Below are 42,062 nucleotides of genomic sequence, written 5' to 3' on the forward strand. Positions count from 1 at the left end.
TGATAGATATTCTGCCTGGTCTCAAAACAGCAGAGGGCAGTAAATTTAATTTATACACCTTATCACCTACTACTATAGTATGCCCTGCATTATTTCCCCCCTGAAACCTCACAACTACATCTGCATTCTCAGAAAGATAATCTACTATTTTACCCTTACCTTCATCACCCCATTGCAGACCAACAATTACAATATTATTCATCACTATTTTCTAGATTAATACGTAAATATTAATGCAGCATGCTACAAATGAAAAGAGAAATCTACGCCTTTCCTATATCCCTAAAATAAAGAAATAGACTATCGACTTTTTTATATATTATAAAATTATTCATCATTATATGGTACAACTTACAGCATATTTATAGTAAGGTGTTAATTATGAAAGAGGCAAAGAAGAGTCCGGTAGTTAGATTAAAGGCCACAGCTAAAGAATTCAATTTTAGTAAATTAAGAGCAGATCAAGATAATAAATTAGCGAATTCCGGTGAAACAATGTTCTTAGATTTTCAAAGAATGAATTTTATTATTAATGAAAAAGAAATAGATAAAAATTTTATTATTGCATTTAAGGAAGGAGCTAAAGATTATAAAAATGAGATTTTTAACCGTGATAATTTTGATAACCTCTCTGAAGAAGGTAAAGCTTTTATGGAACCAGTACTTAGGGAGCTTGATCAAGATAGACTATCTGAAGTTTGGGAAAATCATTGTAATAGCCCTACAGTTGCTGATGAGAAAAAAATTGATGAATATAGAAAGGAATTTGAGAGATTTTATAACGCAGGGAGAAGCTCTTATCATCTATTCTCCAAAAAAGATTACCGTGCATTAGCAAAGGAAATTTTCAAGGAAATGTTTAGATACGCTGAAGCAAAGGTTCCAAGTGATGCTATTTTAGAAGAGTTAGTCACCAATTGTAATCAAGCAGCAGTTGTGTTAAAAGTCAATAGAAAAATTGATGTAGCTGTGAATAAGTACTTAAAATTTGTGTGGGCGTACTTATTCACAGCTATGCTATTACTATATAGAAACAGTTTTAGGGCTATACTCCTCAGTAAACAGTCTACCGTCTCTTACTAAAGAGTTAGCAAGGATAAGTAATTTTCTCATTGTAGCAGTAGAAGCAACTTTATATGGTTTTTTATATTGATTGTATAGCCTATCAAAGAAGATTTTTATATAAGAATTGTACCTTTGCGCACTAAGAATGCACATATGTAAAACCTTTCTAATTTGTGATCTACCACCCTGAATACACCTTTTTCCCTTACTAAAACCACTATCTCGATTAAAAGGTGCAACTCCGGAAAGGCTGGATATTTCTTTATGTTGGAGAGTTCCAAGCTCGGGTAGATAACAAATAAAAGTAATAGCTGTTATTGCACCTACACCAGGTATACTAGTTATTGACATGTACTTTTTTTTAAGCTCTTGATTTTTATCGACTAATTCCATTACCTCATCTTCTAAGACTTGAATTTGATTTTGTAAAACTGCAAGTAGCTCTTCCATTTGTTTGATTATAGATAAATCGGTTACTTGATGAGCTTGGGTTTTTTGTATTTTTGCTATTTCTACTAGTTGATTCCTGCGAGATAATTTTTGCTTCAAACAGTCAATACTACTAACTTTTAAAGGAGTGACACGCATGTCTGTATTACTAACATAACGTGAGATGATGCTACAGTCTATTTTATCAGTTTTAGTAGCAATACCAAGGCTTTTTGCATAATCTCTCACCCATCTTGGTTGAATGACATATACTTCAAAACCATGGCTTAATAAAGTATAAGCACATAATTTTTCGTACCCACCAGTTGCTTCAAGTCCAACTTTGGTTACGTTATGTAAACGCAAAAAGTCGATTATTTGATCAATAGCTTGAACGTTATTTTCAAATACTTTATGATGTCCAAGTGGATGAATGTGGATGTCTAGTTTATTTTTGCTAATATCAATTCCAGTAATAATATTTGATAAATTCATAATTCCTCCATAAATAATGTGTATACTGCATTTTCCACCCTTATATACGAGCCTAAAAACTCAACCAGTTGTTCGGAACTTTCAGTATAATACACCAGAGAGGAGAACCTTGCTGCAAGACGGTCCTTATGACCAAGAGTATGGACGGTTCCTCCTCTCTGCGTGTCTTTATACTGCTATTTCGTGACATTTATAAAGACTTGTTTTTAACATATAAGGGTATGGGGCTGGTATATTTAATGAATCTCATGCCGCACTCAGTAGTTGTAATTTAACTCCACACAGTCCTAAAAAAGCGCTAAACATTTACTGCACCGACCACAACTGCATAAAAATATCTTCTCTTTTATGAGCTAGCAACACTGACTTATTATTTCCTTTATTATATGTACAGTCATAATCATTACATTTTAGCCTTTTGTTTGAATTACTGAATTTAGTATGATTCACAATTTGATTCTGCCCGTTTTGCTTTGCCCACGTTTTGACAACAAAATTTCTGTTTTTTCTAGTAAGGGAATATAGTAAATTGTCATCTTCTTTTACAGCAAGATTATCAGCACTGACTAGAATGTCAGGAGTTGTATACATAGCGCTAGAGAAAATACCTAGCACAATAAAGAAAATTCCAAAGAAACGCCAATTCCTTTCCCACAAGCATAACCATAATAGCCCAAGCGTTATTATAATAATTAATGAGGCAGGAAAAGTGCGAATAGGAATAACCAAATACTGAAGACTGGCAATTGCGTTTGTTATATATAAAACGCTGTCAATTGGGCGTTCCATGAGAGGCGTTATAATCCACTGAGTACCTAAAGGAATCAATAAAACATAGATTATTCCAAGTGGAATAATAATGAGTGTAACTATTGGTATAGCAATCAAATTTGTGATAATGCCACTGATTGAAAAATAGTTAAAATTGTATATTGTGTACGGAACAGTTGCTAAACTTGCTATTATTGAGCTGATCATTATCGACACAAAATATTTTATTATTTTTATTTTGAATAACTTATTAGCATTGATCTGATAGCTGGCAACTAGTGCCAAAACAGCAGAAAATGACATTTGAAAACCTGGCTTTAAGATTGCTTCTGGCTCCACTATGAGTATCACCGAAGCAGCAAACGCAATTGCTATTAATCCTCGATATTTCCTTTCTATGATTATTGCAACAAGTACCAAGATCACCATGATGTAGGCACGCTGAGCAGAAATTTGCATACCGGTAATCAACAAATAAAAGGTAGTTGGCAAGATAGTAAAGAATGCAGATATTTTTTTAGTGTTATATTTAAGAGTCAAAGTTTCAGATATTGCAAATAAATTACGGAATACTATAAAAAATAGACCAGCAACAAACGATAAATGTAAACCAGATATAGCGAATAAATGTGCTATACCTGAATCTCGTATCGCATTCATAGTTTTTTGATCTATCCCGTCTTTTTTGCCAATTAATAATGCAGAGATTATGTCCGCGTGTGGCTTTTTGGTATTTTGCTGTAGGTTTTCATAGATATATTGACGGAAAGATTCTATATACTCTTGAAATTTTCTTGCTTCAGCCTTTTTGTACAGGACTATTTTGCTTGTTGCAAAGCCTGTTGCACTTATTTTCTGATAATATGCTATTCTTGCAAAATCATATGCATATTCCGAAGGCGCAATTTTTGGAGGAAAGAGTTTTGCTGATAATTTTACTTGATCCCCTATTTTAATGCCTTCTTCCGCTTTGGTTTTAACTGATATTCTGATGTTATCCAGCTTGAACTTCGTGTTTTTTATTTCATAAAGCAAAAATTGTTTATATGAGCCCCTATCGTTAATATCCTTCACTGTAGCAACAATATCTTTCACATACCTTTCCTTATCAAGAATGTGAGTATTAACTGAATCTGTTCTGAATTTGCTGGCTGTAAATCCTATGAGCACTGCAATTAAAGAAATGCATAATATTGCGTATTTCCTGTATAATATTGCAATCAGAATTAGTATAGGTGAAAGCAAGAGAAAAATAGATATAGTGAAAGCACAGCTTGGTTCAAAATTTAATGAGAAATAGGTTAAAATTCCTGCACACTGAAAAACAGGGAACCACAATATCAAGTTATATTTTTCATTGCACAGATTGTTATGTATATAATTTACTATCATGTTAAGAAAGGTTAATAGATATATAAATATATGTAATAGTGTGATTTTATTCTTTTATTTATTATTATTACGCATATAATAATAAATAAGCAACGACGCGGGATGGAGCAGCTCGGTAGCTCGTCAGGCTCATAACCTGAAGGTCGTAGGTTCAAATCCTACTCCCGCAACCATCTTTCAATTGTACAAACATCGCGATTTCTCTTAATTATAATAGCAATGATATTTCTGACTCAAAGCTTGTTTTTGACCTGTAGGCTCAATCGTAACATTCAGTAAAAAACCTAAGGTATTTATTGGTGAATTACATTAAATTATAGTGGCTTTTTTTATTTTTTCTACATTTAGCCAAATCACGCTTATTAGTACATTATCAATTTAAATTATTAAAACTCGCTATTCGGGACTTCTTTTGCCTTTTTTCTATTTGGTTGGATGATTTTATAAATTAATTAAAATATTCATAATATTGATTTCTTATCACAACAATGCTATTATTAAGCTAATATTACTTTTAGTGAGGTGTGAGCAATGGTTGATGTAGCTTTTATTGGTGTAAATACAGTTATTGATAACGGATACAGAAGAAAAATAAAACTCGTTATGTCAGGGTTATTTTTAGCTGTATCAGCAGCAACTGCTGTTTGGTTTATCTTTCCTGGATCGCAAAATGTACTTGCTCCTTTCTTGCTTCCAGCTATATTCCTTCTTTTGACCCTATCTATGGGATATTATACGTTTCTTTTTGGTTGTGAGAAAAAATCTGTAGTAGAAAATGTTCTAGGTATGGTTGAACCTGCTGAGTCAGTTAAGAGAGTGCGTTGCCAAGACGAGATCGAATCTTTGCTAGCAAAAACAAGAGATATCACAAAAAATAAGTTTTGTAACATACTGATTAATCTTTGTTTTGAGGATCGTAGCAAAGCGCACAAACTTGCTTTATATGTAAGAGACATTGATAGCGTTGCATCCTCGATAAAAGACGAGGATCTGTTAAATCACTTTGATCAATTTTTTACCATAACTGAAGCAAGCAATAAGAATATTAGAAATGAGCTAATTAATCGCGCAAGAATATATAGAACAATAAGTGAAAAACCTAAAAATGAAATACAAAGTTTTTTAGATAATCAAAAAGAGAGTCTTTCATATGAAATAATGTCACCTAAAATTGACAATTTTTTGCTACAGGCTGGTATGGTAACTGTTTAAACTAGCAAAAGTTCAATGCGTGTAGCTAAGTTTTTGCAATATCAATAATTTCATTTTGTACGTGATTATCACTTTTTGTTTCAATTTTAGTAATAACACTGCACCTTTTGGGTTCTTTTTTAGCTATTTCTTGAAATCCTTCTCGAACTTTATTATAAAAATCAACGTTCATCTCTTCATATTTATTTTTGTCTTTTGCTCTGCTGAGTCCAACTTGAACATCAATATCTAAAATAAATGTGATATCTGGATATTTAATTTCCACTAATTTGTGTAATTCTCTTATTAGACTTAAGTCAACACCTAGTCCATACCCTTGATACGCAATAGTTGAGTCAATAAACCGATCACAAATCACTATTTTCCCTTCTAAAAAAGCTGGCAATATTAATTTTTTCATATGTTCGTGCCTCATCGAGATAAGCAGCAAGAGTTCAGAAATAGGATCAATATTATCCTTAAGTAGTAATCCTCTTATTTTTTCTGCAAAATCAGTACCACCTGGTTCTCTAGTCAATACGACATTATTTTCACCGTGAATTTGCTTGAAATAATTTGCAAGTAACTCAGACTGTGTTGTTTTACCAGAACCATCTATTCCTTCAAAGGTTATGAACATAAATTTTATAATTACAATGCTAAATGCAAACAGTTTACATAGAAACCATTTGACATTTAAGCAATAAGATCATAAATTATGGTATACAATTCTCTATGAGCTATGGTTACGCTAGACACTCCTAAGATAAATTTAGACTTTACTGCAAAGAATTTCAATCTCCTGGGAGTGGATAACAAATATTATACATTAAGTGACTGCTATGGGGAAAATGGTCTCATTGTAATGTTTATATGCAATCACTGTCCTTACGTTCAATCAATTATTAGCAATCTAGTAAGTGATGTTAATTTGTTAAAAAAAGATTATCAGGTAAACACCGTTGCAATCATGCCAAATGATGCAAATGAGTACCCAGAAGATTCCTTTGAAAACATGATTAATTTTGCCAAGGAAAATAAGTTTACATTTCCATATTTGATTGACAATAACCAAGAAGTAGCTAAAGAGTATGGTGCTGTTTGTACCCCTGATTTTTTTGGCTTTAATTCCAAACTAGCCCTCTGCTATCGCGGGCGTTTTAACAACACAAAAAAAGAGAAAGTTCAAAATTACGAAGTAGGAAGTAGTGATTTATTTCAAGCCATGAAATTTATTGCAGAAACTAGCAATCCTCCAGTTGACCAAAAATCAAGCATTGGTTGTTCAATAAAATGGTCTAATTCTACAGGTTGAATATTATGCACAGCGGCTCTCAGCATTTGTTTGATATTATAATTTTACTCTCTGCTGCTGTGTTTATAGTCATAGCGTTTTGGAAAATGAATATTAGCCCAGTACTTGGTTACTTTGTTGCAGGTGCGTTGATTGGTTCTCATGGGTTTAATCTGATAAATTCAGTTGAAGTAATGGATAATTTTGCAGAGTTTGGCGTAGTTTTCCTATTGTTCATTATAGGTCTTGAATTGACATTTGAACGCCTTATCGCTATGCGTAGGCATGTGTTTGGGTTTGGTTCCCTTCAAGTTATAGTTACCATGATAGCAATATGGTGCATTGCTCTTGCCTTTGGAGTAAATACAAACATAGCAGCAGTTATCGGTGGTGGACTTGCACTATCCTCAACAGCAATAGTGTTGCAGGTTCTGCAAGAAAAGGGTTCTCAAGCAAGCCAAGTTGGTAGATTGTCAATAGCAGTGCTACTAATGCAGGACTTTGCAGTGGTACCTCTAATAGTACTAGTGCCTCTGCTTACTGGCAATTCTGAACACAGCTTAATAAGCTCGTTGGCAGGCTCATTAGTGCAAGCAGCTATTGCATTGGTGTTGATATTTGTAACTGGTAGGTTATTACTGAGACCATTGTTTTCGGTTATTGCCAAAATGGAGAGTAATGAGATCTTTATATCAACAACACTTCTGATAATATTAGGATCAGCATTTATTACTGAACAATTTCATTTATCAATGGCATTAGGCGCATTTGTTGCTGGGTTACTAGTTGCAGAAACAGAACACAGGAATTCGGTAGAGCATGCAGTATTGCCATTTAAAGACTTATTTCTTGGTTTATTCTTTATGACTGTTGGCATGTCTATTGATATTGACCTTTTACTCAATAAGTTACCACTCGTTACTTTATTATCAATTATCCTTATCGTTTTAAAGACGTCCATTATATATACATTGTGTAGATTTTTTGGATTTAGAAGTGCACCTGCAATACAAGCTGGATTACTGCTTGCACAAGGCGGTGAATTTGCATTTATTTTATTCCGTTTAGCAGATGAATTAGATGTACTATCAAGTGAAATCGCTCAAGTGCTTATGATGGTAACTACAGTAACTATGGCTTTTACTCCTCTTTTATCGGGAATAGGAGACTGGATAGCAAATTCATTTAGCACTGAAAAAATAATACTAGACGATGAAGCAATCGAAACAGACACACAAGATCTTTATAACCACGTAATAGTTGCCGGGTTTGGTAGAGTGGGATATATGGTAACGAAAATGCTTACTGCAGAGCATTTAAGTTATGTTGTTGTAGATATTCAATCAAAAATAGTGAAAGAAGGAAAAAATGACAGTTTCCCTATATATCTTGGAGATGCTACAAGATATGAAATTTTAAAATCAGTAGGAATAGAAAGAGCTCAAGCTCTTGTGGTTTCAATAAAGAACGAAGTCACTATAAAGAAAATAGTTTCTCTAGTTTCAACAAACTTCCCTCATGTAAATATTATAATACGTTTACCAGATTTGAATAATGTGGAGGTTTATAAAGATCTAGGGGCTAGTAAAATTATTCCCGAAACGTCTGAAATTGGATTGCAGCTAGGTGGAGCAGCATTAAGTTTAAGTGGTATTAGCGAAAGCGGAGTTACATCTTTAAAAGGTAAATTTAGAAAAGGCAACTACAGTATGTTAAAAGACCTTGGTAGTGATAAAGATGAATAATCCTCTATCACTTTAATTAGTGACCAGAAAAACACATTTAATTAAGCAACTATACTCTCTAGAAAGGTGAAATTGACCTTATTGTAACTATGAACAAAATAATAATAAAAAAATTTGGTGGTACTTCGCTAACTGACTTAAATCGAGTTGCAAATCTAATAAAAAACGATATTGAAAAAGGTTATAATGTAATTGCTGTTGTATCTGCTGCTGCAGGATTCACTGACCAAATGGCTTTTCAAGCCAGGCAAATTTCAAATTTAAATTGTAGACAAGAGTTATCAGAGTATGATGTCCTGCTTTCAGCAGGAGAACAAATCTCTTGCGGTTTATTAGCTATCACTCTTCTGTCTGTTGGAGTTAATGCTAAATCATGGCTCGCCTGGCAGTTACCAATTCTAACGGATAATTTTTATTCTGAATCTAAAATAAAAAAGATAAAAATTGACCATGTAAAAAGATCTTTTGCTGAGGGTTATACTGCTGCAATCATTGCTGGTTTTCAGGGTATACACGATGATAGAATCACTACTTTTGGTAGAGGAGGATCTGACATCTCAGCAATTGCCTTTGCTGTAGTCTTTGGTATTAGGACTTGTGAAATTTTTACTGATATTGACGGAATATATACAGCAGACCCAAAAATTGTTCCAAGGGCACGCAAGCTTAAATCTATCTCTTACAATGAAATATTGGAGATGTCGTCATCTGGTGCTAAAATATTGCATAATCGTTCAGTACAACTTGCAATGAAGCATAATATTAAGGTGCAAGTGTTATCCACTTTTGAGGAAGTAGAAGGCACTACAGTACTACACGAAAAGGATGTATTGGAAAGATACTTAATTACTGGAATAACTTATAGCACTCACGAAGCTCTTGTAACTTTTACTAACTTTGCAAATACTCTGGATACTTTAAAAGATATAGCAGGAGCAAACGTTAAAATTGACATGATACATGGGTCAAGCTTTTTGATTTCCAAATTTGATGTTGATTTAATGACAAAGTTATTGAACAAAAATGAAAATTATGTCGTAAACAATAATATAGCTAAAATTTCAATAATTGGTATTGGTGTTATGTCTAACACTGAAGTGATGTACCGCACACTCAAGGTTTTAAGCGAAAAAAAGATAGAAATACTTGCTGTCACAATGTCCGAAATCAAGATCAGTATAGTTGTTCAAAAAAAACACGCTGAGGCTTTAATTAGAGATTTACATACTGAATATGAGCTTGATGCATACCAGCACGCTTGAAATTTATTTACTTGATAATTCAAAAAACTTGAAAGAGCAAAGGTAGTTATTGAAATTATCTTGATTTACATCAGTTATCCAAGTTTGACATTGAATGCTTAACACCTCCTCCATTAACGCCTTTCTGTAATGTTTATCCAAGTGCGACATTATATCGTCAAGCAGAAGAAGTGGTGCCTTATTATAATAAATACACCTTGCTTTTACACTGGATAAAACAATAGAAAGCAACAATAACTTTTGCTCTCCAGTGGAGCACAGATTTATTGGTATGTCTCTCTCTTGGCAAAAAACTCGAAAATTATCGTTATGTATAGAAAAGGTTACTCTACCAATTAATGAGTCTTTTTCTCTGTTTTCCTTTAGACGATTCTGAAAATATTCTGCAGAATCGTTCAAAGTTAGCTGGCTGCTAAATTTCAAACTTGCCTTTGGAAAAAACTCACAAGAATGGTTATCAATTGTGCCCTGTAGTATTTTTAAAACAGACAATCGCATACGTAAAATATTAATTGCATTGGTAGCCATTACGGTTTCAAGACTAGAGAGCCAACTTTCGTCCAAAATATTCTCTCTAAGCAATTTACTTCGCTCATGTTTAGCTTTTCTATATTGCATGTAGCAATAGGTGTAATTTTCTTCAAATAGTGAAACTATACGGTCTAAAAACTTTAACCTGTCGCTTGGAGAATTAAGAAGAATATAGTCCATTTGTGGAATTAGCCATATTACATTAGATATTCTATACAAAGATGAGTAGTTTGACTGCGTTTTCCCATCAATTTGTATTAATTTCTTATTAAAATTCTTTCCTATACCAATTGATCTAAGCTCTGCTCCATTAAAAAAATCATAGTACACTACCCAATCTTCATTGCTGAGTCTATTTTGCATCTCACTGATTTTTGCTTTTTTCATTCCGTTACTTTTAGCAAGCAATGAGATTGCTTCAAGTATATTAGTTTTTCCAATACCATTTTGGCCAGTTATCACAACTGGTCTATCGTCTAAATCCAGTTCAAAATTTGAATGACTACGGAAGTTATATAATTTCAGTTTTTTTATATAGCAATGGGTAGTCATTCTTTAATTTATATTCTCCTTACTTCCTCTAGAACCTCATCAACATGTCCACTAACTTTTACATTTTTCCAAATCTTCACTACTTTACCTTTTTTATCTATTAAAAAAGTAGTACGCTCTATTCCCATATACTTTTTGCCAAACATACTTTTCTCTACCCAAACACCATATTTTTCCAACATTTCAGCGTTTTCATCAGAAACTAAAGAGAACGGCAGAGAATATTTTGCTTTGAAGTTAGCGTGGCACTTAACACTATCTTTTGATACACCAATTATCACTGTGTCAAGAGAAGAGAAATTTTCTATTTTGTCCCTAAAGCCTTTTGCCTCCATTGTACAGCCCGGAGTATCGTCTTTAGGATAAAAATAAAGGACTACATTTTTTTTATCAAAAAATTCACTCAGCGATAAAATTTCGCCAGAATCTGTTGGCAAACTAAAATCAGGTGCATTATTTCCTACTGTTAATTCCATACTTTGCTCCATTATTAACACTTTTATGGTACTGTAGTATATTGTAATAGGAAGGGAGGATAAATGAAAGTAGCTTTTCAAATGGATAAAAGTATAAACTTTGAAACTGATACTACATTTGCATTAATAAAAGAAGCGCAGAGGAGAAAGCACGAAATTTTTGTCTATGTTCCTAATAATCTAGCACTCAAGTTAAATCAGTCAATTGCTCTTGCTCAGAAAGTCAGCGTTGATGATTTTGGTTTTACTTCTAAAGAAGATGTAACTATAGATTTGAATGAAATGGATATCATACTTATCAGGCAGGACCCACCTTTTGATATGCGGTACATTACAACAACCTATATCTTAGAAAAGACTACTGCGTTAGTAATAAATAATCCAACAGAAATAAGAAACTGTCCTGAAAAATTAATTACTTCACTATTTCTAGAGCTAATTCCTCCAACTTTGATCACTGAAAATATATCGATGATTAGAAATTTTTGTCACGACTATCAAGATATCATCTTAAAACCACTATATAGCTATGGAGGAAATGACGTAGTAAGAATACAAGACCAAAATAGCATTCAAGTGGTAGTTGATCTCATGATTGCAAAATATGAATGTCCTGTGATTGCACAAGCATTTTGTAAAAAGATAAATACAGATAAAAGAATACTGCTACTGGATGGAAAGCCAATAGGAGTAATGAAGCGAGTTCCAAAGTCTAGCGGAGAAATCAGAACAAATATGCGACTCGGAGCAAGTTTTGAGCCTGCCCAAATGAATGATAGAGACAACAAAATATGTAATAAAATTGGTCCTGAGCTAAAGAAAAGAGGGCTAATATTCGTTGGCATTGATATTATAGATGACTTCCTTCTTGAAATTAACACAACTTCGCCTACGGGAGTAGTTTATATCAATAAGTTGTATAGTAAATCACTAGAAAAAGAACTATGGGATGCATTTGAAGAAAAAGCAATTCGTCAACTAAGTTCTTGAGCTATTGCCTTAATAAATTCAGTAACTCCATTCCTTATTCTTGTTTTCTTAGTATTATTAGCCATATCACGCAATTTTTGACAATTTTGCAATAAATCAACTAGCAACTCTCCTAGATTCTTTTTCGCGTTACTATTTTGCTCAACTATTACAGCTGCTCCCGAATCTTCAATATGTTTTGCATTATAAAATTGATGGTTATCTTTTGAGTGAGGATAAGGAATATATACAGCAGGACGCTCAGCAAGAGTAATCTCTGCTATTGAAGTTGCCCCCGCTCTGCTAATTACCAAATGAGCATTGGCCAGTTTATTTTCCATATCATCGAAAAACTCACTTAACTCACAATCAATTCCTTCACTTTTGTATAGACTCTTGACCTTGTTTATATTTTTCTTCGTACATTGCTGCGTTACTCTAATCCTCTCTTTTACTTCAACAGGTAGATCACAAATTACGCTGCTCACTACATCATCAAAAAAATTTGCACCCTGACTGCCTGCTATTATTAACACGTTTAAAACTGTTTCAGCTCTAGAATAGCCTTGTGCTTCTATATCGACAAAATTTCCTGTAAAAACGCATTTACTACCTTCTGCATACTTAGTCTCTGGAAAGCTAGTTGCAATTAATTTTGCACTCTTGAAAAAGAATCTATTTACCCTCCCTAAAACTGTGTTTTGTTCATGTAAAATTATAGGTATAGAAAGAATCTTTGCTGCAAGAAGAGTTGGAAAAGAAGCGTAGCTACCAAAACCAATGATTAGCTTTGGTTTTAATTTTCTCGTTTGATACAGTGCTAATACACAACTATACATTAACAAAAAGAGAAACTTCAATTTGTTGCCACTTGGCTTGCACAATGGTAAAATATAATTTTCTACATTGATGGTTTTTTGATCAGTGAATAATATACAATTGTGCCCTTGTACCTTTAGTGCTTTTGCTATAGCTGGAAAAATGTGTCCACCTGTACCGCCTGTTGCTAGAATAATAGTCATCTGTGAGTAGTAATTTGATAATAGATTGTTAATTATTTTTTAATAATCTGCATGTAAAATTTTATCAAGCTTTATGATAGTTGAGTTAAAAATGCCTAAAAGTAGTGACAGTAAAAAAGAATCTAACGTAAAAAATAAGCCTCAAGAGCAAAGAGAAGGCGGAAGCAGAGGTTTTATAGGATTGTTAAAAAACATAATAAAAGCTCTTTTTAACTCAGTTGTTGATCTACCTCAGCAAGAACAACTCAATAAAAATATTGATAGACAACAAGGTTTAAACAGTAAAAGAAAAAGCCCAGAGGATCTTAATCAGGAAAAAAAGCTTGAAGTGAAAGAAGCAGCTGAAGGGTTAAAAGAAAAGTTAGAAAAATCTGATATTGGTAATCAATCTATTAGAATTGAATCGCCTAATCAGGATAATTGTAGCTCTAAAACAATGGATCGTTAGCTTAACTATTTAACGACTCATCATCTGCAGCAAGTACTGATTCGTGTATAATTTCCGAAATAGTTGGATGAGGAAAAATCGTAGATTTTATGTCGCAGTCTGTTCCCTCTAGTTGCTTTGCAAGAGCGAAATTGCTAATTAACTCTGTTACTTCCGCACCTATCATGTGAGCTCCAAGAAGTTCGCCTGTTTTTTTGTCTATAATTGTTTTCACTAAACCTTCAGTTTCACTTAGTGCAATAGATTTACCATTAAAGTTGGAGTGAAATTTTCCTACTTTTATATCGTATCCACTTTTTATTGCCTGTTCCTCAGTAAGGCCAACGCTTGCTACTTGCGGATGAGAGTAAGTGCAATTTGGTATGCACTCTTTTTTTAACTTATGAGCATTTTTACCGGCAATTTTCTCAACACAGATTACAGCTTCATGACTTGCTTTATGCGCTAAACATGGGGGACCAGCTACATCACCTATTGCATACACACTTGATTCACTTGTTTCATACCACTCATTCGTTTCAATGAAACCAGAAGGACTCAACTTAATTTTTGTATTTTCTAAACCTATATTTTCAGTGTTTGCTTGCACGCCAACTGCAACAATTACTCTATCAAATTCTCTATTCTCACCACCGCTTAGCTGCACTTGAACAGAGTCTTTATTTTTAGTGAAAGTTTTTACACTATTGCTCGTATATATTTTTATTCCTTGTTTTGTAAATATCTCTTGTACTAAATTTGAAATGTCTTTATCTTCCAGCGGCAAAATAGTGTCTTTTACTTCTATAATTGTTACATCAACTCCCAAAGTACTATAAAAACTTGCAAACTCTATTCCTATCGCACCAGAACCTATGATTAGTAGAGATTTTGGTAATTTCTTTGGAGTCATAGCGTGCTGTGCATTCCATATTAAATCTCCATCTACTTCGATTCCAGGAAGATTTCTTGCCCTTACACCTGTTGCTAAAATGATATGCTTGGAAGAAATTTCCTCCTCCTTTTTGTCATTAAGAATTTTTATAGTACGATTACCTGCAAGTTTACCGAAGCCTTGATGGACTTTGATGTTATTTTTTTTCATCAAATACTCAACACCACTTGATAGCTTGCCAACAACGTTCCTTGAATATTTCACCATTGATTGTATATCAAAACTTGCATCCTTTACTTTTATGCCAAATTCTTCTGATCTTCTTATTAATCTATAAATTTCAGATGCTCTAAGTAGCGATTTTGTTGGTATACATCCCCAATTTAAGCATATACCACCCAAATTTTCCTCCTTTTCAACAATTGCAGTTTTAAGTCCAAGCTGCGCCGCTCTAATTGCTGCTATATAACCACCAGGACCGCTACCTATAACTGTAATATCATACTCATTCATCAGTTTTCTTCGTATACAAAAAACTATATATAACAGATGGAACCCGTATGATCAATGCTCAGGTGCATAGAAGCGGCTTGACAAACCTTCCCACTTTTCTTCTTATATCAATAAGAGTATTTATCCTTGTTTTTGATCCGCGCAGTCTCAACGACAAAATTCAGTAAAAAACTCAGATATCTATTGGCAAATTACATAAAATTATAGCAGCTGCATGTCTTTTTTATTTTTTCTACATTCAGCCAAATCGCACTTAAAATAAGCGCTAGCACATTATTACAACGCCAATTTAAATTATTATAGGGTCAAAACTCGCTATACGGGGTTTCTTTTGTCTTTTTTTATTTAGTAAATTTCTTAATATTTATAGCTAAAATTTCAGGCCAGCACTTGATGCTGGAATCTTTACTACAAATAAGCATATTGAGCACAAAATTATGCTAAAACACAACGTTTTTGGTGAGACTATGGACAAACTGAATCCCAGTATCAGCTACTCGGATAACAAGAAAGAGGGCACTGGCATGCTGAACCATAATGTTCGTACAGCTGTTCAAGAATCAGTGGGTATGATTTGCCAAATTTTTAAATTACGGAGAATAGGCGGCACCAAGTAACGCACAAGTACAGAGTCAGTTACTGTTGTACCTTATTTCTTTCTCTACAATACATTTTACCTGATAAGAATAGAGCTACTATAAGGTAAATTAAGTTCAGTTACTGTTATACCTTATTTTTTTCTCTACAATACATTTTACCTGATAAGAATAGAGCTACTATAAGGTAAATTAAGTTCCATGTTGCTAACGAAACACCAAAAATATAATGAGGTCTGCCACAAGATGGAGAGTAGTTAGGGTTTAATAGATTATTCCTTAGCTCTTCTATGCTAACGTTACCACTTGCTTGCTCTGTACAGCCTAAAACATCATGAAATAGGTGAAGCTCAAGACCTACATGATAAAAAGATATTATTGCACCAATGAGATAGCTGCAAAACATCGCATAGATTAGGATTTTGTTGTCTTTGAACATGTACGCAACTGCAAGTAGCCCTGCAGCATAGTAAACTACTCGCTCGTATATACATAACTTGCACGGTAGCATATTGAAAAAATACTCTAGCACATATGCAAAAATTAAAGCGACAGCGCTTGATAAGAGAAAAATTATGGAACTGTTATTTACATCTGACATAGTTAATGAATTACTACAATATCTGTGAAGAGTCAACTCTTGTTTGACAACGTTTCATGTAACCCACTTACTATGTGTTACTCTACTACTTTTAACCTCTATACATATTCTCACAACTGGATACTGATTTGATTTGCATGCTAGTTACAACTCTAGTATCACTATCTATTTTTGCAATTTCTTCTTTGGTATACAATTCATCCTTGTTTTTCGTCCAGCTATTGTCATATTGAATATCAACTTCTCCTCCATTGGTTTTAAACCCAAATGTTTCTTGCATAAGCAATCTTGCTTCTTCCAAACGTCTATTGTAACGTTTGTTATAATCTTGATAGCTAGATATAAGAAGAACGTCATTAGAAAGAGTGAAATATACTATCTCTTCCATAATTTTGTAAATCTCATGTTCTGATAACTTAAACAAAGGATAATACTTTTGAAATCTATGCTTTATCTCATTATAAAATTCCGTAACCTTTACTCTACCAGCATCGCTTACAGCAATGATAGCATTTTCAATACTTGCCATACCGTCATAGTCATAACCTTTTCTGTCATTTTCAGCAACCAAAAAGCCCTGCTTAGCCTCAATCTCACCAACTTTCTTATCTTCTTTAGGTAAGATATCAAAATCAAAATAGATCATAGGAGATTTCAATACCAACAACATAAATATACGCATACTGTCTATCTCAACACCAAAAGATAATCTTTTACTTTTTGGAATAGAGTATAGATCTTTGAAATATTGAGATACAGTGTATAAAGGATATTTAGATAGTTCTGTTTTCTTATCTGTTTGTAAGTGAAAGCTAAATTCATACTCTCCTAAATCCAGCTCATTAAAGTCTATAAGCTCTATGTTTTTGTTTGGGTTAAACTCTCTGTTTGATATTTTATTCTCCAACTCTTTACGTTGCGTAGGAGTAAAACCAGATCCATTTATTACTAACTTCACTACACGCGTATCTTCTCTTTTTGCCCATTCGCTCAATCTCTCCAAATATTTTTCTGGGATCGGATATCCATATCGCCTTGGAAGCCACTGAAATACTAAAGGTGTTTCAACTGTGAAAGTATGTGGAAATCCAGGCCTTAAATCTTGTCCTTTATAATTCATAGCAAAAGTACTAAATAAGTTAATACTTTACTATATAACATTAATTTATCAACTACTTATTTAGGTAATATTGTTTACTTACTAATAATATTACCCAAGATAAAAAGCTATATTATTAATAAAACAAGATTATCTACTTTACATAGGGATTTTTGTTCTTTTTCAAAAGTAATCTGACTGGTACGCCGTGAGCAAAGAAATTTTTCCTAAGACCATTAGTCAAATAACGTTTATAACTCTCATCAACACTTTCAGGGACGTTGCATACCAGAGAAAAAGCTGGAGGTTTGGTGCCAATTTGAGCAATATACTTCATTTTAATTGCTCTACCTTTTATAAGTGGATGAGAATGTTTTTCCACGGCATCTATTAGCCAATTATTCAGTTTTGCAGTGCTGATCTTCTTGTTTAAGGATTCACTCACTTCAAGACACTTATCTATCACATCACCACAGCGCATACCTTTCAATGCAGAAATTGTTACAGTTGGCACTTCCAAAAATAACCGAGTCACTTCCTGTTGTTTGACAAATTTTATTAACTTACTTCTGTCATCCTTACCTATTAAATCCCACTTATTTAAAACAATGATAATTCCCTTCCCCCCTTTAATTGCAGCTTCAGCAATTGATAAATCCTGCTGCTCAACGCCAAGCAAGGAATCTAGCATTAAAATCACTACATGAGAGCGCTTTATTGACTCTATACTTTTTTCAACAAATCTTGATTCTAAGTTATCAACAACATTTGCCTTTCTGCGGATTCCCGCAGTATCGATGAGAGTGATTAATTTCCCATTATGGTCGTATGAAATATCCACAGAGTCCCGCGTGGTACCAGGTTTTGAGCTTACTATTAGTCTATTTTCTGCAAGTAAACTGTTTAAAAAAGTTGATTTTCCAACGTTTGGGCGACCGATGATTGCAATCCTCAGTCTAATGGACTCACTTTCAGGCAGCTCAGTTTTTTTGTTAAAATCTTCAATAACACCAGCTAATACATCATAAAGATCAATCATACCAAGATTATGTTCGGCTGAGATATACACCGGACCTATGAAGTTGAAGAACTGCAAATAATCAACGTTTTCCGATTTATGACTTTCGCATTTGTTTGCTATTAGTATTACAGGTTTGTTCGTTTTTCTCTTCAGCCACTTTGCAAATTCTTTGTTCTGCTCATTTTGCACTTTTGCATCAACAAGGAAAAAAATTACATCTGCGCTTAATAAAGAAAACTCTATTTGTTCAATAACTTGTAGTGAAAAACTGGTTTGGTCATTCCATCCTCCTGTATCTATAACTTTAAACTCTAAATCACTAATTCTTCCAATTCCTTCACGCCTATCTCTCGTTACTCCTGGAATGTCACTAACCACCTCTGCTTTTCTTCTTACTAGCCTATTAAATAGAGTTGACTTGCCTGCATTTGGAAGGCCTATTATGACTATTTTCAGCATAGTTTAAGAGCGTGTTTTATACATAGTAAATTATAATCAAAATTTTTTAATTTAACTATTGACTTGATAGATTATATACTTATCCTAAAACTAGAATATTTCGTCCTAAGTTTATTATATAAAATTAGAGGGTAGTATGACAGTTTTAGAGCAAGTACAAAGTTTAGAATTAGAACAACAAAAGTTACACGAGAGTGTATTAAAAAAAATTCACAAAGATTTGGGGAAAAGTTTACACCAACCTTAGCAATACATGAGCATGTTGATGAAAAGATAGCAGACGACATCTTTGCTGAGTTGCGCAAGATATATACAGTGGAGTTTGAATATAACATAGCATCAGATAAACCTATAACTGTGGCTGTAGAAAACATGGCAGAGGGGTTTTTAAAATCTATAAAAGATTCGAAGCAAAAAAAGATCATGTTTAGCGCACCAGTTTATGTAAGCAGAGGAGATGGATCAATACTAGATTTCATGATAAAGAAGCTTCACCATCTCAAAAATAATGACGCAAACATTAATGAGGACGGCAAACGTAAACTAGAGACTGTTTTATCAGAAGTGCATGATCTAGTCTCAAAAGGTAATTATGTAAGCAAAGAGTTTATGAAATTCTTACCAGAAAATGTATTGAAAAAACGTGAAGACTACTTATCAAATCTAAAGAAGATTGTAAGCAAAAGTATTGATCATGGTGAAAAAGACAGATTTATAGTAGAAAGAGATAATGTATTTTACTCTGTAAAATACTCAGAAAACAGTACTGTAACTCCCGCGAAATTTTTAAGCAATTCAGAATTTCAAAATTTAGAGGGAATACTAAAAGTTGGAGAAGATAATGCAATAAAAATAAGAGATGGTCAATATCACGATGTAAAAGGCAAAGTAAAAATGACCTTTAAAGTAGGTGATGAAAAGATCGAAATGATTTTATCTTCTGAAAAAGCTGAAAGTTTTGATAAAATAATGGTGCATATGGATGACAAAAGTTGTGAAATCTTCTCAAAGCATTGTGAAGAGCTAGAAAAAGAGCCTCGTATAAGCAAGGTCATCGAAGCTGCCAAAAGCTTTGTGCAAACAAAAAGCAATGCTCCTTCTTCTACTCTAGACGATACTAATTTATCTCAGCATTCTCAGGAAGTTCTAACAATGTAAGCTAATAGACAAAGCATGTACACTGTTAAACAGTGTACAATTGCTTGGCGTTTAAAATGCTAGACTATAAATCTGTTTGTGATAGTTACAGTCAATATGCGCAGTTTCATCAATTTCGTTAGATCTTGAGAAGGTGTTTATGTCAAAAATAGACACTTCAAAAAAGTAATGTATACTTAATTAATTGAAGAATTACTCCTCTTGATATGCAGGACTTTCAAATACTAGAAACTAAAACATTAGAAGCCGAAAAAGGAGGAGGTCCTGATAGAGTTAACAAGCAACATGAAAAAGGAAAGCTAACCGCTAGAGAAAGGCTGAGTATATTGCTCGATGAAAATTCATTTCAAGAGTATGATAAGTTTGTGAAACATCACGCAACTGATTTTGGTATGCAAAATGCTGATTTTTTAGGTGATGGAGTTGTAATTGGCCATGGCACTATTTATGGTAGAAAAGTTTTTGTTTATTCTCAGGATTTTACTGTCTTTGGTGGATCACTTGGTGCATCACATGCAAAAAAAATATGCAAAATTATGGATATGGCAATTAATGCCAGGATTCCAATTATCGGACTAAACGATTCTGGTGGAGCCAGAATCCAAGAAGGAGTAAATTCCCTTGCTGGTTACGGAGAAATTTTTCAAAGGAATGTAAATGCATCAGGCGTTATACCACAAATCTCTCTAATCATGGGCCCATGTGCTGGTGGGGCAGTTTACTCTCCAGCGCTAACCGATTTTATTTTCATGGTAAAAAATAGCTCATACATGTTTATAACCGGACCAGATGTAGTGAAAAAAGTTACATACGAGAACGTAAGCCACGAAGATCTCGGTGGAGCAAAAATTCATACGAGCAAAACAGGAGTAACAGATTTTGCATTCAATAATGAAGTTGAAATGCTACTAGAAATGCGAAAATTCTTCACCTTTTTGCCAGCAAATAATCAAGAGTTGCCAAAAACTGTACCAATCTGCGATTTAATTGATGATGTTGATGAATCTTTGAACACTCTAGTTCCTAGTAATCCTAATACTCCTTATGATATGTATGAACTCATTGAAAAGGTGTGTGATGAAAGGAAATTTTTTGCACTAAAACCCGATTTTGCTCGTAACATCATAATTGGCTTTGGCAGAATTGGAGGAAATACTATTGGTGTTGTTGCAAATCAACCTATGCACCTTGCAGGATGCTTGGATATTGACTCTTCAAGAAAAGCTGCGAGGTTTGTAAGATTTTGTGACGCGTTTAACATTCCCATCATCACACTTATTGATGTTCCAGGGTTTTTACCTGGCACAAATCAAGAATACAATAATATAATACAACACGGAGCGAAACTGCTTTACGCTTACGCTGAAGCGACCGTGCCGAAAATTAGCCTTATCACTAGAAAAGCGTATGGTGGTGCATATATTGTTATGAACTCAAAGCATTTAAAAGGTGATATAAATTATGCTTGGCCAACCGCTGAAATAGCTGTAATGGGCCCTGAAAGTGCAGTTGAAATTATATTTAGGCATGAAAAAGAACAGCAAACAACACTAATTAAAGAATATAAAGAAAAATTTGCTAACCCATTTTTTGCTGCATCACATGGATATATTGATGATATAATAGTGCCAAGTAAAACAAGGTATCACTTTCACAAAGCACTAGAACTACTTAAAAACAAGAAAGTAGAAAGAATATGGAAGAAGCATGATAATCTTCCTTTGTAATTTTCCTCTCAGTCTTTATTGTAAGGTCTACAGTGCCGTTACACCAAGTTGGATTACCAATAACGCTAACTTTTGGGTTCCTTTTTTCTACAATGTATTCTTATAGCTAAAAAATTACTTCCGCATATTTTAAGTCTGATTATAATGACAATTAGAGATACTTTTAGAGCTCAAAAATTTATCTTTGTCTGCAGACTTTTTTATCAAACTCATAAAAAAATGTAGCGTATCCTCTTCAGCGTATGTGGGTGCATACACACATACTTAATTTCTGTCGTATGTGCACTGCATTTTTTTCTAATCTTTTTTTCACAGGGGGATTTTATGTTCAGAATTCCAGATACTTGACCTTTACTTTAGCTAATAAAAACCAACTGGTACCTGCGGTTTTTACAGTCTCAAAATTTTTATCAAAATTCAACTATCATTCAAAGAAACTTATAGTTATTCTTAGTGTTATTACTGTAGTAACAGCGCTATTGATAAGAATATAGAAAACCTCTATAACCTTGGTTCTTTTAAACTTTGTAGTTGATTTTAAGTAAAGATACTCGTAATTATACCAGCTAACTGTGCAAAAGACTTTAAATGGGAGTATATAAGTAGGATACTAACTATTAACAAAGATATACAAATATACAAAAGTTGTCTTTGTTTATTTTGCCAATTAGCAAAAAGCTTATCCAATAAGTCGTTTTTCCTGTCTTTTAGGGCTAATATTCCATCTTCTTTCGCTAACTTAAAATCTATATCCTGCTTCCAGTGCGATAAATCTACAATTACATTTTCTACCATTTGTTTTCCTATTTTAGACCTCACTAATTACTTTATAATAGATACAGGCAGCTTCAATGTCTCACAATCATAAACGTTGAATACATACAACAACATGAGTACAATTCAGTGTGCCGTTACCAAGACTCGAACTTGGGACCTCGTCATTACCAATGACGTACTCTACCACCTGAGCTACAACGGCAAGTTCACGTATTATGATAATGAATAACATAAAAAAAAATAAGGAAAAAGAAGAAGAGAGAAAAAGATTGGCAAAAGCTTTAAAGCAAAATATTCTAAAAAGAAAAAAACAGCAACAGAGTAGACAAGATGCCAGAACTCCCAGAAGTGGAAGTAATCTCTAACTTCTTATTTGATAAAATCAAAAATAAGAAAATAAGTAATGTTACAGTCAATAATTGGAATTTGCGTGTACCAATAACGAAGAATATTGATGATTTGCTAAAGGGCAAAGTTATAAATGATATCAAGCGTAGAGGTAAATATATAATCTCGAATATAGATGGTAGTATGGCTGTCATCATACATCTTGGCATGAGCGGAAAGCTTATATATGCTGAAGACAATCAAGCACAGAACAAACATGATCATGTGATATTCTTATTTTCTGACAACACTTCTTAAAATCTATATCCTGCTTCCAGTGCGATAAATCTACAATTACATTTTCTACCATTTGTTTTCCTATTTTAGACCTCACTAATTACTTTATAATAGATACAGGCAGCTTCAATGTCTCACAATCATAAACGTTGAATACATACAACAACATGAGTACAATTCAGTGTGCCGTTACCAAGACTCGAACTTGGGACCTCGTCATTACCAATGACGTACTCTACCACCTGAGCTACAACGGCAAGTTCACGTATTATGATAATGAATAACATAAAAAAAAATAAGGAAAAAGAAGAAGAGAGAAAAAGATTGGCAAAAGCTTTAAAGCAAAATATTCTAAAAAGAAAAAAACAGCAACAGAGTAGACAAGATGCCAGAACTCCCAGAAGTGGAAGTAATCTCTAACTTCTTATTTGATAAAATCAAAAATAAGAAAATAAGTAATGTTACAGTCAATAATTGGAATTTGCGTGTACCAATAACGAAGAATATTGATGATTTGCTAAAGGGCAAAGTTATAAATGATATCAAGCGTAGAGGTAAATATATAATCTCGAATATAGATGGTAGTATGGCTGTCATCATACATCTTGGCATGAGCGGAAAGCTTATATATGCTGAAGACAATCAAGCACAGAACAAACATGATCATGTGATATTCTTATTTTCTGACAACACTTCACTAATCTTTAATGACCCAAGAAGGTTTGGATTAGTGATTGTTTTAAACAGAGAGCAAGAACTAAATTTTTTTAATAACCTAGGAATAGAACCCCTCACGAATGAATTTAACGGGGACTATTTACAGAAGTTGCTAAAGAACAGAAAAGCAAATATCAAATCAGTATTAATGAATAATAAGCTAATAGTTGGCGTAGGTAACATATATGCTTCTGAGAGCTTATTTAGAGCTCGCATATCACCACTTAGGCTAGCACAAGATTTAACATATATAGAGTGCGAAAAACTTGCTATCGAAATAAAAAATACTCTGAGTGATGCAATTGCTGCTGGCGGTTCAACACTGAAAGATTATGCACAGCCATCTGGATCCGCTGGATACTTTCAAAATAACTTTTACGTATATGGTAAAGTGCAAAAGCCTTGCATAATCTGTAACAATATCATAACACTTATACGACAAAATGGTCGTAGCACTTATTTTTGCAATGCATGTCAGAATTAAATTTTATTTTTGCATATGACACTCTTACCTGAAAAAGATCCTTTTGATTTGTTTTCAAAGTGGTATCAAGAAGTACTTGATTCTCCGTCAACTGCAATGACACTAGCAACGTGTAGCAAAGACTGCATTCCATCTGCAAGAGTGGTATTACTAAAGGAATATAGTAAAGAAGGTTTTGTGTTCTTTACTAACGTAAACAGTAGAAAAGGAAGAGAATTGACTGAGAACCCCAAGGCTGCACTCGTATTTCATTGGACAGAATTTTCTAGACAAGTACGAATTGAAGGAGAAGTTAGGCTTCTAAGCGGCAAAAAGGCTGACGAATATTTCTCCTCTCGAGCACGTGATAGTCAAATTAGCGCGTGGTGCTCAAAACAATCGAGTGTTCTGAAAAATTGGCAAGATTTTGAGCAAGCTATAAAATTGAAGGAGAAAGAATTCCACAATACACAAGTTTCTCGTCCTGACTTTTGGGTGGGATTTTGTGTAATCCCAAAAGTAATTGAATTTTGGCAAGAAGGTGAATATAGGAAACACACTAGATTTAGATATACTCTTGTTGAGAAAAGCAATTGGAAAATAGAGCAGTTATATCCTTAATTGTAAAAAATAGCATCTGTTCAGATGCATATGAAACCAGTGCTTCCTTTTTTGTCATCTCAGTTTCCATAATGTCATCCCAGTGCTTGACACTGGGATCTAGGAATTCTGATCATGTATCAAGACGTTGTCATTCAAGTAGTTGACCTGGAACCCATTATACTCCGTAAATTTAACTGGATGCCAGTGTCTGGGCACTGGCATTACACCCATTCCTTTCTAGTTTGTTATTCAAGTAGCCTTTTTAGTATCATCTACTTTCATGACACTATTCATTCCTATAATTGTCTTTTCTCGTCTATCTTATTTTTCCACTCTGCTTGAACAGATACGTATGGAAAGCTCTACTGTGTAAGTGCCTCTCTCTTAACTAATATACATCACTTGCTAGGTCCGGATATATTAATTTTTGATAAGTCAACTTCATCTACTGATGAGCTAGGTCTGGTGTCTTTCATATGTTTTACCAAAAGCTCCATAACTTTTCTTTGCCCAAGAAATTGCTGAAATGAACGTAATGCATCCGGATCAGTTAACCCAAGGAATGTCTGGAATGCTTGTAGATTTGGGCTATCATTATACCAGCCACTATTTTTATTGCTCTTAGCAGTTGCTTGTAAAGGAGTATCTCCTGAATGGTTTTTAATATTAGTATCAGCACCTTTTTTTAGCAATAATCTTGCTATTTCTTCATGGCCTTTTATAGCTGCTACATGTAAAGGTGTATTACCAAACCTATTGCCAATGTTGACATTCACTCCTTCTGCACTAAGTAATAACTCAACTATCTCTTTATGGCCATTGTTAACAGCTACACTCAAGGGATCCCTATCAGTACTACAGCCATTGACTTTAGCGCCGTTACTAAGAAGCCACTTAACTACTGCTTTATGTCCATTCTGAGCAGCTAAATACAAGGGTGTGAAATTATCTTTGTTTGCTGTATTAACATCAACCTTTCTTGTATTAATTAATAATTCAACTACTTCAGTATGTCCATTCTGTGCGGCTATTTGTAGAGCTGTTGTACCAAATGTATTGTCTTTAGCATCAACCTCAATTTTTTGAGTATCAAGTAACACCTTTACAACTTCTACAAGTCCATTTTGAGCAGCAATATGTAAAGGTATTTTACCATCAGTATAGTCTTTTATGTCAGGATCAGCTCCTGCTTTAATCAACTCCTCTACTATAGCGTTTACTGTAGTTTTGTTTTCACTCATAATAGCAGAGTGTAAAGGTGTATTGCCTTCAATAGTTCTTGCATGAACATCAGCCCCTTTACTTATTAGTAACTTTACTACGTCTAACTGCCCTGAATAAGCAGCTTTATGTAAGGCTGTAAATTCAGCTCTATCCTTGATATTGATATCAATTTTTGCATTAAGTAATGACCTAACTTTGCTTATTTCACCGCGAAAAGCAGCTGTATGTAATGGAATACTCTCATCTAAAAGCCATTGATCTATACTGAACATGTTTACCCTCTCTATATATACAAGAGCATACTATATCAGAATAATGAATACTCAAGCAAGTGTATTTATCCATTGAATTTTTTTTACGCTTGCTGTATTCACTAGCTTATTAAAATTTCTGAATCAGGTATTTTTTAGCTATAAATATCAAGAAATTTACCAAATGGAAAAAAGGCAAAAGAACCCCTTGGTAGTGAGTTTTAATAATTTAATGTGCTCACAAACACGTTTTGGCTGCATGTAGAAAAATTTAAAAAACCGCTACAATTTCGCCGATAAATACTCTGAATGAATTTTGTCATTGAACCCAAAAATAAGGATTTATTGTCATAACAAGGAAAGTAACTTTTTATGGCTTAAAAACTTGTTGTATGTAACGTATTGTAATACTTACGCAAAATATTTTAGTGCATTCTCAAATATGAGCATTCCATCACCATATTTTGGCATAGCCACTCCTGAACGTTTACATTTTTCTTTTTTAAGAGGCCAGTTGTCCTGCTGAGTAAAAAATATTCCTCTCTCTGGGTGAGGCATTAAAGCTAAAACTCTACCACTTTTGTCTGACAAAGCTGCCAGGTCGTATATAGATCCGTTTGGATTGTAAGGAAATTGTAAATTTGCATAGTCACCATTTTCATCAACGTAACGCAGTGCAACGTAATTATTTTCAATCAATTGATTTAAAATATCTTGATCCATAAAAAACCTGCCTTCTCCATGAGCAACAGGAAGATATAGCTCACTCAGGCCCCGTAGCCAAACAGAACTACTCTGCGGATTAACTCTCACTCTAATCCAACGGCATCGATAATTGCCTATATCATTAGAGGTTAAAGCTAGATTAGAGAATTCTGGAACTAATTTTACTAATATCTGGCAACCATTGCATATCCCTATAATAAGCTTATCCTGAGATAAGAAATTTTGAAATTCGTCTAACAAGTTGTTTTTTATACGTAAAGCAAATGCATTACCAGCACCAGTATCATCACCATAGGAAAAACCTCCTGGAATTGCAAGTATATTGCTTAATTTCAGTTCACTTGGATTATCTATAATATCATTAATGTGAACGATTTTTACTTCAATATTATTAATACCAAGCTTTCTGCTGCATTCCATAAATGCAAATGCAGTTTCTTTTTCGCAATTTAAGCCATAACCAGATAGGATTGTAATTTTCATGAATCAAAAAACTCGAACTTTCTTTTTACAAAATTTGCTATTAAATTCAAAGCAAATAGCATTAACAATAAAGCTATAATTGCAATGGCAGCAAGCTCAATAAATGCAATTTCAGGACTACTTGACCATATGTATATTTGTACAGGTAAAACAGTTGCCGGATCGAAGAAGGATGTAGGTGTATCAGCAATAAATGCTACCATGCCTATCATAAGTAAAGGGGAAGATTCGCCTAAAATCCTTGCAATTGCAAGCACAGCACCATGTATTATCCTTGGTAACGCAATCGGTAAAGAGTGGTCTAATATTACTTTGATGTGAGGCGCTCCAAGAGCAAACGCTGCATCTTTTATTGCAATAGGAACATTTGTAAAGGCATTTTTTGTCGCAATAATAATATTAGGCAGCATCATAAATGAAAGAGTCATCCCGCCAACAAGTGGTGAAGAACGGGGTAAACCAAATATGCCCAAGTAGAGAGTCAGTCCTACCACACCAAATATTATCGAAGGCACTGCAGCAAGGTTATTCATGCTAATTTCTACAATACTGGTTATTAGCCTATTTCTAGGCATAAATTCATAAAGACAGATACCTGACATAATTCCTATTGGCAATGCCAACGCTAAGCATACTATAATTGTCATTAATGAACCGATAAATGCCCCTAAAATACCTGCATTCTCAGGCTCACGAGAATCAGACTTAAGAAACAGAGACTTATTAAAAAATTTTCTTACTCTTCCCTTCTCTTTTAACCAATCAAGTAATTTAGCATAACGACCATTCAAACATTTATTTTTATATAGTGAATTGATCACACTCGATGCGGTAAACCAAATCTCATATTCACCACTATTTTTTACTCTCTTAAGAAAAAAACTTTCTAGCTCCTTGTAGGAGTTACGACTTAAAATTTCTTCACTGTCTTTAAAGTCAATTCCTTCAAACACTTTATGTAAAGAGTTATTGAGTAGGCTAATGGACTTATATCGTAAATCACCAGGATTATTAGTTAAAATAAGATCAGCATTTATTCCAACTGGCAATAAAATTTTCGTTACTGTTAAAGCACTATAAGAGTTAACTAGTATACTTAGTAATATACATATAGGACACCCAATTGAGACAATCAGTGCTGTAAAAGAGCAAAAGCATAAAATGTTGTTCTTTTTATTTTTTCTTTTTACACGAGCATGTACGCGCTTAGATTGAAGTAACTTAAGAAAGTTTTTCTTTATACTCATTTACTTTTCTTTATATGAGGATTTGAAAAAACTTTCCCCTTTTTCCAGTGCTTGACACTGAGATCTTGCAGGCTTTGCCTGCAAGTAATTTTTATATTTCTCATGAAAGCACAAACCAAAAGGAGAATCTGGATCCCAGTGTAAAAAATTGGGATGACACCACAGCGGGAGGCAAACGTACAGTTGTGCGTCACACACTGGGATAATAAGAGAGAGTTTTGAGATGATACAATTGACATCACTCCCTATTTTATCTACTTAGATTTTTTTTTAACATAAGTAGTACGTTCTTTGATTCTTGCAGCTTTCCCAAATAGCTTGCACAGATAATATAATTTTGCTCTACGTACCTTTCCCTTTCTCATCACTTGTACTGAAATTAATGCAGGAGAGTAAACAAAAAATTGTGATACTATACTTTCTCCATGACTTACCTTTCTAACTGAAAAAGAAGAGTGTAGTCCACGATTTCTTTTTGATATACATACGCCCTCAAATATCTGTATACGCTCACCCGTACTATCAACTACCTTAAAAGTGACCTTCAAATCATCGCCAGGACAAAAAGCTGGCATCTCTTTGGCTAATCTTTGTATTTGTTGTTCGTTAAATTTTTCAAGCAAGTTTGTCATTTATCATCTCCATTCAACAATTCAGGTCGACGTTCCTTTGTTCTAACATATGACTGTTCCCTTTTCCAATCACTTATTTTTCTGTGATTGCCAGACAACAGAACCTCAGGAACTTTATACCTACTCCACTGCTCAGGCCTAGTATATTGAGGATATTCAAGCATACCGCCACTATAACTAAAACTTTCTTCAGCAACGCTATCGAAATTATTTACTACACCTGGAAGAAGCCTAATACATGCATCAAGAACCACCATCGCAGCTGGCTCACCTCCCGAAAGTATATAATCTCCAATACTTAACTCATAAGGAGTATACACATCAATTACTCTTTGGTCAACACCTTCAAATCGACCACACAATATTGTTACATGAGGAATTTCTGTTAACTCCTTTGCAATTCTCTGATTAAATTTTGTACCAGATGGAGTCATATAAATAAATCTAGTATTTTTATGAGCAGAAAGCACATTATCAACTGCATTACCAATCACATCTGGGCGCATAACCATCCCTGCTCCACCTCCATATGGAACATCATCTATAGTTGAATGTTTATCTTTAGCAAAAGAACGAATATTTACTATTTCAAGATTCCATATTTTTTTTTCCAACGCTCTTCCAGCAAGAGAATAGTTCAAAAATCCGGGGAACATTTCTGGAAATATGGTTAATATTGTAACATTGAACGCCATTAAGGTTTATTTTAAGTTATTTGAGGCTATACTCTAAGAACAGTAAATTGATATGATACATAGTTAAATTAAATATGTCACTGAATAAAACGATATACGAAGGTAAAGCCAAAGTCATTATTGAAACTGAAGACTCATCAACTGTTATACAGTACTTTAAAGATGATGTTACAGCATTCAATAAGGAAAAATATGAAATTATTGAGGGCAAAGGAATAATTAATAATCATGTTAGTGCTTTTATCATGGAAAAGCTTGAGAAAGCAGGAATTAGCACGCACTTTATAAACACTCTAAACGAAAGAGAACAGCTAGTCAAAAAACTCAAGATAATACCTCTTGAGGTAGTGGTTAGAAATATTGCAGCTGGCAGCTTTTGCAAACGTTTTAATATCAAAGAAGGTGAGGCACTTACATCTCCTATAATCGAGTTTTTTTACAAAAATGATGACCTAGCCGACCCAATGGTAAATGAAAATCACATACTATATTTTGGTTGGTTATCCCATAAAGAAATGGAAGAAGTTAAAACTACAACTTTAAAGATCAACAAAATCTTAGTTGACCTATTTTCAAATGCAAATATATATTTAGTTGATCTCAAGTTAGAATTTGGCAAATTGATAAACAACAGCACTAAAATCATTTTAGCCGATGAAATCAGCCCTGATAATTGTAGGCTATGGGATAAAAATACGCATAAAAAGCTAGACAAAGATGTTTTCCGTTTAAATCTAGGAAACTTAAAGGAAGCATACTCAGAAGTTGCAAAAAGACTGTCAGTAAAGTTAGACTAACTAAATACTACTCTATCAAGTGGAGGGTTACATGCCTCATCAAGTTTTCCAATAATCTCAATTTTTTCTCCACGCTTTTGGAAATGGCTTTCCACATCCTTCATATTATCGGGATCTACAATCAGTACTATACCTATGCCGCAGTTAAATGTTTTTAACATTTCTCTCTTTTCTATTTTGCCTTCTTCTTTCAGCCATAAAAATATATCTGGCCATTTCCAAGAATTAATATTTATGTCTACAAATAAATTTCCTGAGAGAATTCTTGGAATATTGTCTATTAACCCGCCACCTGTTATATGCGCAATGCCTTTTACCTTTGGCATAATAGGCAACAAAGAATCAACATATATCTTTGTTGGCTTAAGTAATATTTCACCCCAAGATTTATTATTCCATGGAGATATATCATTATAATTTATACCTAAGCTTTTAAAAATATGGCGCACCAAAGAAAATCCATTTGAGTGAATTCCATTTGATTCTAAACCAACTACACAGTCACCTGCTTTCATTATACTACAATTTGGAAGAATTTGCTTTCGATCAACAACACCAACCACAAACCCTGCAAGGTCATAGTGATTGTTACCATACATTCCAGGCATTTCTGCAGTTTCTCCACCAACTAATGCTATTTTAGATTCCTTGCACCCTTCTGCAATGCCCTGGATTACAGACAATAAAACGTTTTTGTTTAAAACGCCTGTTGCAAAGTAATCAAGGAAAAATAAAGGTGTTGCTCCTTGTGCAAGTAAATCATTTACACACATTGCAACTAAGTCTATACCTATAGTATCATGCTTATTCATCCCTTGAGCTATTAATAGTTTTGTGCCCACTCCATCAGTTGAGGAAACAAGTACTGGATGGTCGTATTTCTTACTCAGCGAAGAAAAGTCAAACAATGCGGAAAATGATCCTACTTCACTAATTACTTCTTCTCCTTTAGTCTTTTCAATAATAGGTTTAACTTTTTTTATTAGTTCATTATATAGTTTAAGGTCTATTCCAGATTTAGCATAAGTATTCATAGCGCCTTCATAAATCTTATAATTATTAACACTACATTAATGCTTTGACACAAAAAACGCAACGAAACTTTCTCTTAAATTGACTACTACGTGCCTACCAATATAGGGTTAACTTAAATCATTTATACTTTTATCCAATGAATAAAAACATAATGTTAATAACAGAGTGTCTATCAGGACGAATTCTTCATGATTTTGCTAGTTCTATGCAAGGAATAGTAGGTGGATTGGAAGAGCTTGAAGAAAACAACCCTAATATGCAAAACGAAGCATTGTCATTGCTTAAAGAAAGCTCCGATGATTTAATATATAAATATAAAGTTATGAAGCAAGCGTATTCTCATTCATCAGATAATTGCAGCTTTGTTAAGACTAAATCCAATATAGAAAATTATTTATTAAAAAAAAAGTAAAGCTTCAGTGGAGAGTAAGTAAATGTCCTACAGAAAACTTAATTGAAAAAATAAATAAGATAATTTCCAATATGGTGATAACTATAATCAGTGCAGTGGCACAAATTGAATTAGTGTCTATTTTACTGACTAAAACAGAAGATAAAACACTACTCACTATAAAAGTAGTAAATGAACATAAATCAATAAGTACATTATTAGTGAGCAAATTAACAAAAAAAAATGATATTCGTTTGGATACAAAAGACATTATTATCTATATGACTTCTTTACTGTTAGAACAGTATAACACTAAAATCAATTGCACTTGTGAAAGTAATTCACTGAATATAGGCTTAACTATAACTTGAGATGGCTTCATATTTCATAAAAGGGAATCGATACTATAAATTTGAATCTTGGATAAGGAAAGGAAAAATTTTGTGGAGTAACTTAGACATAAAATCTGTAGTTAATTTGCAGGAAGTATTAAATAAACCATACGCGTCAAGTTAAGGAAATATCGTGAAATATAGCAACATTTGAGATGGGCATTTTATTTATTACATTTATTTTTTTAGGGAGTTCTTATCTAGAAGAAGATAATTTTTTCAGAAGAATCTATAAATTAATAACTTTATTACTTAATATATAAAATAGTTTTTTTTCGTTTCCTTTCTTCCTTATACCACTTTTCCTTAACTTGACGCGTATGGTTTATTTAACACTCCCTAATTTACCTCACAACTCATTTTAACATATATGAAAATAATGTTTAAAGAATTTTTTCCTATTATTATGAAGCTTGCATTTTCTGTCGCTTACTACTAGGATAGCTTAACAGTTGCAGTGCATGTCTATCAATGATAAAATGAAGATCAGTTTATTTTGATACTATGATTAGGGTACTCTTTGTTGCACTATTATTTTTTTGTGGTGGTTATGCACTTGCAAAACAGGAACCAAGACCAATAGCTGGTGATAACCACATAAAGGTAATGAATTATAATCCACAGGCTATACATAAGTACACGGGCTTTTATGGTTATCAATCCAGCATATTGTTTGAGCCAGGGGAGGTAATAGAGAGTCTTTCAATGGGTGATGCAACCGGTTGGCAACTCCTTCCTCAAGGTAATAGATTATTTATTAAGCCTATAGATGATATTGCCGATACTAATGCAACTATAATTACCAATAAAAGAGTTTATTATTTCGAATTTCATGCTGAAGAAGCAAACGGGCTAGATGATCCAAGGTTAGCATATGAAGTAAGGTTTCTTTATCCACTGTTCAACAGTGATGAAATTTATTCAACGAGTAACGGTGATATTCTAGAGCAAGCTATTCATACCACTATCCCTGATATAAGTGATATTGAGGTTATAAAGAAAGGCTTGAATTTTAACTATTCCATCTCGCACGTTAAAGGCAGTCAATCAATAATACCAATTAAGGTTTTTGATGACGGAAAATTTACATATCTACAATTTAATAAAATAAGCTCTGATTTCCCGGCAGTTTTTATGGTTGATTCTGCAGGATATGAATCCTTGATAAATTTTCGTACAGTTGATGACTACCTGATAATTGAAAGAGTAAGCTCGGTATTTACCTTAAGAAACGGATCAAGCACAGTCTGCCTGTTTAATGAAAACATACCTTTCAAAAAAGGTAAGTGATTAAAGGCTATGGTATTCTTATAGGTGCAAAATTCTTTCTATGGTGCTTCGTAATTCCATGAAGGCCAATAGCGCTGAGGTGTTCTTTTGTTCCATATCCCTTATTTTTATACCAATTATATTGAGGATGTTTATTATGCAATTCTTCCATAAGCCGATCTCTTGTAACTTTTGCAACGATTGAAGCAGCTGCGATTGATATACTTAAGCTATCACCATTCACTATAGATTTTACTTGCCATTTTACTTCAGGTGGTTGATTACCATCAACTAGCACATAATCTAGTTCTAGATTCAAGTTTGCCAACGCACGTTTCATTGAAAGCTTTGTTGCTTGCAAGATATTGTATGAGTCTATCTCCTCTACACTTGCCATTCCTATACCAAATTTTGCAACAGACGTTATTTTTTCGTATAGAACTTGCCTACACTTAGGGGTTAGCTTTTTTGAGTCGTTTATTCCATCAATAATCTTATCTCTATTAGTAAATATTACAGCTGCAGATACCACTGGACCAGCAAGTGGACCTCTTCCAACTTCATCTACTCCTGCTATAATTCCTGATAATGTATTTTCTAATGTGAAATCTGGATATTTCATAATTCCTATAATAAGAAAGTTAAAGCAAAAATCGAACAAATGATAGAAATTATCCAAAATTTTATAACTATTGTATTTTCTAACCACCCTTTCTTTTCAAAGTGATGATGTATTGGTGTCATAAGGAAAATTCTTCTTCCTACTCCATATCTAAATTTTGTATATTTAAAATATGATACCTGAATAATCACAGATAAAGTCTCTATTACAAAGATTATTCCAATAACGGCAAAAAGCATTTCTTTTTTAATTAGAACACTAGTGAGTCCTAAAGCTGCACCGATTGATAGGCTTCCAACATCACCCATAAATATTTTTGCTGGATGTGTGTTAAACCACAAGAAACTTAAAATAGCTCCTATAAATGCAATGCAGAATAAAGTAATGTTTACATCTGTCTGAGTGATGTATGCAACTAGCCCCAAAGAAGCAAAGGAAGTAATGGCTTGAGTTGCAGCAAGGCCATCCAAACCATCTGTGAGGTTCACAGCATTAGCAGAGCCGACAATCACAAATGCAGTAAATGGAATATATAGATAGCCTAAGTCGATTGCTACTTCTCTAAATAGAAAAATTTCTGTAAAACCTTCAGCAGATTGTAGCTTAAGTATAAACATACAAGCCAAAGCAACGACAAGCTGAATGAGTATTTTGGTTTTTGCACTTAAACCTCGGTGGTGATTTGTCTTCAATTTTAAATAGTCATCAATAAATCCAAGTAGAGCAAAAAATAGGGTTATAAATACCAGCAATGAAATTTCTGGTGTTAATTGAGTCCAAAACAAGATTGGTAATAAAGCAGAAGTTAGTATTATTATTCCACCCATAGGTGGTATATTCTTTTTTGTTACTAAATGACTTTCTGGTCCATATGATCTGATTGGTTGTCCATCTTTACTTATCTTTTTTAGAAGTTTTATAAAATAGGGAAAGAGAATAAACCCAAAAATAAATGAGATAAAAAACGTCTTTGTAGCTAAGATCACCTGCCTATCCAAAATTAACTAGACATTATACCAAAAGCTTTACCTAATCTCAATTTATACCTTTTTATCAGCTCATTTTATTTGGAGTAAATTTAGTTATTGATTAGTTATAGCAAAGTTTGCATACTGATATTTAGTTAATGGTAAGAGGTGGCATATGTTAGATCATATTAAAAAGCTTTTGTGGGCTACTACAGTACCTGATAATGAGAGTAGAGTTAAAAATTCTCACACGCATATAGTAGAGAAACCTTCTTTTGGTGATGCAGCTTCAAAGTTGAGTAAGGAAGAAAGGTCAGAAGAGCATCTTGTTCTTCTAAAAGGTAAAGGCAATAGCTCTGGTACAACTGTAACAGAAGGATCGTCTAGTATTCAGAATGCAGCATCAGGCAAGAACAAGCGTGAATATATCAAATTAGACAGTGATGAAGAATGGGATAAATTCTTTGAGTTACAGAATGATCCAGACACTAATACTACAAACAAAGAACCTTTTTCTCCGAAGAAAGGAGAATCTCACTATCATGGTAAAGAGATTGTAGGCAAGATTGCTGACCAAATTAAGGCAGAGATATCGAAGGTATATACCATAGAGTCCATAATGATAAAAGAAGGCAAAAGGGAAGAGAATATTGTTTATCCTACTGTGAGAGTTGTGCTACATGCCAATAAAGAAGGAGTAGATATAGCTAAACTTCTAGGCGGTAGTATATGTAAAGAGTATGGTGTAAGAACAATTACATTTTGTCATCCTAATCAAGAAAAAAAGAGAGGGGCATGTTGCTATATTAATAATGATAGTGATAATGAGGAAAGAGTTTATGAAATAATTAGTGGGTTATACGAAATGACTTTAAAGTGGTATGTTGATGGAAAAGAATGCAAAATTAAAGTTAACATTGACGGTAAGAAAGGTGTAACTCTTCTTGAACACAATGGTGTTACTGCAGAGCAGTTGCGTGCAAATAAAGAAGTCAAAATAGGTAAGAGACGTGAGCCAAAATCTTTATATGAAGCGTTAGCATCGCAGCTGCAACAAAAGAGCTCTGAATCAATCACAGTTTCGCAGCAACCTTCAACATGTGTAACAGGTGTGACAACACCAACTTCTACTTCTCAGAGATCCTCTTTTTGACTAAATAAATAAGAAAAAGCAAAAATAGTATAAGTTGCTTGTAAATGTAAGCAACTTATACTTCTATGATGAACAACGCGATACTACCAAGAAGTTTTTATGAGCGACCAACTTTAATCGTGGCTGGGGAGTTATTGGGAAAAGTTCTTAAATTTTCTAACTTTAGTGGAGTAATAACTGAAGTTGAAGCCTATATAGGAATGAATGACCCAGCTTGTCATGCAGCAAGAGGCTATACTAATCGAACCTCAGTAATGTTTGGTACGCCAGGGTTTTCGTACGTATATTTTATATATGGAATGTACTATTGTCTAAATATTGTAACAGAAGCAGAAGGATTCCCAGCAGCAGTGTTAATACGAGGATTAAAGCTCACTGAACCGCTTGAAGCAAATTTAGGCGGGCCAGGCATACTGTGCAAAAAATTAAACATTACAAAAGAACATAATAAACAAGACCTTACTATAAGTCATGAATTTTGTCTCTATGAATATCACCTCAAACCAGATTATGTGTGCACTCCAAGAATCGGAATTAGTAAAGGCAAGGAGAAATTTTGGCGATTTAAAAGTTGCGTTTTAGCAGAAATGCCTAAAATCACACTCGACAATAAATATTAGACCTCCTATATAACCTAGATAAAAAGGCAAATAGGCCTTTTATGTTTACCAACAATAGACTTCTTGGATAACCTAAGGATACTTTTTGATCTTCTATGGGGGAGTTGAACATTTTTATAAAACTTTTGCATACTCCTATTTAACTTTAATAGCTCTTTATCTTCCTGAAATCTGGATGTTTTATTAATGCATCTTCTATTCAGCCGTTAGTAAGAATTTTCACTTATTCCATAGCTTTGCGCTATATGGAAATATGTACGGTATTTACACAAATATTCGAGTGCTATTAATAAATATATTTGCTTTTCCTCCTCTTGCCTTTTTCTTGGCCTCTTCCTCTATTAAAATTTCTATTATTTTTCTAATGTTTTTCTTTTTACTCCTCTTAGTCTTCGAATCTTCTCTTCATCAAGTTTACTTACCTGCTCAAAATTTATACCTTTCCTAATATTGCTTCTACTACTTGTTTCTTAAGTTATCCAAGAAGTCTATTGTCTGTTCAGATACGAGGTAGCTGCTGCCATTTGAAATATTTTATTCACCTAAAATTACATTCTACCTATTTTAAAAGTAGTTTAAAAAACTTTATAGACTGCATACAAAAGACCTAATATCTTTAGCAATGCCTTCATAAATCCTTACTAAATCCTTACTTAGTATTGAAGGATTTCCACAATCAGAAGCACTACATATTTGCGGATCTAGAGGAATTCTGCTCAAGAGTTTGACTCCCAGCTCTTCAGACATTTTTTTTGCACCACCTTTTCCAAATATGTGTATTTTTGAATTATCTTGAACAAAATAGCTCATATTTTCCACAATGCCGATAATTGGCACGCTGAGCTTTGTGAACATATCATAAATTTTTTGTGCATCGACTAAAGCAAGCTCCTGTGGAGTTGAAACTATTATTGCTCCAGTTAAACTAAAATTCTCCATCAGACTTAAATGTACATCGCCAGTGCCAGGCGGTGTATCAATGATTAAATATTCTATATCAGACCACCTTGTTCCCATTAGCAAATTGTAAAGTGCTTTTGTGATCATAGGTCCACGCCATATTACTGCGCGGTCCTTATCAATAAAATAGCCAATTGAAATAGTATAGAGACCATGTTTCTCTATAGGCATTGCTTTACCACTCTGTATTTCTGGTTTTAATTTCTCAGTGCCCAACATTTTAGGAATCGAAGGACCATATATATCTGCATCAACTAGCGCAACTTTATGTTTTAATTCTGCTAACGAAAGAGCTAGATTTAGTGCAACTGTCGACTTACCCACACCTCCTTTACCAGAAGCAACGACAATTATATTTTTCACTCCTTCGATATGAAGTTTAGCTTTTTGTTGCCTAGCTTGTTTTTGACCAGTAGCAACTACAGTAACCTTTCCTACTCCCGGTATCGCCTTAACAGCTTGCTCACAATTTTTTCTTAATTCTTCATTTGGCTCAGTAACTTCAAGAGCAAAAGCAACATCTTTACCTTTAATAGTAATTGAGGATACTACACCAACATTCTTACCACTTTTCTTCAAGAACTTTCACTTATTCCATAGCTTTGCGCTATATGGAAATATGTACGGTATTTACACAAATATTCGAGTGCTATTAATAAATATATTTGCTTTTCCTCCTCTTGCCTTTTTCTTGGCCTCTTCCTCTATTAAAATTTCTATTATTTTTCTAATGTTTTTCTTTTTACTCCTCTTAGTCTTCGAATCTTCTCTTCATCAAGTTTACTTACCTGCTCAAAATTTATACCTTTCCTAATATTGCTTCTACTACTTGTTTCTTAAGTTATCCAAGAAGTCTATTGTCTGTTCAGATACGAGGTAGCTGCTGCCATTTGAAATATTTTATTCACCTAAAATTACATTCTACCTATTTTAAAAGTAGTTTAAAAAACTTTATAGACTGCATACAAAAGACCTAATATCTTTAGCAATGCCTTCATAAATCCTTACTAAATCCTTACTTAGTATTGAAGGATTTCCACAATCAGAAGCACTACATATTTGCGGATCTAGAGGAATTCTGCTCAAGAGTTTGACTCCCAGCTCTTCAGACATTTTTTTTGCACCACCTTTTCCAAATATGTGTATTTTTGAATTATCTTGAACAAAATAGCTCATATTTTCCACAATGCCGATAATTGGCACGCTGAGCTTTGTGAACATATCATAAATTTTTTGTGCATCGACTAAAGCAAGCTCCTGTGGAGTTGAAACTATTATTGCTCCAGTTAAACTAAAATTCTCCATCAGACTTAAATGTACATCGCCAGTGCCAGGCGGTGTATCAATGATTAAATATTCTATATCAGACCACCTTGTTCCCATTAGCAAATTGTAAAGTGCTTTTGTGATCATAGGTCCACGCCATATTACTGCGCGGTCCTTATCAATAAAATAGCCAATTGAAATAGTATAGAGACCATGTTTCTCTATAGGCATTGCTTTACCACTCTGTATTTCTGGTTTTAATTTCTCAGTGCCCAACATTTTAGGAATCGAAGGACCATATATATCTGCATCAACTAGCGCAACTTTATGTTTTAATTCTGCTAACGAAAGAGCTAGATTTAGTGCAACTGTCGACTTACCCACACCTCCTTTACCAGAAGCAACGACAATTATATTTTTCACTCCTTCGATATGAAGTTTAGCTTTTTGTTGCCTAGCTTGTTTTTGACCAGTAGCAACTACAGTAACCTTTCCTACTCCCGGTATCGCCTTAACAGCTTGCTCACAATTTTTTCTTAATTCTTCATTTGGCTCAGTAACTTCAAGAGCAAAAGCAACATCTTTACCTTTAATAGTAATTGAGGATACTACACCAACATTCTTACCACTTTTCTTCTCTATAACCTTTTTTAGGCTCTCTCTTACGGTTTCCTCATTAATCTGTGTAAATTTTTTCCAGAACATATGATGAAATTTTTTCTATTGGTGTATACTAACATAGAATAATTAAACTGCACTGACTTTAAAACGAGGTTACAAGAATATGCTAAATGATAACAACTTAACACAAGCACAACGAAATTTATATTTTCAGTTAAAAAGGGCCATATGGAATAGAAAGAGCATTAATAATATTTTAGAAGCAGCCTCAGAGAATGATTTACTAAAAGTTCTTACAATTGGATATACTACACGATTTCCAAGAGGTGGGGAACGCACTTTAACACTACTTAGCCTCGCCATATTCAAATGTAATGACGAATGCGTTAATTCTATTTTAATACATTCTCAAAATAACGGTACACTGCAAGAGATTATTAATACTGAAAATATTATAAACTATCAAGATAGTCTGATGTACACCTTAACATCGCTTGGCTTTGCTATACATTACAATAAGCCAAGATATATTAATGATATTTTAACAAAAGCCCAGGACAGTGGAATACTACAAGATATTCTTGCTACTAGAAATATTGTACAGTATTTCAATACTATGGAGTATGCTTTAACACTACTCAGTTTCTCTATATATGAAGGTAATAAAGAATGTATCAGTTCTATTTTAGAAAAAGCTCAAAATAATGATATGCTGCAAGGCGTTTTTATTGCTGAAAATATTTTACAGCTTTCAGATGGTCTGACGCATATTTTAACAACAATTAGCTTTGCCATATATGAAAATAGTAAGGAATTTTGTAACTACATGTCAGGTAAGGAAGCAGTATTACTACTACCCCCTCCCTTAGAAACGCAGCATGCAGGTTTCCCCACACTACGCTTGAGCCCCTTATCTAAGTTCTTCTTTTCTAGAACCGGCTTGTCCTTCATGATTCCTCAGGAAACATCATTCTTAATGGTGACACCAACAGTAGAGAACCTTCTCTTGAGAAAGAGCTTGCTAACATTCTTGTTCGTTTCACTCTCTCATCAAAATACTTTTTCCATTTTAAGTCAAGGGGATTTGCATCCGCTCTGATTTTAACATGTCGTCTGATAGGTATATCAATCAGCTTAAGCAGTCTTAAATACCGTATCTCTTTTGGTTTGTTCTTGCATATGGGTGCAGCAAAGACCCATTGGCGTTGACCCATTACTTTGAAGTAACGATTCTTTATCCAACGTAATCCTTTACGAGGATGTCTTTTCTTTGCCCATTTCCATAAACTATGCCAAATTTCATTGTCGATTTTTCTAAACGCTTTTTTAGCACACACATGGTGATAGTAATTTCCCCATCCTCTCAGTAGAGAGTTAAGTGACTTAATTACTATAGCCTGAGTGTTTGCTATATTTGCTTTTATCAATGTACGTGCTTTATTAAGAAGTTTTTTAATACTTTCTTTAGAAGGTTTAATAATTAACTTCTTATTATATCTACGTACATTACAACCAAGAAAGTCAAACCCTGTTGTAATAAATGTAATCTTTGTCTTCTCTTCTGACAGAGCTAAACCTCTCTCATGAAGGAAAGATGATACTAATGGCTTAACTTCATTTTCCAGTAGTTCACATGTAAAACCTGAAATAATAAGGAGAGTAGACCAGCGGAACTTCCCCACCAGTCTCTCGCAGAACTGTACGGAAACCTCTCGGTTTATACAGCTCCCATTATTTAGCCCTTTGATCCTAACCCAAGTGTCCAATGATAGAAAATATTTGGAGACCTCTTTCTCACTTTTCCTAGAAATTGCTTTGCTAGTCTTCCATGATCTC

41 protein-coding genes, 3 tRNA genes and 5 pseudogenes are annotated in these 42,062 nt (G+C 33.7%); 22 read left to right on the forward strand and 27 right to left on the reverse strand.

Annotated elements, in window-relative coordinates:
* Positions 1-202 (reverse strand): adenylosuccinate synthetase (locus tag BBB02_RS02760; protein WP_179948517.1); only part of this gene is annotated, 202 nt, incomplete at its 3' end.
* A 179-nt stretch (positions 203-381) separates the two neighbouring features.
* On the opposite strand from BBB02_RS02760, the pseudogene BBB02_RS02765 reads away from it, so the two are divergent.
* Positions 382-930 (forward strand): annotated as a pseudogene (locus tag BBB02_RS02765) (hypothetical protein); the annotation flags it as partial.
* 93 nt (positions 931-1,023) lie between these two features.
* On the opposite strand, the gene BBB02_RS02770 reads toward BBB02_RS02765, so the two are convergent.
* The gene (locus BBB02_RS02770) at positions 1,024-1,989 is read right to left on the reverse strand and encodes an IS110 family RNA-guided transposase (RefSeq protein ID WP_015587822.1); all 966 of its coding nucleotides are present in this window, start codon (positions 1,987-1,989) and stop codon (positions 1,024-1,026) included.
* A gap of 306 nt (positions 1,990-2,295) precedes the next feature.
* Complete coding sequence (locus tag BBB02_RS02780; protein ID WP_245970188.1) at positions 2,296-4,152, reverse strand: ComEC/Rec2 family competence protein; 1,857 nt, start codon at positions 4,150-4,152, stop codon at positions 2,296-2,298.
* Between the two features lie 96 nt (positions 4,153-4,248).
* On the opposite strand from BBB02_RS02780, the gene BBB02_RS02785 reads away from it, so the two are divergent.
* Positions 4,249-4,325 (forward strand) — tRNA-Met (locus BBB02_RS02785).
* Positions 4,326-4,683: 358 nt separating this feature from the next.
* Positions 4,684-5,364 carry a hypothetical protein gene (locus BBB02_RS02790; RefSeq protein WP_127463908.1) on the forward strand — a complete coding sequence of 227 codons (681 nt, stop codon included), beginning with the start codon at positions 4,684-4,686 and terminating at the stop codon, positions 5,362-5,364.
* Positions 5,365-5,389: 25 nt separating this feature from the next.
* Here the strand turns inward: BBB02_RS02790 and tmk are convergent, their stop codons facing one another.
* On the reverse strand, positions 5,390-5,983 hold the full coding sequence (tmk, locus tag BBB02_RS02795; protein ID WP_127463909.1) for a dTMP kinase: 594 nt from the start codon (positions 5,981-5,983) through the stop codon (positions 5,390-5,392).
* Positions 5,984-6,085: 102 nt separating this feature from the next.
* Between tmk and BBB02_RS02800 the strand changes: the two genes are divergently transcribed.
* The 3 genes from BBB02_RS02800 (at position 6,086) to BBB02_RS02810 (ending at position 9,644) form a co-directional block, all read left to right on the forward strand.
* On the forward strand, positions 6,086-6,658 hold the full coding sequence (locus tag BBB02_RS02800) for a thioredoxin family protein (RefSeq protein WP_127463910.1): 573 nt from the start codon (positions 6,086-6,088) through the stop codon (positions 6,656-6,658).
* 5 nt (positions 6,659-6,663) lie between these two features.
* On the forward strand, positions 6,664-8,382 hold the full coding sequence (locus BBB02_RS02805; protein ID WP_127463911.1) for a monovalent cation:proton antiporter-2 (CPA2) family protein: 1,719 nt from the start codon (positions 6,664-6,666) through the stop codon (positions 8,380-8,382).
* Between the two features lie 89 nt (positions 8,383-8,471).
* Positions 8,472-9,644: an aspartate kinase gene (locus BBB02_RS02810; protein WP_127463912.1), complete on the forward strand. Its 1,173-nt coding sequence runs from the start codon at positions 8,472-8,474 to the stop codon at positions 9,642-9,644.
* A 3-nt stretch (positions 9,645-9,647) separates the two neighbouring features.
* On the opposite strand, the gene recF is transcribed toward BBB02_RS02810, so the two are convergent.
* Both recF and bcp read right to left on the reverse strand, forming a co-directional pair.
* Positions 9,648-10,727 (reverse strand): DNA replication/repair protein RecF, encoded by a 1,080-nt coding sequence (recF, locus tag BBB02_RS02815; protein ID WP_127463913.1) that lies wholly within the window; start codon positions 10,725-10,727, stop codon positions 9,648-9,650.
* 8 nt (positions 10,728-10,735) lie between these two features.
* Complete coding sequence (gene bcp / locus BBB02_RS02820; protein ID WP_010403789.1) at positions 10,736-11,203, reverse strand: thioredoxin-dependent thiol peroxidase; 468 nt, start codon at positions 11,201-11,203, stop codon at positions 10,736-10,738.
* Between the two features lie 63 nt (positions 11,204-11,266).
* Between bcp and gshB the strand changes: the two genes are divergently transcribed.
* Complete coding sequence (gene gshB, locus BBB02_RS02825; protein ID WP_127463914.1) at positions 11,267-12,193, forward strand: glutathione synthase; 927 nt, start codon at positions 11,267-11,269, stop codon at positions 12,191-12,193.
* Here the strand turns inward: gshB and BBB02_RS02830 are convergent.
* Entirely contained in the window at positions 12,178-13,194 is a 1,017-nt protein-coding gene (locus BBB02_RS02830) for a UDP-N-acetylglucosamine--N-acetylmuramyl-(pentapeptide) pyrophosphoryl-undecaprenol N-acetylglucosamine transferase (protein WP_127463915.1), read from the reverse strand. The genes gshB and BBB02_RS02830 overlap by 16 nt on opposite strands.
* A 73-nt stretch (positions 13,195-13,267) precedes the next feature.
* Between BBB02_RS02830 and BBB02_RS02835 the strand changes: the two genes are divergently transcribed.
* On the forward strand, positions 13,268-13,642 hold the full coding sequence (locus BBB02_RS02835) for a hypothetical protein (protein ID WP_127463916.1): 375 nt from the start codon (positions 13,268-13,270) through the stop codon (positions 13,640-13,642).
* Position 13,643: 1 nt separating this feature from the next.
* On the opposite strand, the gene lpdA is transcribed toward BBB02_RS02835, so the two are convergent.
* The 4 genes from lpdA to der all read right to left on the reverse strand — a co-directional run bounded on the left by lpdA (position 13,644) and on the right by der (position 18,805).
* A complete protein-coding gene (gene lpdA, locus BBB02_RS02840) occupies positions 13,644-15,029 on the reverse strand; it encodes a dihydrolipoyl dehydrogenase (RefSeq protein WP_017531871.1) in 1,386 nt (461 codons plus the stop codon).
* A gap of 723 nt (positions 15,030-15,752) precedes the next feature.
* The gene (locus BBB02_RS02850; RefSeq protein WP_127463917.1) at positions 15,753-16,226 is read right to left on the reverse strand and encodes a disulfide bond formation protein B; all 474 of its coding nucleotides are present in this window, start codon (positions 16,224-16,226) and stop codon (positions 15,753-15,755) included.
* Between the two features lie 91 nt (positions 16,227-16,317).
* Complete coding sequence (locus tag BBB02_RS06390) at positions 16,318-17,346, reverse strand: hypothetical protein (RefSeq protein ID WP_245970189.1); 1,029 nt, start codon at positions 17,344-17,346, stop codon at positions 16,318-16,320.
* 133 nt (positions 17,347-17,479) lie between these two features.
* A complete protein-coding gene (gene der, locus BBB02_RS02865; protein ID WP_127463918.1) occupies positions 17,480-18,805 on the reverse strand; it encodes a ribosome biogenesis GTPase Der in 1,326 nt (441 codons plus the stop codon).
* A gap of 315 nt (positions 18,806-19,120) precedes the next feature.
* On the opposite strand from der, the gene BBB02_RS02870 reads away from it, so the two are divergent.
* A complete protein-coding gene (locus BBB02_RS02870) occupies positions 19,121-19,963 on the forward strand; it encodes a hypothetical protein (RefSeq protein WP_245970190.1) in 843 nt (280 codons plus the stop codon).
* 206 nt (positions 19,964-20,169) lie between these two features.
* A complete protein-coding gene (locus BBB02_RS02875) occupies positions 20,170-21,690 on the forward strand; it encodes an acyl-CoA carboxylase subunit beta (RefSeq protein WP_127463919.1) in 1,521 nt (506 codons plus the stop codon).
* A 537-nt stretch (positions 21,691-22,227) separates the two neighbouring features.
* On the opposite strand, the gene BBB02_RS06395 is transcribed toward BBB02_RS02875, so the two are convergent.
* Positions 22,228-22,485: a hypothetical protein gene (locus tag BBB02_RS06395; RefSeq protein WP_245970191.1), complete on the reverse strand. Its 258-nt coding sequence runs from the start codon at positions 22,483-22,485 to the stop codon at positions 22,228-22,230.
* Positions 22,486-22,596: 111 nt separating this feature from the next.
* Positions 22,597-22,669: transfer RNA gene (locus tag BBB02_RS02890), tRNA-Thr, on the reverse strand.
* A gap of 19 nt (positions 22,670-22,688) precedes the next feature.
* Here BBB02_RS02890 and BBB02_RS06115 point away from each other — a divergent pair.
* A complete protein-coding gene (locus tag BBB02_RS06115) occupies positions 22,689-22,832 on the forward strand; it encodes a hypothetical protein (protein WP_164741535.1) in 144 nt (47 codons plus the stop codon).
* A pseudogene (locus BBB02_RS02895) lies at positions 22,798-23,109 on the forward strand (DNA-formamidopyrimidine glycosylase family protein); the annotation flags it as partial. The gene BBB02_RS06115 and the pseudogene BBB02_RS02895, both read left to right, overlap by 35 nt.
* A 166-nt stretch (positions 23,110-23,275) precedes the next feature.
* Here BBB02_RS02895 and BBB02_RS02900 read toward each other — a convergent pair.
* Positions 23,276-23,348: transfer RNA gene (locus BBB02_RS02900), tRNA-Thr, on the reverse strand.
* A gap of 19 nt (positions 23,349-23,367) precedes the next feature.
* Between BBB02_RS02900 and BBB02_RS06120 the strand changes: the two genes are divergently transcribed.
* Genes BBB02_RS06120 through pdxH form a run of 3 tightly spaced genes read left to right on the forward strand, consistent with a single transcriptional unit; the run spans position 23,368 to position 24,892 of the window.
* Positions 23,368-23,511 (forward strand): hypothetical protein, encoded by a 144-nt coding sequence (locus BBB02_RS06120; protein WP_164741535.1) that lies wholly within the window; start codon positions 23,368-23,370, stop codon positions 23,509-23,511.
* Positions 23,477-24,292, forward strand: a complete 816-nt coding sequence (gene mutM, locus BBB02_RS02905) for a bifunctional DNA-formamidopyrimidine glycosylase/DNA-(apurinic or apyrimidinic site) lyase (RefSeq protein WP_127463920.1) — start codon at positions 23,477-23,479, stop codon at positions 24,290-24,292. Before BBB02_RS06120 ends, mutM begins: the two co-directional genes overlap by 35 nt.
* Before the next feature lie 15 nt (positions 24,293-24,307).
* On the forward strand, positions 24,308-24,892 hold the full coding sequence (gene pdxH, locus BBB02_RS02910) for a pyridoxamine 5'-phosphate oxidase (protein ID WP_127463921.1): 585 nt from the start codon (positions 24,308-24,310) through the stop codon (positions 24,890-24,892).
* Positions 24,893-25,272: 380 nt separating this feature from the next.
* Here the strand turns inward: pdxH and BBB02_RS02915 are convergent, their stop codons facing one another.
* The 5 genes from BBB02_RS02915 to trmD all read right to left on the reverse strand — a co-directional run bounded on the left by BBB02_RS02915 (position 25,273) and on the right by trmD (position 30,132).
* Positions 25,273-26,370 (reverse strand): ankyrin repeat domain-containing protein, encoded by a 1,098-nt coding sequence (locus BBB02_RS02915; RefSeq protein ID WP_127463922.1) that lies wholly within the window; start codon positions 26,368-26,370, stop codon positions 25,273-25,275.
* Between the two features lie 390 nt (positions 26,371-26,760).
* Positions 26,761-27,558 (reverse strand): phosphoribosylformylglycinamidine synthase subunit PurQ, encoded by a 798-nt coding sequence (locus tag BBB02_RS02920; RefSeq protein WP_127463923.1) that lies wholly within the window; start codon positions 27,556-27,558, stop codon positions 26,761-26,763.
* Positions 27,555-28,805 (reverse strand): phosphate ABC transporter permease PstA, encoded by a 1,251-nt coding sequence (gene pstA / locus BBB02_RS02925; protein ID WP_108784326.1) that lies wholly within the window; start codon positions 28,803-28,805, stop codon positions 27,555-27,557. The genes BBB02_RS02920 and pstA overlap by 4 nt, the downstream gene beginning before the upstream one ends.
* A 254-nt stretch (positions 28,806-29,059) precedes the next feature.
* Positions 29,060-29,437: a 50S ribosomal protein L19 gene (gene rplS / locus BBB02_RS02930; RefSeq protein WP_007302278.1), complete on the reverse strand. Its 378-nt coding sequence runs from the start codon at positions 29,435-29,437 to the stop codon at positions 29,060-29,062.
* On the reverse strand, positions 29,434-30,132 hold the full coding sequence (gene trmD / locus BBB02_RS02935; RefSeq protein WP_017531952.1) for a tRNA (guanosine(37)-N1)-methyltransferase TrmD: 699 nt from the start codon (positions 30,130-30,132) through the stop codon (positions 29,434-29,436). Before trmD ends, rplS begins: the two co-directional genes overlap by 4 nt.
* 74 nt (positions 30,133-30,206) lie before the next feature.
* On the opposite strand from trmD, the gene purC reads away from it, so the two are divergent.
* Entirely contained in the window at positions 30,207-30,929 is a 723-nt protein-coding gene (gene purC / locus BBB02_RS02940; protein ID WP_127463924.1) for a phosphoribosylaminoimidazolesuccinocarboxamide synthase, read from the forward strand.
* Here purC and purM read toward each other — a convergent pair.
* Positions 30,926-31,963: a phosphoribosylformylglycinamidine cyclo-ligase gene (gene purM, locus BBB02_RS02945; RefSeq protein WP_127463925.1), complete on the reverse strand. Its 1,038-nt coding sequence runs from the start codon at positions 31,961-31,963 to the stop codon at positions 30,926-30,928. The genes purC and purM overlap by 4 nt on opposite strands.
* Before the next feature lie 137 nt (positions 31,964-32,100).
* On the opposite strand from purM, the gene BBB02_RS02950 reads away from it, so the two are divergent.
* The 3 genes from BBB02_RS02950 to virB9 all read left to right on the forward strand — a co-directional run bounded on the left by BBB02_RS02950 (position 32,101) and on the right by virB9 (position 34,037).
* Positions 32,101-32,376: a hypothetical protein gene (locus BBB02_RS02950; RefSeq protein WP_012481935.1), complete on the forward strand. Its 276-nt coding sequence runs from the start codon at positions 32,101-32,103 to the stop codon at positions 32,374-32,376.
* The gene (locus BBB02_RS02955; RefSeq protein WP_127463926.1) at positions 32,361-32,726 is read left to right on the forward strand and encodes a histidine phosphotransferase family protein; all 366 of its coding nucleotides are present in this window, start codon (positions 32,361-32,363) and stop codon (positions 32,724-32,726) included. Before BBB02_RS02950 ends, BBB02_RS02955 begins: the two co-directional genes overlap by 16 nt.
* A gap of 525 nt (positions 32,727-33,251) precedes the next feature.
* Positions 33,252-34,037 (forward strand): P-type conjugative transfer protein VirB9, encoded by a 786-nt coding sequence (gene virB9, locus BBB02_RS02960; protein WP_127463927.1) that lies wholly within the window; start codon positions 33,252-33,254, stop codon positions 34,035-34,037.
* A gap of 7 nt (positions 34,038-34,044) precedes the next feature.
* On the opposite strand, the gene BBB02_RS02965 is transcribed toward virB9, so the two are convergent.
* On the reverse strand, positions 34,045-34,638 hold the full coding sequence (locus BBB02_RS02965) for a ribonuclease HII (RefSeq protein WP_127463928.1): 594 nt from the start codon (positions 34,636-34,638) through the stop codon (positions 34,045-34,047).
* Between the two features lie 5 nt (positions 34,639-34,643).
* Complete coding sequence (gene mraY, locus BBB02_RS02970; RefSeq protein WP_127463929.1) at positions 34,644-35,624, reverse strand: phospho-N-acetylmuramoyl-pentapeptide-transferase; 981 nt, start codon at positions 35,622-35,624, stop codon at positions 34,644-34,646.
* A 157-nt stretch (positions 35,625-35,781) separates the two neighbouring features.
* On the opposite strand from mraY, the gene BBB02_RS02975 reads away from it, so the two are divergent.
* Together BBB02_RS02975 and BBB02_RS02980 are read left to right on the forward strand one after the other, a co-directional pair.
* Positions 35,782-36,759 carry a hypothetical protein gene (locus BBB02_RS02975; RefSeq protein WP_127463930.1) on the forward strand — a complete coding sequence of 326 codons (978 nt, stop codon included), beginning with the start codon at positions 35,782-35,784 and terminating at the stop codon, positions 36,757-36,759.
* Between the two features lie 68 nt (positions 36,760-36,827).
* On the forward strand, positions 36,828-37,379 hold the full coding sequence (locus BBB02_RS02980; RefSeq protein WP_127464298.1) for a DNA-3-methyladenine glycosylase: 552 nt from the start codon (positions 36,828-36,830) through the stop codon (positions 37,377-37,379).
* 212 nt (positions 37,380-37,591) lie between these two features.
* On the opposite strand, the pseudogene BBB02_RS06400 reads toward BBB02_RS02980, so the two are convergent.
* From BBB02_RS06400 to BBB02_RS03000, 4 genes and pseudogenes are all read right to left on the reverse strand, one after another.
* Positions 37,592-37,816 (reverse strand): annotated as a pseudogene (locus tag BBB02_RS06400) (helix-turn-helix domain-containing protein); the annotation flags it as partial.
* 148 nt (positions 37,817-37,964) lie between these two features.
* Complete coding sequence (locus tag BBB02_RS02990; protein ID WP_127463931.1) at positions 37,965-38,918, reverse strand: Mrp/NBP35 family ATP-binding protein; 954 nt, start codon at positions 38,916-38,918, stop codon at positions 37,965-37,967.
* Positions 38,918-39,142 (reverse strand): annotated as a pseudogene (locus BBB02_RS06405) (helix-turn-helix domain-containing protein); the annotation flags it as partial. The pseudogene BBB02_RS06405 and the gene BBB02_RS02990, both read right to left, overlap by 1 nt.
* A 148-nt stretch (positions 39,143-39,290) precedes the next feature.
* Complete coding sequence (locus BBB02_RS03000) at positions 39,291-40,310, reverse strand: Mrp/NBP35 family ATP-binding protein (protein ID WP_127463932.1); 1,020 nt, start codon at positions 40,308-40,310, stop codon at positions 39,291-39,293.
* A gap of 79 nt (positions 40,311-40,389) precedes the next feature.
* Here BBB02_RS03000 and BBB02_RS06825 point away from each other — a divergent pair.
* Positions 40,390-40,803 (forward strand): annotated as a pseudogene (locus BBB02_RS06825) (WD_0033/WD_0034 family tandem repeat-containing protein); the annotation flags it as partial.
* 370 nt (positions 40,804-41,173) lie between these two features.
* On the opposite strand, the gene BBB02_RS03010 reads toward BBB02_RS06825, so the two are convergent.
* Positions 41,174-41,908, reverse strand: a complete 735-nt coding sequence (locus BBB02_RS03010) for a group II intron maturase-specific domain-containing protein (RefSeq protein WP_245970066.1) — start codon at positions 41,906-41,908, stop codon at positions 41,174-41,176.
* Positions 41,909-42,062 lie beyond the last annotated feature (154 nt).

Origin of the sequence: Wolbachia endosymbiont of Bemisia tabaci (assembly GCF_003999585.1) — a bacterium.
GTDB lineage: Bacteria > Pseudomonadota > Alphaproteobacteria > Rickettsiales > Anaplasmataceae > Wolbachia.

Excerpts from the sequence above, each read along its gene's own strand:
- BBB02_RS02770 (WP_015587822.1), bottom strand. The coding sequence starts at position 1,989 with ATGAATTTATCAAATATTATTACTGGAATTGATATTAGCAAAAATAAA.
- trmD (WP_017531952.1), bottom strand. The coding sequence starts at position 30,132 with ATGGCGTTCAATGTTACAATATTAACCATATTTCCAGAAATGTTCCCC.
- BBB02_RS06390 (WP_245970189.1), bottom strand. The coding sequence starts at position 17,346 with ATGAATTATAAAGGACAAGATTTAAGGCCTGGATTTCCACATACTTTC.
- BBB02_RS06120 (WP_164741535.1), top strand. The coding sequence starts at position 23,368 with ATGAATAACATAAAAAAAAATAAGGAAAAAGAAGAAGAGAGAAAAAGA.
- purM (WP_127463925.1), bottom strand. The coding sequence starts at position 31,963 with ATGAATACTTATGCTAAATCTGGAATAGACCTTAAACTATATAATGAA.
- BBB02_RS02950 (WP_012481935.1), top strand. The coding sequence starts at position 32,101 with ATGAATAAAAACATAATGTTAATAACAGAGTGTCTATCAGGACGAATT.
- rplS (WP_007302278.1), bottom strand. The coding sequence starts at position 29,437 with ATGACAAACTTGCTTGAAAAATTTAACGAACAACAAATACAAAGATTA.
- lpdA (WP_017531871.1), bottom strand. The coding sequence starts at position 15,029 with ATGAATGAGTATGATATTACAGTTATAGGTAGCGGTCCTGGTGGTTAT.
- BBB02_RS02810 (WP_127463912.1), top strand. The coding sequence starts at position 8,472 with ATGAACAAAATAATAATAAAAAAATTTGGTGGTACTTCGCTAACTGAC.
- BBB02_RS06115 (WP_164741535.1), top strand. The coding sequence starts at position 22,689 with ATGAATAACATAAAAAAAAATAAGGAAAAAGAAGAAGAGAGAAAAAGA.
- tmk (WP_127463909.1), bottom strand. The coding sequence starts at position 5,983 with ATGTTCATAACCTTTGAAGGAATAGATGGTTCTGGTAAAACAACACAG.
- purC (WP_127463924.1), top strand. The coding sequence starts at position 30,207 with ATGTCACTGAATAAAACGATATACGAAGGTAAAGCCAAAGTCATTATT.
- BBB02_RS02980 (WP_127464298.1), top strand. The coding sequence starts at position 36,828 with ATGAACAACGCGATACTACCAAGAAGTTTTTATGAGCGACCAACTTTA.
- der (WP_127463918.1), bottom strand. The coding sequence starts at position 18,805 with ATGCTGAAAATAGTCATAATAGGCCTTCCAAATGCAGGCAAGTCAACT.
- BBB02_RS02915 (WP_127463922.1), bottom strand. The coding sequence starts at position 26,370 with ATGTTCAGTATAGATCAATGGCTTTTAGATGAGAGTATTCCATTACAT.
- BBB02_RS02800 (WP_127463910.1), top strand. The coding sequence starts at position 6,086 with ATGGTTACGCTAGACACTCCTAAGATAAATTTAGACTTTACTGCAAAG.
- pdxH (WP_127463921.1), top strand. The coding sequence starts at position 24,308 with ATGACACTCTTACCTGAAAAAGATCCTTTTGATTTGTTTTCAAAGTGG.
- pstA (WP_108784326.1), bottom strand. The coding sequence starts at position 28,805 with ATGAGTATAAAGAAAAACTTTCTTAAGTTACTTCAATCTAAGCGCGTA.
- gshB (WP_127463914.1), top strand. The coding sequence starts at position 11,267 with ATGAAAGTAGCTTTTCAAATGGATAAAAGTATAAACTTTGAAACTGAT.
- BBB02_RS02835 (WP_127463916.1), top strand. The coding sequence starts at position 13,268 with ATGATAGTTGAGTTAAAAATGCCTAAAAGTAGTGACAGTAAAAAAGAA.
- BBB02_RS02830 (WP_127463915.1), bottom strand. The coding sequence starts at position 13,194 with ATGACTATTATTCTAGCAACAGGCGGTACAGGTGGACACATTTTTCCA.
- BBB02_RS02780 (WP_245970188.1), bottom strand. The coding sequence starts at position 4,152 with ATGATAGTAAATTATATACATAACAATCTGTGCAATGAAAAATATAAC.
- BBB02_RS02975 (WP_127463930.1), top strand. The coding sequence starts at position 35,782 with ATGTTAGATCATATTAAAAAGCTTTTGTGGGCTACTACAGTACCTGAT.
- BBB02_RS02875 (WP_127463919.1), top strand. The coding sequence starts at position 20,170 with ATGCAGGACTTTCAAATACTAGAAACTAAAACATTAGAAGCCGAAAAA.
- BBB02_RS06395 (WP_245970191.1), bottom strand. The coding sequence starts at position 22,485 with ATGGTAGAAAATGTAATTGTAGATTTATCGCACTGGAAGCAGGATATA.
- BBB02_RS02805 (WP_127463911.1), top strand. The coding sequence starts at position 6,664 with ATGCACAGCGGCTCTCAGCATTTGTTTGATATTATAATTTTACTCTCT.
- BBB02_RS02965 (WP_127463928.1), bottom strand. The coding sequence starts at position 34,638 with ATGAAATATCCAGATTTCACATTAGAAAATACATTATCAGGAATTATA.
- BBB02_RS02850 (WP_127463917.1), bottom strand. The coding sequence starts at position 16,226 with ATGTCAGATGTAAATAACAGTTCCATAATTTTTCTCTTATCAAGCGCT.
- virB9 (WP_127463927.1), top strand. The coding sequence starts at position 33,252 with ATGATTAGGGTACTCTTTGTTGCACTATTATTTTTTTGTGGTGGTTAT.
- BBB02_RS03000 (WP_127463932.1), bottom strand. The coding sequence starts at position 40,310 with ATGTTCTGGAAAAAATTTACACAGATTAATGAGGAAACCGTAAGAGAG.
- bcp (WP_010403789.1), bottom strand. The coding sequence starts at position 11,203 with ATGGAATTAACAGTAGGAAATAATGCACCTGATTTTAGTTTGCCAACA.
- recF (WP_127463913.1), bottom strand. The coding sequence starts at position 10,727 with ATGACTACCCATTGCTATATAAAAAAACTGAAATTATATAACTTCCGT.
- mutM (WP_127463920.1), top strand. The coding sequence starts at position 23,477 with ATGCCAGAACTCCCAGAAGTGGAAGTAATCTCTAACTTCTTATTTGAT.
- BBB02_RS02790 (WP_127463908.1), top strand. The coding sequence starts at position 4,684 with ATGGTTGATGTAGCTTTTATTGGTGTAAATACAGTTATTGATAACGGA.
- BBB02_RS02920 (WP_127463923.1), bottom strand. The coding sequence starts at position 27,558 with ATGAAAATTACAATCCTATCTGGTTATGGCTTAAATTGCGAAAAAGAA.